This is a genomic window from Streptomyces sp. NPDC056503 (assembly GCF_042794995.1).
In the GTDB taxonomy this organism is placed as follows: domain Bacteria; phylum Actinomycetota; class Actinomycetes; order Streptomycetales; family Streptomycetaceae; genus Streptomyces.
In genome coordinates this window covers 1-44,393 of sequence record NZ_JBHTST010000057.1, presented here as the reverse complement: position 1 = coordinate 44,393, position 44,393 = coordinate 1, and the positions used below count along the sequence as shown (strand labels likewise).

42 protein-coding genes and 1 riboswitch are annotated in these 44,393 nt (G+C 73.1%); of the genes, 26 read left to right on the top strand and 16 right to left on the bottom strand.

What is annotated here, in order from left to right; all coding sequences use genetic code 11:
* Positions 1-101 precede the first annotated feature (101 nt).
* A complete protein-coding gene (locus ACFQ8C_RS18970; protein WP_383458638.1) occupies positions 102-365 on the top strand; it encodes a bacterioferritin-associated ferredoxin in 264 nt (87 codons plus the stop codon).
* A 12-nt stretch (positions 366-377) separates the two neighbouring features.
* Here the strand turns inward: ACFQ8C_RS18970 and bfr are convergent, their stop codons facing one another.
* Positions 378-854: a bacterioferritin gene (gene bfr, locus ACFQ8C_RS18965; RefSeq protein WP_043223049.1), complete on the bottom strand. Its 477-nt coding sequence runs from the start codon at positions 852-854 to the stop codon at positions 378-380.
* A 181-nt stretch (positions 855-1,035) separates the two neighbouring features.
* On the opposite strand from bfr, the gene ACFQ8C_RS18960 reads away from it, so the two are divergent.
* Complete coding sequence (locus ACFQ8C_RS18960; protein ID WP_383458635.1) at positions 1,036-1,680, top strand: sulfite oxidase-like oxidoreductase; 645 nt, start codon at positions 1,036-1,038, stop codon at positions 1,678-1,680.
* A 28-nt stretch (positions 1,681-1,708) separates the two neighbouring features.
* Here ACFQ8C_RS18960 and ACFQ8C_RS18955 read toward each other — a convergent pair whose 3' ends face one another.
* The 6 genes from ACFQ8C_RS18955 to thiO all read right to left on the bottom strand — a co-directional run bounded on the left by ACFQ8C_RS18955 (position 1,709) and on the right by thiO (position 7,576).
* The gene (locus ACFQ8C_RS18955) at positions 1,709-2,386 is read right to left on the bottom strand and encodes a DUF4396 domain-containing protein (RefSeq protein WP_383458632.1); all 678 of its coding nucleotides are present in this window, start codon (positions 2,384-2,386) and stop codon (positions 1,709-1,711) included.
* Between the two features lie 94 nt (positions 2,387-2,480).
* A complete protein-coding gene (locus ACFQ8C_RS18950; RefSeq protein ID WP_383458629.1) occupies positions 2,481-3,332 on the bottom strand; it encodes a deoxyribonuclease IV in 852 nt (283 codons plus the stop codon).
* 7 nt (positions 3,333-3,339) lie between these two features.
* Positions 3,340-5,259 carry a Stk1 family PASTA domain-containing Ser/Thr kinase gene (gene pknB / locus ACFQ8C_RS18945; RefSeq protein WP_383458626.1) on the bottom strand — a complete coding sequence of 640 codons (1,920 nt, stop codon included), beginning with the start codon at positions 5,257-5,259 and terminating at the stop codon, positions 3,340-3,342.
* Positions 5,260-5,349: 90 nt separating this feature from the next.
* The gene (locus ACFQ8C_RS18940) at positions 5,350-6,144 is read right to left on the bottom strand and encodes a thiazole synthase (protein WP_383458623.1); all 795 of its coding nucleotides are present in this window, start codon (positions 6,142-6,144) and stop codon (positions 5,350-5,352) included.
* Between the two features lie 5 nt (positions 6,145-6,149).
* Positions 6,150-6,350 (bottom strand): sulfur carrier protein ThiS, encoded by a 201-nt coding sequence (thiS, locus tag ACFQ8C_RS18935; protein WP_383458620.1) that lies wholly within the window; start codon positions 6,348-6,350, stop codon positions 6,150-6,152.
* Positions 6,347-7,576 carry a glycine oxidase ThiO gene (gene thiO, locus ACFQ8C_RS18930; RefSeq protein ID WP_383458619.1) on the bottom strand — a complete coding sequence of 410 codons (1,230 nt, stop codon included), beginning with the start codon at positions 7,574-7,576 and terminating at the stop codon, positions 6,347-6,349. The genes thiS and thiO overlap by 4 nt, the downstream gene beginning before the upstream one ends.
* A riboswitch (TPP riboswitch) is annotated at positions 7,574-7,687 on the bottom strand. (Overlaps the previous gene by 3 nt.)
* 82 nt (positions 7,688-7,769) lie before the next feature.
* On the opposite strand from thiO, the gene ACFQ8C_RS18925 reads away from it, so the two are divergent.
* From ACFQ8C_RS18925 to ACFQ8C_RS18905, 5 genes are all read left to right on the top strand, one after another.
* Positions 7,770-8,993, top strand: coding sequence for an NAD(P)/FAD-dependent oxidoreductase (locus ACFQ8C_RS18925; protein ID WP_383458616.1), 1,224 nt, complete (start codon positions 7,770-7,772; stop codon positions 8,991-8,993).
* A gap of 143 nt (positions 8,994-9,136) precedes the next feature.
* The gene (locus ACFQ8C_RS18920; RefSeq protein WP_383458614.1) at positions 9,137-9,502 is read left to right on the top strand and encodes an Rv2175c family DNA-binding protein; all 366 of its coding nucleotides are present in this window, start codon (positions 9,137-9,139) and stop codon (positions 9,500-9,502) included.
* A 73-nt stretch (positions 9,503-9,575) separates the two neighbouring features.
* Positions 9,576-10,229, top strand: a complete 654-nt coding sequence (gene thiE / locus ACFQ8C_RS18915) for a thiamine phosphate synthase (RefSeq protein ID WP_383458611.1) — start codon at positions 9,576-9,578, stop codon at positions 10,227-10,229.
* A gap of 150 nt (positions 10,230-10,379) precedes the next feature.
* Complete coding sequence (gene metF / locus ACFQ8C_RS18910; protein WP_383458608.1) at positions 10,380-11,294, top strand: methylenetetrahydrofolate reductase [NAD(P)H]; 915 nt, start codon at positions 10,380-10,382, stop codon at positions 11,292-11,294.
* Between the two features lie 54 nt (positions 11,295-11,348).
* The gene (locus ACFQ8C_RS18905; RefSeq protein ID WP_383458605.1) at positions 11,349-12,260 is read left to right on the top strand and encodes a hypothetical protein; all 912 of its coding nucleotides are present in this window, start codon (positions 11,349-11,351) and stop codon (positions 12,258-12,260) included.
* 37 nt (positions 12,261-12,297) lie between these two features.
* Here the strand turns inward: ACFQ8C_RS18905 and ACFQ8C_RS18900 are convergent, their stop codons facing one another.
* The 5 genes from ACFQ8C_RS18900 to ACFQ8C_RS18880 all read right to left on the bottom strand — a co-directional run bounded on the left by ACFQ8C_RS18900 (position 12,298) and on the right by ACFQ8C_RS18880 (position 18,407).
* Entirely contained in the window at positions 12,298-13,731 is a 1,434-nt protein-coding gene (locus ACFQ8C_RS18900) for a phytoene desaturase family protein (protein ID WP_383458602.1), read from the bottom strand.
* 10 nt (positions 13,732-13,741) lie between these two features.
* Complete coding sequence (locus ACFQ8C_RS18895; protein ID WP_383458599.1) at positions 13,742-14,380, bottom strand: DUF4126 domain-containing protein; 639 nt, start codon at positions 14,378-14,380, stop codon at positions 13,742-13,744.
* Between the two features lie 427 nt (positions 14,381-14,807).
* Positions 14,808-15,419, bottom strand: a complete 612-nt coding sequence (locus tag ACFQ8C_RS18890) for a TetR/AcrR family transcriptional regulator (protein WP_383458597.1) — start codon at positions 15,417-15,419, stop codon at positions 14,808-14,810.
* A 29-nt stretch (positions 15,420-15,448) separates the two neighbouring features.
* Entirely contained in the window at positions 15,449-17,575 is a 2,127-nt protein-coding gene (locus ACFQ8C_RS18885) for a YhgE/Pip family protein (RefSeq protein ID WP_383458595.1), read from the bottom strand.
* On the bottom strand, positions 17,547-18,407 hold the full coding sequence (locus ACFQ8C_RS18880) for an ATP-binding cassette domain-containing protein (RefSeq protein ID WP_383458592.1): 861 nt from the start codon (positions 18,405-18,407) through the stop codon (positions 17,547-17,549). Before ACFQ8C_RS18880 ends, ACFQ8C_RS18885 begins: the two co-directional genes overlap by 29 nt.
* A gap of 164 nt (positions 18,408-18,571) precedes the next feature.
* Between ACFQ8C_RS18880 and ACFQ8C_RS18875 the strand changes: the two genes are divergently transcribed.
* The 3 genes from ACFQ8C_RS18875 to ACFQ8C_RS18865 all read left to right on the top strand — a co-directional run bounded on the left by ACFQ8C_RS18875 (position 18,572) and on the right by ACFQ8C_RS18865 (position 20,567).
* The gene (locus ACFQ8C_RS18875; protein WP_383458589.1) at positions 18,572-19,045 is read left to right on the top strand and encodes an SAV_6107 family HEPN domain-containing protein; all 474 of its coding nucleotides are present in this window, start codon (positions 18,572-18,574) and stop codon (positions 19,043-19,045) included.
* Positions 19,046-19,111: 66 nt separating this feature from the next.
* On the top strand, positions 19,112-19,900 hold the full coding sequence (locus ACFQ8C_RS18870; RefSeq protein WP_383458586.1) for a class I SAM-dependent methyltransferase: 789 nt from the start codon (positions 19,112-19,114) through the stop codon (positions 19,898-19,900).
* Between the two features lie 274 nt (positions 19,901-20,174).
* Positions 20,175-20,567, top strand: a complete 393-nt coding sequence (locus ACFQ8C_RS18865; RefSeq protein ID WP_383458584.1) for a DUF3040 domain-containing protein — start codon at positions 20,175-20,177, stop codon at positions 20,565-20,567.
* Between the two features lie 219 nt (positions 20,568-20,786).
* On the opposite strand, the gene ACFQ8C_RS18860 is transcribed toward ACFQ8C_RS18865, so the two are convergent.
* From ACFQ8C_RS18860 to ACFQ8C_RS18845, 4 genes are all read right to left on the bottom strand, one after another.
* Positions 20,787-23,141 (bottom strand): transglutaminaseTgpA domain-containing protein, encoded by a 2,355-nt coding sequence (locus ACFQ8C_RS18860; RefSeq protein ID WP_383458582.1) that lies wholly within the window; start codon positions 23,139-23,141, stop codon positions 20,787-20,789.
* Positions 23,138-24,520, bottom strand: a complete 1,383-nt coding sequence (locus ACFQ8C_RS18855; protein ID WP_383458579.1) for a DUF58 domain-containing protein — start codon at positions 24,518-24,520, stop codon at positions 23,138-23,140. Before ACFQ8C_RS18855 ends, ACFQ8C_RS18860 begins: the two co-directional genes overlap by 4 nt.
* Complete coding sequence (locus tag ACFQ8C_RS18850; RefSeq protein WP_383458576.1) at positions 24,520-25,536, bottom strand: AAA family ATPase; 1,017 nt, start codon at positions 25,534-25,536, stop codon at positions 24,520-24,522. The genes ACFQ8C_RS18855 and ACFQ8C_RS18850 overlap by 1 nt, the downstream gene beginning before the upstream one ends.
* 145 nt (positions 25,537-25,681) lie before the next feature.
* The gene (locus tag ACFQ8C_RS18845) at positions 25,682-26,257 is read right to left on the bottom strand and encodes a beta-class carbonic anhydrase (RefSeq protein WP_383458573.1); all 576 of its coding nucleotides are present in this window, start codon (positions 26,255-26,257) and stop codon (positions 25,682-25,684) included.
* Between the two features lie 319 nt (positions 26,258-26,576).
* Here ACFQ8C_RS18845 and rsmH point away from each other — a divergent pair, with 319 nt between their 5' ends.
* The 16 genes from rsmH (at position 26,577) to ACFQ8C_RS18765 (ending at position 44,255) form a co-directional block, all read left to right on the top strand.
* A complete protein-coding gene (gene rsmH, locus ACFQ8C_RS18840; protein WP_383458570.1) occupies positions 26,577-27,533 on the top strand; it encodes a 16S rRNA (cytosine(1402)-N(4))-methyltransferase RsmH in 957 nt (318 codons plus the stop codon).
* Positions 27,530-28,093 (top strand): hypothetical protein, encoded by a 564-nt coding sequence (locus ACFQ8C_RS18835; protein ID WP_383458568.1) that lies wholly within the window; start codon positions 27,530-27,532, stop codon positions 28,091-28,093. The genes rsmH and ACFQ8C_RS18835 overlap by 4 nt, the downstream gene beginning before the upstream one ends.
* Positions 28,094-28,100: 7 nt before the next feature.
* Entirely contained in the window at positions 28,101-30,107 is a 2,007-nt protein-coding gene (locus ACFQ8C_RS18830) for a peptidoglycan D,D-transpeptidase FtsI family protein (RefSeq protein ID WP_383458565.1), read from the top strand.
* An 18-nt stretch (positions 30,108-30,125) separates the two neighbouring features.
* On the top strand, positions 30,126-31,820 hold the full coding sequence (locus ACFQ8C_RS18825; RefSeq protein ID WP_383458563.1) for a UDP-N-acetylmuramoyl-L-alanyl-D-glutamate--2,6-diaminopimelate ligase: 1,695 nt from the start codon (positions 30,126-30,128) through the stop codon (positions 31,818-31,820).
* Positions 31,821-31,824: 4 nt separating this feature from the next.
* Positions 31,825-33,249, top strand: a complete 1,425-nt coding sequence (gene murF, locus ACFQ8C_RS18820) for a UDP-N-acetylmuramoyl-tripeptide--D-alanyl-D-alanine ligase (protein WP_383458560.1) — start codon at positions 31,825-31,827, stop codon at positions 33,247-33,249.
* On the top strand, positions 33,246-34,316 hold the full coding sequence (mraY, locus tag ACFQ8C_RS18815; RefSeq protein WP_043223107.1) for a phospho-N-acetylmuramoyl-pentapeptide-transferase: 1,071 nt from the start codon (positions 33,246-33,248) through the stop codon (positions 34,314-34,316). The genes murF and mraY overlap by 4 nt, the downstream gene beginning before the upstream one ends.
* Positions 34,298-35,737, top strand: a complete 1,440-nt coding sequence (murD, locus tag ACFQ8C_RS18810; RefSeq protein ID WP_383458557.1) for a UDP-N-acetylmuramoyl-L-alanine--D-glutamate ligase — start codon at positions 34,298-34,300, stop codon at positions 35,735-35,737. Before mraY ends, murD begins: the two co-directional genes overlap by 19 nt.
* Before the next feature lie 55 nt (positions 35,738-35,792).
* A complete protein-coding gene (gene ftsW, locus ACFQ8C_RS18805) occupies positions 35,793-37,133 on the top strand; it encodes a putative lipid II flippase FtsW (RefSeq protein WP_383458554.1) in 1,341 nt (446 codons plus the stop codon).
* A 6-nt stretch (positions 37,134-37,139) separates the two neighbouring features.
* Positions 37,140-38,234 (top strand): undecaprenyldiphospho-muramoylpentapeptide beta-N-acetylglucosaminyltransferase, encoded by a 1,095-nt coding sequence (gene murG / locus ACFQ8C_RS18800; protein WP_383458551.1) that lies wholly within the window; start codon positions 37,140-37,142, stop codon positions 38,232-38,234.
* Positions 38,235-38,258: 24 nt separating this feature from the next.
* On the top strand, positions 38,259-39,062 hold the full coding sequence (locus ACFQ8C_RS18795) for a cell division protein FtsQ/DivIB (RefSeq protein WP_383458548.1): 804 nt from the start codon (positions 38,259-38,261) through the stop codon (positions 39,060-39,062).
* Positions 39,063-39,340: 278 nt separating this feature from the next.
* A complete protein-coding gene (gene ftsZ / locus ACFQ8C_RS18790) occupies positions 39,341-40,555 on the top strand; it encodes a cell division protein FtsZ (protein WP_383458545.1) in 1,215 nt (404 codons plus the stop codon).
* Entirely contained in the window at positions 40,552-41,295 is a 744-nt protein-coding gene (gene pgeF, locus ACFQ8C_RS18785; protein ID WP_383458542.1) for a peptidoglycan editing factor PgeF, read from the top strand. Before ftsZ ends, pgeF begins: the two co-directional genes overlap by 4 nt.
* Positions 41,292-42,011, top strand: coding sequence for a YggS family pyridoxal phosphate-dependent enzyme (locus ACFQ8C_RS18780; protein ID WP_383458539.1), 720 nt, complete (start codon positions 41,292-41,294; stop codon positions 42,009-42,011). The genes pgeF and ACFQ8C_RS18780 overlap by 4 nt, the downstream gene beginning before the upstream one ends.
* A 122-nt stretch (positions 42,012-42,133) precedes the next feature.
* Positions 42,134-42,754 (top strand): cell division protein SepF, encoded by a 621-nt coding sequence (locus tag ACFQ8C_RS18775; RefSeq protein WP_383458536.1) that lies wholly within the window; start codon positions 42,134-42,136, stop codon positions 42,752-42,754.
* Between the two features lie 81 nt (positions 42,755-42,835).
* Positions 42,836-43,126, top strand: a complete 291-nt coding sequence (locus tag ACFQ8C_RS18770; RefSeq protein WP_189945168.1) for a YggT family protein — start codon at positions 42,836-42,838, stop codon at positions 43,124-43,126.
* Positions 43,127-43,181: 55 nt separating this feature from the next.
* Positions 43,182-44,255 (top strand): DivIVA domain-containing protein, encoded by a 1,074-nt coding sequence (locus ACFQ8C_RS18765; RefSeq protein ID WP_383458533.1) that lies wholly within the window; start codon positions 43,182-43,184, stop codon positions 44,253-44,255.
* Positions 44,256-44,393 lie beyond the last annotated feature (138 nt).

Genomic DNA, 44,393 nt, shown 5'->3' with positions numbered 1-44,393 from the left:
GCGCGGATCCTTGTGATCCGCGCCCCATCGCCGTATCGAAGGCTTTTGCGCTCCCGGCCCGCCGGGTAAGGTTAGGTTAGCCTAATCGATCTCGACGGGAGGTGATCCGCGTGTACGTCTGCTCATGCTTCGGTGTCACGGAGAAGCAGGTCAAGGAGCACGCGGAGGCCGGCGCCTGCACGCCCCGCCAGATCGCCTCCGCCTGCAAGGCGGGAACGGACTGCGGTTCGTGTGTACGCCGCATTCAGGCCATTCTCGGGCGGGGGAACTGCCCGCGCCGCGAACTCCTCGACCAGGGCATGCCGGCCCTCGCGTCGGAGACCGAGGACCTGCCCGAGGCCGTCGAGCTGCCCGAGGCCGCCTAGCCTTCCGGCCGCCTAGCTCGGCTGCTCGATGAGCGTCGAGATGTAGAGCGCCTCGCCCAGCGACTCGATCAGCTCCAGCTGGGTGTCCAGGTAGTCGATGTGGTGCTCCTCGTCCGCGAGGATCTCCTCGAAGAGGTTGGCCGAGGTGACGTCGCCCTTGGCGCGCATGACCTCGATCCCGCGCTTGAGGCGGTCGATCGCCTCCACCTCGACCTGGCGGTCCGCCTGGAACATCTCGGTGATGGTCTGGCCGACGCGCACGTGGAAGAGCCGCTGGTAGTTGGGCAGGCCGTCGAGCATCAGGATGCGCTCGGTCAGCTTGTCCGCGTGCTTCATCTCGTCGATGGACTCTTCGCGGGTGTACTTCGCGAGCTTCGTCCAGCCCTTGTTGTCCTGGATGCGGTAGTGCAGCCAGTACTGGTTGATGGCCGTCAGCTCGCCGGTCAGCTGCTCGTTCAGAAACTCCAGGACCTCGGGGTCGCCCTGCATCGCTCCAGGTTCCTTCCATCACGGGGTGTATCCGCCCCCTCACCGGGCAGGATGGCCGCATCCTCGCACTCCGAATGGGGGGCGTCCAGTAAGTGCAGGCTTAGTAGGACTTGCCCGAATGGGCGCGTCCGGGTGGGTGGCTGGTCATCACCACCCCTTGCCGTCTGTCACCATGGAGGACATGGTTCAGCCGGAGAGCGGAGTACACCGGGACGTGGGGATGCCGGAGATTTCGCCGGAGCTTCCGCCGGGGCAGCGGCTCCAGCGCGGCTGGCCGGTCACCCACTACGGTCCCGTGCCCAAGTTCAAGCCGGAGCGCTGGGAGTTCCGGGTCTTCGGCGCGACCGCCGACGGCGACAAGCGCTGCTGGAACCACGAGGAGTTCTCGGCCCTGCCGTTCTCCACGGTGGTGGCGGACCTGCACTGCGTGACCAAGTTCAGCATGATCGGCGCCGAGTGGGGCGGGGTCGCCGCCCGCGCGATCCTGGAGCTGGCGCCGCCCGCGCCGCACGTCACCCATGTGATGGTCTGGGCCGAGTACGGCTACAGCGCCAACATGCGGCTCGCCGACTTCGCCGCGGAGGGAACGATCTTCGCCACCCACAAGGACGGCGAGCTGCTCACCGCCGAGCACGGCTTCCCGCTGCGGCTCGTCGTGCCGCACCTGTACGCCTGGAAGGGCCCGAAGTGGGTCCGGGGCGTGGAGTACATGACGACCGACCGCCGGGGCTTCTGGGAGGAGCGCGGCTACCACAACCTCGGCGACCCGTGGACCGAGCAGCGCTACTCGTACCAGGAGGAACCGGGCGACGGCCCGGAGCTGTAGCAGCCCCGGGCCGTCGCGTACGGCTCCGTCAGTGGTGGTACCGGTGCACCACCGCGTGGCCCTTGCCCCGTCCGATCAGCCACTTGTTCACCGGCGTGGTGACCAGGAAGGCGACGGCGAAGGCGAAGGCGAGCGCGCCCCAGAACAGGGCGTCGCCCAGGTGCGCGTCCATGGCGCCCGGGACGAGCAGCAGTACGCCGTTGTCGACGATCTCCATCACGAGGATGGAGAGGGTGTCGGCGGCGAGCGCGACCTTGAAGGCGGACCCGAAGTCCAGGCCGGCGGCGAGGACCCCGCGCAGCGTGAGCGCGTAGCCGAAGAAGAACGCGAGGGCGATCGCGAGGACCATGGTCGGCGCGTTGCCCCAGCCCAGCGCGGTGCCGATGATCATGCCGAGGACCTCGCCGATGGCGCAGCCGGTGAGGCAGTGGAGGGTGGCCTTCGCCGCCATGCTCCAGGACGCCGTCCCGCCGTGACCGGCATGACCGGCATGACCGCCGTGACCGCCGTGACCGGCGTGACCGGCGTGACCGGCGTGACCGGCGTGACCGCCGTGACCGGCGTGACCGGCGTGACCGGCGTGACCGGCGTGACCGGCGTGGTCGCCATGACTGCCATGGTCGCCGTGTCCCGCGTGTGCCTCGTGCCCCGCGTGGGTGTCGTGGTGGGTGTGTCCGGCGTGCTGGTCGTGCGTTTCGTGCTCCATGAGGGTGCCCCCAACCTCGGGTAGCGGTTCCTGCTTCCTCAGGAACCGTATACCCCCATGGGGTATTCCTCAATGGGAAATGATCAGAAGGGGATCAGCCTCGGAGCTTCTTCAGCAGCTCGATGTCGGCGACGTGCCCTTCCTTGCCGCCCGGCGTCTCGATGATCAACGGGACACCGTCGGTGGCCGGGTGGCGCAGGAGCTGCCGGAACGCCTCCTCGCCGATGTGGCCGACGCCGATGTTGGCGTGCCGGTCCTTGTGCGCGCCGACGACGTCCTTCGAGTCGTTGGCGTGGATCAGCCGGAGCCGGCCCTCGCCGACCGTGGCGACCAGCTCGTCCAGGGTGCGTACCGCCCCGCCCGGCTCGGCCAGGTCGTGGCCGGCCGCGAAGATGTGGCAGGTGTCGAGGCAGATCCCCAGCTTGGGGTGACGGTCGAGGGCGTCGAAGTACGGGCCGAAGTCCTCCGCCTTGGAGCAGAGCGAGAAGCCCTGGCCGGCCGTGGACTCCAGGAGGAGGTACGGGTCGTCCTCGTGGGTCAGCTCGTCGAGCAGCGGCAGCATCCGCTCCCGCACCTGTGCCAGCGCCTCCTCGCGGGGGCGGCCCCCGGTCGCCGAACCGGTGTGGACGACCACGCCCCGCGCGCCGATCTCCCGGCCGCGCCGCAGCGAGTGGCGCAGCGACTCCACCGACTTCTCGACGGTGGCCTCGGTGGGGGAGCCGAAGTTGATCAGGTACGGGGCGTGCACCCAGGCCGAGATCGACTCGGCGGCGCACTCCTCCCGGAACCGCTCGTCCTGGGCGGGGTTGCCGACCGGGGTGGCCCAGCCGCGCGGGTTGGCGACGAAGACCTGGACGGTCTCGGCGCCCAGCTCGCGGGCGTAGCCGAGGCCGGTCGTGGCGAGACCGCCGGCCACGGGGACGTGGCCGCCGACGGGGTTGCGCATGGTTCTCTCAGATTCCCTTGATCGTGATGGCGACGGTGGAGCCCTCCGGGGCGGTCTTCCCGCCCTCGACGGACTGGCCCGTGACCTCGTCCCCGAGGAAGGGGAAGCTCTTCTCGACCTTCACCTCGAAGCCGGCGGCCTCCAGCTCCTCGCGGGCCTCGTCGGTCGTCATGCCGACGACGTCCGGCACCTCGACCTGGCGCGGCCCCTTGGAGACGGTCAGGGTGACCGCGTCGCCCTTCGCGGCGCGGCTGCCCTCGGCGAGGGACTGGGCGGCGACCGAGCCGGCCTCCTCGGCGGAGTGCACCCGCTCCGGCGCGACGGAGACCTTGAGGCCGGCCTCCTGGAGGGTGGCGGTGGCGTCGGCGACGGTCTCGCCGGTGACGTCCGGGACGTCGACCGGGGCGCCCTTGCTGACCACCAGCGCCACGGCCGAGTCCGGGGCCCGCTCGGTGCCCGGCTCCGGGTCCGAACCGATCACCGCGCCCTGGGCGACGGTCGTGCTGAAGGAGGTGGTGACCACGCCGGGGGCGAGGCCCTGCTCCGTGAGGATCCGCCTGGCCTCGTCGAGCGGCTTGTTCCGCAGGTTGGGCACCTTCACGATCTCCGGACCCCGGGAGAGGGTGAGGGTGACCGTGGCGTGGCTGCGGACCCGCTCGCCGGGCGCCGGGTCGACGTCCATCACGGTGCCGCGCTCGTACGCCTCGCTGAAGGCGCGCTTCGTCGTGCCCAGCTCCAGGCCGGCGTCGGCGAGCCGCTCGGCGGCCACCTGCTCGGTCTGGCCGAGGACGGCGGGGACGCGGGTGAACTGGCCGGCGTTGACGTACCAGACGCCGGCGCCGACACCCAGGGCGAGCAGGACGCCGAGGACGATCAGGAGCGGGCCGCGCGGTGCCGGGCGACGGGCGCGCCGGGGCCCGGCCGACGGGGGCTCGGGCGTCGCGAGGCGGCTGGTGTGCCGCACCTCGTGCGGGTCGGCGGCGTCCGGCCCGGGCACGGGGCGGGCGATCACGCCGGTACGGTCCTCGCCGGTGTCCCGCTGCTCGGTCCGCGCCCGCGGCGGCAGTGCGTCCAGCTGGGCGTCGGTGAGCGTGGCCCGGGCCTCCCGGAGCAGGGCGAGCAGGGCCACGGCGTCGTGCGGCCGGACCTCGGGGTTGCGGGCGGTGGCGGCGGCGACCAGCTCGTCCAGTTCGAACGGGAGCCCGGGGACGTCGGCGGACGGGGCCGGCACGTCGGTGTTCAGGTGCTGGTAGAGGACCTGGGCGGGGGTGTCGCCCGCGTGCGGCTTGGCGCCCGTCAGCATCTCGTACAGGACGACGCCGCAGGCGTACACGTCGGCCCGGGTGTCCGCGGTGCCGTGCTCGATCTGCTCGGGGGCGAGGTACGAGACGGTGCCGAGGACCGCGCCGGTGGTGGCGGTCGCCGAGCCGACGGAGCGGACCAGCCCGAAGTCGGCGACCTTGACCCGGCCGTCGTCCCCTATCAGCACGTTCTCCGGCTTCATGTCCCGGTGCACGAACCCGGCCCGGTGCGCGGCGCCGAGCGCGGCCAGCACCGGCTCCAGGATGTCCAGGGCGGCGCGGGGCTGCAGGGCGCCGCGCTCGCGGAGCACGTCGCGGAGGGTGCAGCCGGAGACGTACTCCATCGCCAGGTAGACGTACGCGCCCTCGGCGCCCTGGTCGAAGACGGCGACCACGTTCGGGTGCGCGAGGCGGGCGACGGACTTCGCCTCGCGGATGAACCGTTCGACGAAGACGGCGTCGGCCGCCAGGGCGGGGTGCATCACCTTGAGCGCGAGGACGCGGTCGAGGCGGGTGTCGACGGCCCGGTAGACCGTGGCCATCCCGCCGACGGCGATGCGCGCGTCGACGCGGTAGCGGCCGTCGAGCAGCCGCCCGACGAGGGGGTCCTGAAGGGTCGTGTCCACGGCGTCGAGTCTACGAGCCGGTAGGGACGGGCCCCGCCCTCCGGGGCCCGACCGCAGCACGCTTGTGACGTACCCCGCTCCGCGCCGGGGTCAGAACGCGGGGCGTTCCGGGTCGAGGCGGGCGCGGCCCTCCGTCGGGGAGGACGCCTCCGCGAAGTGGCGCCGGGGGATGCGGCCGGCGCGGTGCGCCAGCCGGCCCGCCTCGACCGCGTGGCGCATCGCCGAGGCCATCAGGACCGGCTCCTGCGCGCGGGTCACCGCCGAGGCGAGCATCACCGCCGCGCACCCCAGCTCCATCGCGAGCGCCGCGTCGGAGGCGGTGCCCGCGCCGGCGTCGAGGATCACCGGGACGCCGGCCCGCTCCACGATCAGCTCGAAGTTGTGCGGGTTGCGGATGCCGAGGCCGGAGCCGATGGGGGAGCCGAGCGGCATGATCGCCGCGCAGCCGACGTCCTCCAGCCTCCGGGCCAGGACCGGGTCGTCGTTGGTGTAGGGGAGGACGGTGAAGCCGTCGTCCACGAGGGTCTCGGCGGCGTCGAGGAGCTCCACCCCGTCGGGGAGGAGGGTCCGCTCGTCGGCGACCACCTCCAGCTTGATCCAGTCCGTGCCGAGGGCCTCCCGGGCCAGCCGGGCGGTCAGCACGGCCTCGCCCGCGGTGTAGCAGCCCGCCGTGTTCGGCAGCACGCGGATGCCGAGCCGGTCGAGGACGGACAGGACCGAGCCCTGCACGGTGGGGTCGAGGCGGCGCATGGCGACCGTGGTGAGCTCGGTGCCGCTCGCCACCAGGGAGCGCTCCAGGACGTCCAGGCTGGGGGCGCCGCCGGTGCCCATGATGAGCCGGGAGGAGAACTCCGTACCACCGAGGGTGAACACGTCGTCGGACATCGCGCTCAGCCCCCCTGCACCGCGGTCAGGACCTCGACCCGGTCGCCGTCGGCGAGCAGCGTCGCCGCCCACTCCCCGCGCGGCACCACCGTCTCGTTGACGGCGGCGGCGACTCCGGAGGGGGCGGTGGTGAGGCCGGTGACCAGGGCCTCCAGGGAGACGGGGGCGGCGAGCGCGCGCGGCTCCCCGTTCACGGACACGTTCATGCGGGCTGCTCCTGACGTACGGAGAGAGCGGTGGGGAAGCGGCGGGGGGAGAAGGGGCGCGCCTCGTCGGGGAGGAGGCCGGTGGTGAGCACCTCCGCCATGACGTCGCCGGTGACGGGGGTGAGGAGGATCCCGTTGCGGTAGTGGCCGGTGGCCAGGTCGAGGCCGGGCAGGGCGCTCGGGCCGAGCAGCGGCGCGTTGTCCGGGGAGCCGGGGCGCAGTCCGGCCAGCGTCTCGGTGAGCGGCAGCTCGGTGAGGCCGGGGACCAGCTCGTGGGCGTCGCGCAGCAGCTCGTACACCCCGCCCGCGGTCACCGTGGTGTCCCAGCCCAGCTCCTCGCTGGTGGCGCCGACGACCAGCTCGCCGTTCTCGCGCGGCACCAGGTAGACGTGGCTGCCGCGGACCACGGCCCGGACGGTGCGGGAGAGGAAGGGGGCGTACGGGGCGGGGATCCGCAGCCGCAGGACCTGGCCCTTCACCGGGCGGACCGGCGGCAGGACCGACGGCGGCACGCCCGCGAGGCGGCCGCTGAGGCTGCCGGCGGCGAGGACGGTCCGGCCGGCGGTCAGCTCGGTGCCGTCGCCCAGGACGACTCCGCGCGCCCGGTCGCGGACCACCGTGAGCCGCTCGGCGAGCGCCCGGTGGAAGACCACCCCGGCCCGCTCGCAGGCGGTGAGCAGCGCGGCGGCGAGCCGGCGCGGGTCCACCTGGTGGTCGCCGTCCACCCGGAGCCCGCCGCGCACGCCGGGCGCCAGCATGGGCTCCAGACGGCGGCACTCGCGGCCGCTCAGCCATTCGGAGGCGAGTCCGCAGCGGGTCTGGAGGGCGTGCAGCTCGCGCAGGTGGGCCCGGTCGTCGGCGTCGAGCGCGACGGCGAGCGTGCCGCAGGCCCGGTAGCCCACGTCGAGGCCGGTGGCCTCCTCCAGCTCGGCCACGAACGCGGGGTAGCGCTCGGCGGAGGCGAGGTTGAGCCCGAGCAGGGTCTCCTCGCCGTAGTGCAGTTCGGTGACGGCGGCGAGCATGCCGGCCGCGACCCGCGCGGCGCCGCCGCCCGGTGCGGGGTCGACGACCGCGACGGTCAGCCCGCGCAGGGCCGCCCGCCAGGCCGTGACGAGGCCGATGACGCCGCCGCCGACCACGAGGACGTCGGTGGTCGCGGTGACGTCGGTGGTCGCGGTGACGGTGCCGTCGTGGGTGCTGTCGTTGGTGCTGTCGGAAGAACGCATGGGCGTTCCCGCCCCTCCCTTCGCCGGCATGACCCGGATCAGGTTCGTACGGTCGGAGGCCGGCCAGCCTCCCTCTCAGCCCGGTGCGTCCGGGCTCCCGCGAGTGGTGTGTGCCCGCCACCCTAGCCCCCGTCGCCGGAGCGCCACAGAGGGCCTTCTATCTGACGATGTGTCAGATGCGTATGGTGGACGAGTGAGCGAGCAGAAGCAGAACCAGCGGCACGTCGTGATCGTCGGCGCGGGCATGGCGGGCGTGCAGACCGCCGTCGCCCTGCGCGAGCAGGGCTTCGAGGGCCCCGTCACCCTCATCGGCGCCGAACCCCACCAGCCCTACGACCGGCCCCCGCTCTCCAAGGCGGTCCTCCTCGGCAAGGCCGAGCACTCCGCCTTCGACGTCGACTTCGAGTCCCTCGGCGTCGACCTCCGCCTCGGCCTCGACGCGACCGGGCTGCGCCCCGCCGCCCGCGAACTCGTCACCGAGGAGGGGCGCTTCCCGTACGACGCCCTCGTCCTCGCCACCGGCGCCCACCCGCTCACCCTCCCCGGCACCGGGGGAGTCCCCGGCGTCCACCTGCTGCGCACCCTCGACGACGCCGTCCGCCTCGGCCCCGTCCTGGCCGGCGGCGGCCCCGTCGTCGTGGTCGGCGCCGGCTGGATCGGCGCCGAGTTCGCCACCGCCGCCCGCGAGGCCGGCTGCGCCGTCACCGTCGTCGAGGCCGCCGCCCTCCCGCTCGCCGGCGCCCTGCCCGACGAGGTCACCACCGTCATGGCCGGCTGGTACGCCGAGAGCGGCGCCGAACTCCTCACCCACGCGCGCGTGGCCACCGTCCGCCCCGGCGCCGTCGTCCTCGCCGACGGCCGCGAGCTCCCCGCCGACGCCGTCGTCGTCGGCATCGGCGCCCGCCCCGCCACCGACTGGCTCGCGGACTCCGGCATCGCCCTCGACCCGAGCGGCGCCGTCACCGCCGACGACCGGCTGCGCACCTCCCTGCCCGACGTGTACGCGGTCGGCGACTGCGCCTCCTTCCCCTCCGCCCGCTACGGGGAGCGGCTCCTCGTCCACCACTGGGACAACGCCCTCCAGGGCCCCCGCACGGTCGCCGCCGACCTCACCGGAGCCGACGGCCCCGCCCCGGAGCCGTACGACCCCGTCCCGTACTTCTGGTCCGAGCAGTTCGGCCGCTTCGTCCAGTACGCCGGCCACCACGCCGGCGCCGACGCCCTCGTGCGGCGCGGCGACCCGGCCGGGGCCTCCTGGTCGGTGCTCTGGCTGCGCGGCGGGGTGCCGGTCGCGCTCCTCGCCGTCGGCCGCCCCCGCGACCTCGCCCAGGGCCGCAAGCTCATCGAGGCCGGCACCCCCCTCGACCCCGAGCGCGCCGCCGACCCGGCCGTCCCGCTGAAGTCCGCGGCCCGGTAGTCCGTCCCTTCCGGGTCGGCCGGGAGCCCGGCGGGATCCGGAAGGGACGGCCGGGGCCGTCTCCCGCCCGGCGCCACCCCCGTACGGAGGCGTCGGGGCGGGCCCGACTACCGACTGTCGGTCCCGGATGGCAGGCTTGTCCCGTGACCGAGATTGACGCAAACATCGATGCTCTCGTCCCCGCCTGGCTCTACCTCCCCGACATCGCGGAGATGCTCGACGTCGAGGTGACGCGGGTGCGGCAGCTGGTGAAGGAGGGCCAGCTGATCGCCGTGCGCCGCGGAGAGAACAACGCTCTCCAGGTGCCCGCCGCCTTCATCCAGGACGACAAGGTCGTCAAGGGCCTCGCCGGGACCCTGACGCTCCTGCGGGACGACGGCTTCTCCGACGAGGAGATGCTGGAGTGGCTCTTCACCGCCGACCCCACCCTGCCCGGCACCCCCGCGCAGGCCCTCGGCGAGAATCGCGGCACGGAGGTGAAGCGCCGCGCCCAGGCGCTCGCCGTCTGACACACCGGACCACCACCGCCGGCGCCGCGGCCCCACGCCGCGGCACCGGCGCCACCCGACGGGGGGAACCACCATGCCCACGCCTCGTGAGCAGCTCGCCGACGCCCGGCTCTACCTGTGCACCGACGCCCGGAAGCGCCAGGGCGACCTGCCCGCCTTCCTCGACGCCGTGCTCTCCTCCGGCGTGGACATCGTGCAGCTCCGCGACAAGGGCATGGAGGCCGGCGAGGAGCTGGAGCACCTCGCCGTCCTCGCCGAGGCCTGCCGCCGCCACGGCAAGCTCCTCGCCGTGAACGACCGGGCCGACGTCGCCCACGCCATCGGCTCCGACGTCCTCCACCTCGGCCAGGGCGACCTGCCCGTCCCCGCCGCCCGCGCCATCCTCGGCGACGAGGTCCTGATCGGCCGCTCCTGCCACGCCGAGTCCGAGGCGGCCGCGGCCGCCGCCGAACCCGGCGTCGACTACTTCTGCACCGGCCCCTGCTGGCCCACCCCCACCAAGCCCGGGCGGTACGCTCCCGGCCTCGACCTGGTGAGGTACGCCGCGGGGCTCGCCCAGGACCGCCCCTGGTTCGCCATCGGCGGCATCGACGAGACCAACCTGGACCAGGTCCTCGACGCCGGCGCCCGCCGGATCGTCGTCGTCCGCGCGCTCACCGAGGCCGACGACCCGGCCGCGGCCGCCGCCTCCCTCGCCAAGCGCGTCCGCGAGCGGGCCGACGCCTGACCCGACCGGTTCCGAGGGGAAGCCGCCACCCCCGCCCTGTGGGGACGGGGTGGGGAGGGGGCGATTCCGGCGTCACCCCGATGTCCGAAAAGTTGTCCAGAACGCGGACGCCGTTTCCGCGCTCACCTGGACCCCGTCTAACCTGCCGGTATGGCCCTTGGAACCGCTTCCGTCCGTACGGACCGCGCCCGCACGGTCCGCGAGATCCTCGCCGCCGGGACGTCGTACTCCTTCGAGTTCTACGCGCCCCGGACGGCCAAGGGCGAGCAGGTCCTCTGGAACGCCATGCGTCGCGTCGAGGCCGTCGGCCCCAGCTTCGTCTCCGTGACCTACGGCGCCGGCGGCTCCACCCGCGGCGGCACCGTCAAGGCCACCCAGAAGATCGCCTCGGACACCACCCTCACCCCGGTCGCCCACCTCACCGCCGTCGACCACTCCGTCGCCGAGCTGCGCAACGTCCTCGGACAGTACGCGGACGCCGGCATCCGCAACATGCTCGCGCTGCGCGGCGACCCGCCGGGCGACCCGCTGGGCGAGTGGGTCGAGCACCCCGAGGGCGTCCAGTACGCCGCCGACCTCGTGCGGCTCATCAAGGAGTCCGGCGACTTCTGCGTCGGCGTCGCCGCCTTCCCCGAGATGCACCCCCGGTCCGCCGACTGGGACACCGACATCCGCCACTTCGTCGACAAGTGCCGGGCCGGCGCCGACTACGCGGTCACCCAGATGTTCTTCGACCCCGAGAACTACCTGCGGCTGCGCGACAGCGTCGAGAAGGCCGGCTGCGAGACCCCGATCATCCCCGAGGTCATGCCCGTCGTGAACGTGAAGACCCTCGACCGGCTGCCCCAGCTCAGCAACGCCGCCTTCCCCCCGGATGTGAAAGAGCGCATCCTCGCGGTCAAGGACGACCCCGCCGCTGTACGCTCCATCGGTATCGAGTTCGCGACGGAGTTCTGCGCGCGCCTGCTGGCCGAGGGTGTACCCGGACTGCACTTCATCACGCTCAACAGCTCCACCGCGACGCTCGAGATCTACGAGAATCTCGGACTGCACCAGCAGTCCTGACCGGTCGTACCCGCCCCGACCCGCGGCGGTGGCCGTAGAGAGGGGCGGCGGGGCATGGGGTGGACGGTCCTCTACATCGCTTTCGGCCTGGTGGCGCTCTGGCTGCTCGGCGAGGTGCTCCTCCAGTACAAGGCGCGGCTCCGCTGGCGGCTCCTCGCCTTCTGCGGCTTCCTCGGCGTGGTCGCCGGCGTGCTGCTGCCCTCGGTGGCGGTCATCATCGCCGGCGCGGTCGCCTTCGCCGTCGGCCAGACCTTCGTGACGCTCTCCTTCCGCCGGGGCTTCTCCACCGGCTGGGCCGTCGGCGGCAGCCCCGGCGCCAGCCGCCGCCGCAAGGCGGGCCCGACCCCCGAGGCCGGCCCGACCCTGGAGGTCTCCGGCCTCTCCTACGAGTCCCACGAGGGCCCGGGCGGAGCCCCTGCCCCCGGCCCCGACGCCGAGGAACTGCGCGCCGGAGACGAGCCCGCCCCCGTCTACGAGCCGCAGCCCCTGCCCGAGGACACCGGCCAGTACGGCGTCTACGGAGGCCACGACCAGCAGCAGGGCTACGGGCAGCAGCCCGGTTACGAGCAGCCCGGCTACGAGCAGCAGCCCGGCTACGACACCACCGGTTACGACACCGGAGGCTACGGCGCCGGTTACGCCCCCGCCGCCGCCCAGGACACGCCCGCGTACGACACCTACGCCACCGGCTACGAGCAGCAGCCCGGCTACGACTACGGCACCGCAGGCGCCCCGCAGCAGTACGCCGCCTACTCCGACCCGTACATCGGCCCGGGCACCGACGGCCAGCAGTACACCTCGTACTACGGCGACTCCTACGCCCCCTCGTACACCTACGACACCCCGCCCGGCGGCGTCTGGGTCCCGCAGCAGCGCGACACCGACGAGCAGCCGCCGCAGGCGTACACCCCCGGGCAGTACGGCTACGAGCAGCACCCGGACGAGCAGTCCCAGTACCGCTACTGAGGTCCCGGCAGGGCGCGCCCCGGCCGGCCGGGGCGCGTCACCGCGAGCCGCGGAACTCCGCGCCCTCGACGATCAGCCCGGCCACCAGCGCGCCCGACATGCCCGCGTGGGCGAGCCCGCCGCCCGGATGCGACCAGCCGCCCGCGAAGTACAGCCCGGGCACCGGGGAGAGAGTGGCGGCGGGCAGCCACCGCCCCCGGGCGTCCGCCAGCGCCGGACCCGGCACCTCGGGCGTCCCCGTCGCCTCCCGCACGTCCTCCGGGGTGCGGACCACCTGCCAGAGCAGCCGCTCGGCCAGCCCCGGCACGGCGTGCCCGGCGGCCTCCACCATCCGCCCGGCGAGCCCCGCCCGGTCCTCCTCCGGCGCCAGGTCCACGCGCGCGGAGACCGTCACCGACTCGTGGTCGGCGTCGGGCCGCAGCGCCGGGTCGTCCGGCCGCAGCACCGTCACCGTGGGCCGGGCGCCGTCCCCGTGGACGACGGTCCGGTGCGCGGCGCCGTCCTCGCGGGCGCCGCGGAGGGCCAGCAGGACCGTCAGCCGGCCGGTGCCGTGCCGCTGGAAGGCCGGCCACTCGTCGGCGCGCTCCCACGGCAGCACCTGCTCCCGGTAGAGCGCCGGCACGGGAGCGCCCGCGACCACGTGGTCCGCCGGCACCGTCTCGCCCGACTCCAGCCGGACCCCGACCGCCCGGCCCGCCTCGGTCAGCAGTTCGTCCACCCGCGCGTCGAAGACGAACTCCACCCGCCGCTCCCGGCAGCGCTCGTACACCGCGTCCGCGAGCGCCCGGATGCCGCCCGCCACGTACCAGCTGCCGAAGGTCTGCTCCATGTACGGCAGGACGACGGCGGACGCCGGTGCGCTCGACGCCGGAAAGCCGTACGCCTCCGCGTACGAGTCCAGGAGCGCGATCAGCCGGGGGTCCCGCAGCTCCCGCTCGCCGACCTGGGCGAGCGTCCGCGTCGGGCGGCGCAGCAGCCCCGCCCTCAGCGCCGGGTACGGCTCGCGGGCGAGCGCCTTCGGGTCGGCCGGCTGCGGCTCCTCCAGGAGCGGGCGGCGGGTCCGGTCCCACGCCTCACGGGCCCGCACCAGGAACTCCCCCCAGCGCTCGCCCGCGCCCGCGCCGAGCGCCGCGTCCAGGGCGGCGACCGTGCCGGCCCGGGAGGCGTTCGGCAGGTCCACGCGCGTGCCGTCGGCGAAGACGTGCCGGGCGGCCGGATCGACCTGGCTCAGCCCGACGCACTCCTCCAGCGGCCTCTTCCCCGTCTTCACGAACAGATCGCGGTAGACCGCCGGCAGGTGCAGCAGCCCCGGGCCGGTGTCGAAGGCGAACCCCTCGCGCTCGAAGCGGCCCACCGCCCCGCCGTACGTCGACGTCCGCTCGTACACCGTCACCGCGTGTCCGGCGACCGCGAGCCGTGCCGCCGCCGCCATGGCGCCGAGACCCGCGCCGATCACCACAATCCGTCCCATGTCAGGGACCCTATCGGCCCCCGCCGACGGACCGGTCCGCAGGTGGGCCGCCCTCCGCCGCCGCGAGTCTGCGCTCCTCGCGGCGCTGCGCCCTGCGGCGCAGGAAGCGCCGGATCCGGGAGGCCAGGAAGACCAGCAGCCAGATGCCGAGCGCCAGCAGCACGGCGGCGATCACCGCCGCCGCCACCGGATGGAATATCGCGAAGGTGATGACGCCGGCGACGGCGAGGTCCTCGCCCGTGCTGATCGCGATGTTGGAGAACGGCTCCGGCGAGGTGTTCACCGCCATCCGGGTCCCCGCCTTGACCAGATGGCTCATCAGCGCCGTCGAACCGCCGATCGCCCCCGCCGCCAGCTCCGGCAGCGAACCGCTCTCACCGGCCAGCAGGGCGGCCACCACGGCCCCGGCGACCGGCCGGATCACCGTGTGGACGGAGTCCCACACGTTGTCCACGTACGGCACCTTGTCCGCGACCGCCTCGATCAGGAACAACACGCCGGCCGCGACCAGGACGTCGGTGCGCTGGAGCGCCTCGGGCACCTCGTCGGTGAGCCCGGTCGCGCCGAAGACGCCGAGCAGCAGGACCACCGCGTAGGCGTTGATCCCGCTCGCCCAGCCGCTGGTGAAGACCAGGGGGAGTACGGACACGCTCGTGATCGTAACGAGGCCGCGCCCGCCCGTCACGGGAGCCGACTGAGTATCCGTACCTAGTGGCCGAGATGAGTACCCGCGCGGATGGGGGAGGGGCCGCCCGGAGGAGAGAGTGGAGCCCACGGAAGGGGCGCGGCTCCGCACCGCCGGCACGGGGCTGCGGAACGGGGCCGCGCGCCTGCCGGCACGGGGGACGTGCACGGGGGTGTACGAAAGGAAGCGCCGGTCCGGCGTGGCTCGGGGGGATCGAGCCTCGCGGGACCGGCGCTTTTTCGTGATCTGGGATCCAACATCCCGGATCCAACATCCCGGATCCGAGGTCCTGGATCCAACATCCTGGATCCGATGTCCCGGATCCAATGTCCGGTGTCCGATGTCTGGGATCCGATGTCTCGGACATTGGATCCCAGACATCGGATCCGGCTCAGCAGCCTCCGCCCACCCGCCCGTGCAGCAGCAGCGACAGCGCCGCGTGGACGTCGTCCAGGGAACGCTCGCTCTGGAAGGCCTTCCAGTCCAGGGCGGCGACCAGGACCATGCCGACCAGGGCCGCGGCCGTCAGCTGGACGTCGATCTCCTCGCTCAGTTCGCCCTCCTCGACGCCGTCGCGCAGGACCCCCTCCACGACGGCGACGGCCTCCTGGCGGACCACCAGGAGCGTGGAGTTCCAGGCGCGGTTGGTGCGCCAGAGCTCGGCCACGTACAGCTGGGTGAAGGCGGGGTAGCGGTCGATGAAGACGAGGCCGGCGCGGATCATCGCGTCCAGCGCGGCGACGCGGCTGTCGCCCCGCGCCGCCGTCTCCTCGGCCGCCGTCCGCAGCGAGGCGGTGAGGAGGGAGACGCCGTGGCGCAGCAGCTCCTCGAAGAGCTCGGTCTTGCTCTTGAAGTTGTAGTAGACCGTGCCCTTGGCCACCCCGGCCCGCTCGGCGATCTCGTCGACCGTCGTGGCCGAGAACCCCTGCTCGGCGATGAGGGTGACGGCTGCCTCGTAGAGCTTGGCGCGGGTGGCCTGGCGGCGGGTGCTGCTGCTGTCCATGGGGTCGATTCTCACAGAGGCGGTGCGGGTCACAGCGACAGTTCGGGGTGGAGCCGGTCCAGTGTCCACACCTGCTTGCGCCGCGCGGTGACCGAGGTCAGGGCGAGCGCGCCCAGGGTGAAGGCGGTGAGGACGGCGACGGCCTCCCAGACCGGACCCGTCCCGCCGCCGGAGATGAGCCGGCGCAGCGCCTCGACCACATGGGTCATCGGCAGGAAGGGGTGGACGGCGTTGAAGAAGCCCGGGCTGGTCTGCACCGGGTAGGTGCCGCCCGCCGAGGTCAGCTGGACCATGAGCAGGGCCAGCACCAGGATCCTTCCGGCCGCGCCGAAGCGGGCGTTGAGCCACTGGATGATCGCGGCGAAGCAGCAGGTCACGAGCGCGAGGAAGCCGATCGTGCCGGCCGCCCTGGCCATCTCCAGGCCGAGGCCCCAGTGCAGGACGGAGAGGAGCGCGCCGACCTGGAGGACTCCGATCGCCGCCACCGGGAACCAGCCGGCCAGCGCGATCCGCCAGGCGGAGGCGCCCGCGGCGAGGGCCCGGCGGTTCATCGGCTGGATGATCATGTAGGCGACCATCGCGCCGACCCAGAGGGAGAGCGGGATGAAGTACGGGGCGAAGCCCGTGCCGTAGTTCGGCGCCTTGTGGAGCGTCTGGGCGGCCAGCTTCACCGGGTCGGCCATGACCTCCGTACGCCGGTCGCGCTCGTCCTTGTCGTAGTCCGGGATCTGGTCGACGCCGTCCTTGAGTCCGGTGGCGAGCGAGCCGGAGCCGTCGGCGAGCTTGAACAGGCCGCCGTCGAGGTCGCCGGCGCCCTTCTTCAGCTTGCCGACGCCGGTGTCCAGGCTGACCGATCCGGCGCGGGCGCCGGTGATGCCGGTGTGCAGCTGTTCGGCGCCGTCGGCGACCTTCTTCGCGCCCTTGTTGAGCTCGTTGATCTTCCGGATGGCGCCCTCGACGTCCTCGTCCAGGTGCGGGGCGCGGGCGGCCAGCTCGTCGGCTTCCTTCTTCAGCTTCTTCAGCCGCGCGTCGAGCGTCTTCAGGTCGCCACTGCCGTCCTTGGTCAGCTCGTGCACGTCGTCCGCGATGGTGGCGACGTCCCCGGCGGTGGTCGACGCCTCCTTCAGGGCCGCGCACACCTCCTTGGGGTCGGGGAGCGTGACGCCCTCCGGCAGTTCGACCGGCGCGGTGGCGCCGGGCTTCGCGCAGGACTCGCGGTGCAGCCGGCCGAGGGTGTCGTCCGCCTTGTGGGCGGCGGTGCGCAGCAGCGGGGCGCGGCGGACCAGGTCCTCCAGGTCGTTGCGGGCGGCGGTGGCCGAGTCGGAGACCAGCTTGGCGGTGTCGCGGATCGACTTGCCGTTGTTCGCCAGGTACGGGCGGACCTTGTCCGCGGTGCCGTTCACCTTGTCGGCGAGGGCCTGGGTGCCGTCCGCGACCTTGCGCGTACCGGTCTGGACGTCCTTGGATCCCTTGTCCAGCCTCTTGAGGCCGGAGGCCAGGTCGCCGCTGCCGGTCTTGGCGTCGGTCAGGCCGTCGGAGAGGTCCTTGGAGCCCTTCTTGGCCTTGTCCACGCCCTTCTTCAGGTCGGCCGCGCCCTTGGCGGCCTCGGCGGTGGCCTCGTGGATGTCGGAGAAGGAGATGAAGATCTTGTCGAGGAAGGTCCGGGAGGACTTGGTGGAGGCGGCGGTACGCACCTCGGAGAAGACCGTCCGCGAGATCTGGCCGACGATGTAGTTGTTGGAGTCGTTCGTCCGGACCTTCAGGGCGCCGGTCTCGGGGGAGTCCCCGGAGCTGGAGGCGATCCGCTCGCTGAAGTCGTCGGGCACGGTCAGGGACAGGTAGTACCGGCCGTCCTCGACGCCCTCGCGCGCCTCGGCTTCGCCGACCTCGTGCCACTCGAAGGTCCTGCTCTCCAGCAGCCCCTCGGTGAGGTCCCGTCCGGCGGTGATCCGCTTGCCGTCGGTGGTGGCGCCGCGGTCCTCGTCGACCAGGGCCACGGGCAGCCGGTCGAGCCTGCTGTACGGGTCCCAGAACGAGTACAGGTACAGGGCGCCGTACAGCAGCGGCAGCAGCAGGACCGCGACGAGCGCGGCGCGCGGCAGCTTGCCCCTGCCGAAGCGCCTCAGCTCAAGCGCGGCCAGTTTCGGCGAGCGCATCGTCCGCCCCCTCCTCGGTGATGTCGTCTTCGGCGGTGGTCTTCGGGTCCGGGTCCGCCTTCGCGGGCGTGGCGACCGTGGTGATCCGCAGGGCGCCGGCCGGGGCCTCGCTGCAGACGGCGAGGACGGTGGTGCCGGCGTCGGCCACCGCGCGCAGCAGCGTCCAGGCCTCGGCCCGGTCGGCGTCCGACAGCTTCAGGTCCGTGTCGTCCACGCCGAGCAGCCGGGGCCGGCCGATCAGGGCCAGCGCGATCGACAGCCGCAGCGCCTCCAGGCGCTCCAGGTCCCGTACGGAGGTCCGCTCGCCCTTCGGCAGGGCGGCGAGGTCGAGCCCGGCGGCCGCCACGGCCTCGTCGATCCGGGCGCGGGCCTCGGCGGCCCGGGTGCCGGGGCGGCGCAGCAGGCCGCGGACCGAGCCGTCGAACCGGCGCTGGAGCAGGGCCCGCTCGCGCAGGTGCTCGGCGACCGTGAGCGACGGGTCGAGCTCGCTCACGCCGGGGACCTGGCCGAGCGCGGCGATCCGGCGCACGGCGGCCATCCGGCGCGGCAGCGGCAGCCCGCCGATCTCCGCGGTGCCCTCCTTGGTCCTCATCCGGCCGGTGAGCGCGAGCAGCAGACAGGTGCGGCCGGTGCCGGACGGGCCTTCGAGCGCCACCAGGGACCCGGCCCCGGCGCGGAAGGACACGTCCCGGAAGGCCCAGCCGCGGGGGCCCGTGAGCCCCAGGCCCGCGACGGCGAGCTCGGCGCCGTGCGCCGCCGGGTCGCGGCCGGCGCCGGTCTCCCCGCCGGCGCCCTCCGGAGACGGTCGTGTGGTCAGGTCGTCGGATCCCATGGATCCACCCCCCGCTTCCCCACTTTTGAACTGACTGGTCAGTCCAAAAGTTACCCGCGAGTTGAGCTACTGGCAAAACCCCAGGTCAGGGCCATTGTCAGTGGTCGACTGCACGATGGACACAGACGGCGACAAGACCGTCACCCGACGACAGGAGGCTCGTCATGGCCAGTCCTTTCGCAGCAGCCGACGTCCACCCCGTGTCCCGCAGGACCGGCGCCCCGCCCGCCGCCCTCGACCTGCTCGCCAAGGCCCGCGCCGGAATCGACGAGGCCGCGGCCCTCGACCGCCCCCACGAGAGGTACGCCACCGCGCACCTCGCCGCCCTGCGCGCCGCGGCCGCCGTCCTCGCCGCCCGCGCCCGCCCCGTGCCCCGCACCCGCCGGCGCCAGGCCATAAGGAGCGCCTGGGAGCTGCTGCCGCAGCTCGCGCCCGAGCTCACCGAATGGAGCGCCCTCTTCGCCTCCGGCGCCCCGCGCCGCGCCCTGGCCGAGGCCGGGGTCGCCGCCGCCGCGACCCCGCGCGAGGCCGACGACCTCGTGAGGGACGCCGCCCACTTCCTGCGGCTGGTCGAGCGGCTGCTCGTGCTCCAGCCGGTGCTGCCCAGGCAGCCCCCGGCGGACGGCGCCGCCGGTTGATCCGCGGGGCAGCGCCGAGGCCATAGGGTGGGGAGGTCCGTACCCGTCACCGAGGAGTCAAGAGCCGTGCCGGACCCTTCCTCTGTCTTCGGCCGCGAGGCGTCGTCGCGCCCGTCGCGCGCCTCCCTGCGCACCGCCGTCGTCTGGGACGTCCTCAAGGACGCCCTCGACCGCCGGGTCGGCAGCACAGGGAACGCCGCCCTGGAAGTCCTCGACACCGGCGGCGGCTCCGGCAACTTCGCGGTGCCGGTGGCCCGCCTCGGCCACCGCGTCACCGTCGTCGACCCCAGCCCCAACGCGCTCTTCGCGCTGGAGCGCCGCGCCGCCGAGGCCGGGGTCGCCGAACTGGTGACCGGTGTCCAGGGCGACGTCCGCGGTCTCTTCGACGTGGCCGAGCGGGGCGCCTACGACGCGGTGCTCTGCCACGGCGTCCTGGAGTACGTGGACGACCCGGCCGAAGGCGTACGGAACACGGTGGCCGCGCTCCGCCCCGGCGGCGCGCTCAGCCTCCTCGGCGCCGGACTCGGCGGCGCGGTCCTCGCCCGCGCCCTCGCCGGACACTTCACCGAGGCCCGGACCGCCCTCGGCGACCCCGACGGACGCTGGGGCGCCGGTGACCCCGTGCCCCGGCGCTTCACCGCCGAGCAGCTGACCGGACTGGCCGAGGAGGCGGGCCTCACCGTGAGCGCCGTCCACGGCGTGCGGATCTTCGCCGACCTGGTCCCCGGCGTCCTCGTCGACACCGAGCCCGGTGCCGCCGAGGCCCTGCTGAAGCTGGAGGCCGCCGCGGCCGAGCTGGCCGCCTTCCACGCCGTCGCCACCCAGCTCCACGTGCTCGCCGAGAAGCCCGTCTGATCCGGTGGAACTCCGGGGCCGCGCCACCCGTTCGGAGGTGCGGGTCCGGCTCTGCCGCAGGCCGCCCCATATGCGGCTTCGCGCCGTATGATCGAGGGAAACCATCCGGCATGACGGACGGGCGGCTGGGGAATCAACGCCTCACCAACCGAACCGCGTGGCGGCCCGGGTGGGCTGATCGGCATTGAGGGCGGGTTTCACGGGGGCGATTCCCTGCCTATCCTGAAAGGGCCGCAAACCGGTCGCCCCCGCGACCGACGACTAGGAGGACTCCGTGCCGCTCTCGGAGCACGAGCAGCGAATGCTCGAGCAGATGGAGCGAGCGCTGTACGCCGAAGACCCCAAGTTCGCGACAGCGCTCGAGGGAAGCGGGCTGCGCACGTACACCCGGCGACGGGTGTATCAGGCAGTGGCCGGCTTCCTGGTGGGTATCGCGCTCCTCATGGCCGGAATGGTCGCACAGCAGATCTGGATCAGCGTGGTGGGATTCCTCGTCATGCTGGGCTGCGCGGTCCTGGCGGTCACCGGCTGGCGCAAGGCGCCGAAGCCGGGTGAGCAGGCGCAGCAGGCCCGTGGCCATCAGGCCCGGGCGCGACGCTCCATGATGGACCGGATCGAGGCGCGGTGGCAGCGACGCCGCGACGAGCAGCAGGGCGGCGGCCACTGACGCGGCCCTGAGCGGAGACCCCGCACCCCGTACCCTTACGCGCCCCGCCGGCCCCGAGCCCTGGCGGGGCGCAGCTCTGTCTCCGCGCGGCCTCCGCCACGGGCCGCGCCCGCGCCGTGCCGGCCGAGCCCACGCCACAGACCGCGCCCGCGCCGCCGTCCCCCGTGGGCAGGCGCCCCGAGGGACAGCTTGCCCACGAGGGACGGCGAGCGCAGGCCCCTACGGAGTGCCGCGGAGGCGGGGTGCCCGGGACTTCAGGGCGGCCCATCCGGCCGAGGCGGACCAGTGGAGGCGGACGGCCGAGCGGGGGGCCAGGAGGGCGCGGAGACGCCCGGCGCGGGAGGCGTTCGCGCGGAAGGCGGAACGTACCCGGTCCGCGTCCTGGGCGAGGCCCGCCACCGGACGGGGCGACGGGGCGTAGAGGGTCTCCTCGACCGCGTGGGCCACCCGGTGGACCGACTCCGCCGACTCGCCCGACAGCTCACCCGCCCGGACGATCCGCTCCGCCGTACGCCGCGGCGTCTGCGCGTCGTCGGGTTCGAGCCCGTAGTCCCAGGCCGTGTCGCCGATCTCCCGCCACACCGCCAGCGGGCCCCCCGAGGGGCCGAGCCGGCGGGCCCGCACCCGGGTCCGCCAGAAGAGCGGGACGAGGGGGAGGGCGAGGACCAGCAGGACCGCCAGGGTCCAGCCCACGATCTTCAGGACGTCCGTGCCGCCGCCGGAGGACGCGTCGTCCGCCGCCGTCGGGGACTGACCGCACTCGCCGAGGCGGCGCATCTCCGGCGGGCAGCTCTCCGAGGCGCTCGGCGCCGCCGACGGCTGGGCCGAGGAGGCCTCCGAGGGTTGCGCCGGGCCGGTCGGGCCGCCGGTGGGGGAGGCCTGGCGGGTGTACGAGGGGGTGAAGCCGCGCGACGGCGTCGGCTCGAAGCGGGTCCAGCCGGCGCCCTCGAAGTACAGCTCGGGCCAGGCGTGGGCGTCCCGGATGCCGACCGACACGGAGCCGTCGGACTGGTTGGTGCCCGGCATGAAGCCGACCGCGACCCGCGCCGGGATGCCCAGCGTCCGGGCCATCGCCGCCATGGAGAAGGAGAAGTGGATGCAGAATCCCTTCTTGTCCTTCAGGAAGCGGGAGATCGCCTCCGTGCCCGTCCCGGACGTCACGTCGACGTCGTACCGGAAGCCGCCGTCCTCCGAGAACCAGTCCTGGAGCCGGACCGCCCGCTCGTAGTCGTTGGCCGCGTCCTTGGTGACCTCCAGGGCCGTCGACTTCACGTCGGCGGGAAGGCTCCCCGGCACCTTGGTGTACTCGCGGAGCAGCGGTTCCGGCGCCGGTCCCGCCTGGGCGAGCTGCTCGCTCGTGGGCTGCACGTCGAGGCTGGTCACCTGGTAGCGGATGCCCTTGGTGTTCTGCTTGTCGTCGCCGACGAGCATCCGGCCGGCCGGCTCGAACCGCCAGCGCCCCTCGATGTCGACCCGGGCGGCCGGGAAGGGCATCGGCAGCCACTTCTGGTCGTACCCCTCGGAGGCGACGAAGTTGCTGGTCACCTCGGAGGTGCGGACGGACTGCGCGAGCCCGTCGGGCCAGGGCAGCGACTTCGGCACGGCCTCGATCGGGCGGACCGAGGACTTCCACGAGGTGCCGTCGAACTGGTCGAGGGCGACGAGCCGCAGGTAGAGACTGCTGTTGTCCAGGGCGTTGGTGCGGTAGCGCAGGACCTCGAAGTCCTCCGGCTGGCGCAGGTTGTCCTGGAGCGAGACCAGCGGGTTCACGGCGGCGATGGTGCCGCCGCCCCCGCCGCCCCCGCCCGCGGCGCCTCCGCCGCCGGTGCCCAGGAGCCCGCCGGAGAAGCCCGGCAGGACGAGCGGCACCACCAGGGCGGTGCCCATGGCGACGGCGCCGATGCGGCGGCCGGTGCGGACCGGCGCGAAGGCCGTCCCGCCGGTGCCCACGGGGGCGCCGGAGCGGCCGGTGCGCTGGGCGCCGCCGAAGATCCGGCCCCAGGCGGAGAGCCGGTCGCGGCCCTCGGCGAGGAGCAGCAGGAGGTAGCCGGCGGCGGCGAGCAGGAACCAGAGCCGGCCGGCGCCGCCCCCGGAGAGCCCGGCGGCCACCGAGTACAGCGCGAGCAGCGGCAGACCGGCCGGGGCGGCGCGGCGGAAGGTGACCGCCAGGACGTCCACGAGGAGCCCGATCGCCAGCACGCCGACGACCAGCATCAGCCGGATGCCCTCGGTGTCCGGGGCGGGGATCGCGTAGGTGCCGACGTCCTCGGCGCCGAGCCGGAACAGCTCGGCCACCCGCTGGACGGCGAGCGGCCCGGGCAGGAAGCCGAGGAGCGCCTGCTCCCGGGCGAAGACCACGGTCAGCGCGACCACGCCGACCAGCAGCTGGGCGCCGACGGTGAGCGGCCGGGCCAGCGGCACCCGCCGGCACAGCATGCCGACGCCGCTCTGCAGGGCGAGCAGGAAGGCGGCGGTGAAGATCCAGGTGGCCGGCTTGACCAGCGGCAGCAGCGCGCCGGCGGCCATCAGGGAGGCCGCCCAGGCGGCCAGTGTCAGGCGGGTGAGCCCGCTCATGCCCATCCTCCGTAGCTGTCTGCGGCGGCGGTGTCCCGCAGCGCCCCGGCGGCCTGCTGCCAGAGTTCGGCCATCCGGGCCCCCGGCGGTACGGAGACCACGGTCCAGCCGGCCTCGCGCAGCTGCCGGACCCGGGCGTCGACGGCCCCGGCCACGGCGCCGCCGGTGAGCCAGGAGCCGGAGTCCAGGACGAAGGCGACGGCGGAACCGGCCCGGGCCCGCATCCGTCCGGCCAGCGCCGCCTGTTCCTCGTCGAGGTTGCCGAGGAAGGCGACGAGCAGTCCGCCGCTCCCGGCGCGCAGCATGTCGGAGGCGCGGGAGAGCCCGGCGCCGTCGGAGTGGTCGACGATCGCGAGGGTGTCCATCATCAGCCCGGCCGTCTCCGCGGAGTCGCCGGTGGAGGCGCCCGCGTAGCCGCCGTCGGTGCCGTCGCCGGGGACCGCGGTGCCGGTGTCGGTGAGCAGCCGGACCGCGTAGCCCCGCTCCAGCATGTGGGTGAGGACGGAGGCGGCGCCGGAGACGGCCCACTCGAAGGCGGAGTCGGGGCCCGAGCCCTGGTAGCCGGCCCGGCGGGTGTCGAGGAGGACCGTGCAGTGGGAGCGCTGGGGCTGCTCCTCGCGGCGGACCATCAGCTCGCCGTACCGGGCGGTGGAGCGCCAGTGGACCCGGCGGAGGTCGTCGCCGTGCCGGTAGACGCGGGGGATGACGTCGTCGTCGCCGGCGAGGGCGAGCGTGCGCTGCCGGCCCTCGCCGTAGCCGGAGGCCTCGCCGCCCAGCCGGACCGCCGGCAGCGGGGTGGTGCGCGGGACGACGGTCAGGGTGTCGTACGCGTGGAAGGAGCGGGTCAGTTCGCACATCCCGAAGGGGTCGCTCAGCCGGAGCTGGAGCGGACCGAGCGGGAAGCGGCCGCGCAGGTCGGAGCGGACCCGGTAGGAGACCTCGCGCCGGCCGCCGGCCTCGACCCGGTCGAGGACGAAGCGGGGGCGGGGGCCCAGCATGTACGGCACGTGGTCCTGGAGCATCAGCAGCCCGGTGGGCAGCTTGGAGACGTTCTCCATGCGGAGCTGGACCCGGGCCTCGGTGCCCGCCTCCACCCGCTGCGGGGTGAGCCGGCGGGAGGTGGCGACCCGGTAGCGGGTGCGGTGCAGGACGAAGACGCAGATCAGCGGCAGGCTGGCGAGCAGCAGGCCGACCCGGAGCAGATCGGCCTGGCCGAGCACGTAGGCGCAGACGGCGGCGGCCGCCCCGGCGGCCAGGAAGGACCGGCCGCGGGTGGTGAGCCCGCCGAGGGCGGCCCGCAGGCCGCCCCGGCCGTCCTCGGCCCGGGGGCCTTCGCGGTCGTCGGCCCGCTGCCCCTGGGGTGCGGCGGGGGTCGCCATCACAGCTGTCGGCCTCCGGGCTGCCGGCCGAAGTGCGGGCCGGCGGGCGGGGTCGCGGACGGGACGGGGGTCCGCTGGAGGATGTCGAGGACGACCTGCTCGGCGTTGCGCCGGTTGAGCTGGGCCTGGGCGGTGGGCAGCAGCCGGTGCGCGAGCACCGGGACGGCCAGCGCCTGGAGGTCGTCGGGCAGCACGTACTCGCGGCCGGCGAGGGCGGCGGAGGCCCTGGCGGCCCGCAGCAGGTGGAGGGTGGCGCGCGGGGAGGCGCCGAGCCGCAGGTCGGGGTGGTTGCGGGTGGCGGCGACGACGTCGACCGCGTACCGCCGGACGGCGTCGGCGACGTGCACCGTGCGGACCGCCTCGATCAGCTTGAGGATCTCGTGCGCGTGGGCGACCGGCTGGAGGTCGTCCAGCGGGTTGACCGCCCCGTGCACGTCGAGCATCTGGAACTCGGCCTCGGCGCTCGGGTACCCGATGGAGACGCGGGCCATGAAGCGGTCGCGCTGGGCCTCGGGCAGCGGGTAGGTGCCCTCCATCTCGACCGGGTTCTGGGTGGCCACGACCATGAACGGGCTGGGCAGCTCGTAGGTGTGCCCGTCGATGGTGACCTGGCGCTCCTCCATGGACTCCAGGAGCGCGGACTGCGTCTTGGGCGAGGCCCGGTTGATCTCGTCGCCGATGACGATCTGGGCGAAGATCGCGCCCGGCTTGAACTCGAACTCCCGGCGCTGCTGGTCGAAGATCGACACGCCGGTGACGTCCGACGGCAGCAGGTCGGGGGTGAACTGGATGCGGCGCACCGAGCAGTCGATGGACCGCGCGAGCGTCTTGGCGAGCATGGTCTTGCCGACGCCGGGTACGTCCTCGATGAGGAGGTGGCCCTCGGCGAGCAGCACGGTCAGCGCGAGACGTACGACCTCGGGCTTGCCCTCGATCACGCTCTCCACCGAGCCGCGCACCCGCTCCGCGGTGGTGGTCAAGTCTGTGAGGCTCGCTCGGTCGTCATAGGTCGTCACCCCGGCCCTCCTCGGCCTTGCAGGAACACGGACACCTGCCCCCGGTGGGATGTACGGGGGGTGTCACCGAGCATTCTTGTGGGGATTGCAGGGTCGTGTCACTCGCCTGTGGATAACTGCGGACGAAATGCCAGGGTTTGTCGTCTTACGCGGCGGCGGAAGATGTGCTCGTGTCGCTGCCGGAACCATTCTCCACAGGATCGATCTCGCGCAGCAGGCCCGTCGTCACGTCGAAGACGAACCCCCGGACGTCGTCCGTGTGCGGCAGGAACGGCGAGGTCCGGACCCGCCGCATCGACTGCCGCACGTCCTGCTCCACGTCCCGGAAGGCCTCGACGGCCCAGGCCGGGCGCTGGCCCACCTCGTCCTCCAGCTCGTGCCGGAAGTCCTCGGTGAGCGACTCCAGGCCGCAGCCGGTGTGGTGCACCAGCATCACGGCGCGGGTGCCGAGCGCCCGCTGGCTGATGGTGAGGGAGCGGATCACGTCGTCGGTGACGACCCCGCCGGCGTTGCGGATCGTGTGGCAGTCGCCGAGTTCGAGCCCCAGCGCGGCGTGCAGGTCGAGCCGGGCGTCCATGCAGGCCACGACGGCGACGCGGAGCACCGGTCGCGCGTCCATGCCCGGATCGGCGAAGGCGGCGGCGTACCGCGCGTTCGCCTCGACGAGCCGTTCGGTGACGGAGGCGCCGGCGCCGGGGGAGGGGTGTGCGGAGGTCGTCATGGCTCCGACGGTAGGGGGCACCCTCCGCGCGGGACCGCTGTGAGAAGAGGGCAAAGGACGCGGATGCGTCCGCGTGTGAGCCAAGCCACAGCCGCCGTCGCGTGCCGCCGATCGAGTGAAGCGCCCGGAATGTCCGCGCGGGTGTCCGACGCCGCGCGGCGCGCCAGCCGGTTGATTGACCGGCCCCGTCCGTGGACTAGAGTGACGCGGAGTTCCTGGAGACAATCGAGCGATTTGAAGCGGTTTCTCCCCCGTGTGCGCGGCGGCACCCACGGCTCGGCCTTCATCCCGCTCGCCGTGCCCGTTCTGAGAGGGTGCGTTGAGCAACGACCGACACGTCCCGGTGATGCTCCAGCGGTGCCTGGACATGTTGGCCCCTGCCCTCCAGAACCCGGGAGCGGTCGTCGTCGACTGCACCCTGGGCCTCGGCGGACACAGCGAGGCCCTGCTGCGCGCCTTCCCCGAGGCCCGGCTCGTCGCACTCGACCGCGACAAGGAGGCCCTGCGCCTCTCCGGCGAGCGGCTCGCCCCCTACGGCGACCGCGCCACCCTCGTCCACGCGGTCTACGACGAACTGCCCGAGGTCCTCGACCGGCTCGGCATCGGCAAGGCCGACGGCGTCCTCTTCGACCTCGGCGTCTCCTCCATGCAGCTCGACGAGGCCGACCGCGGCTTCGCCTACGCCCAGGACGCCCCGCTCGACATGCGCATGGACCAGACGACCGGCATGAGCGCCGCCGAGGTCCTCAACACCTATCCGGCCGGCGAACTCGTCCGCATCCTGCGCGCCTACGGCGAGGAGAAGCAGGCCAAGCGGATCGTCTCCGCCATCGTGCGCGAGCGCGACAAGGAGCCGTTCACCAACAGCGCCCGGCTCGTCGAGCTCATCCGCGACGCCCTCCCGCAGGCCGCCAAGCGCACCGGCGGCAACCCCGCCAAGCGCACCTTCCAGGCCCTGCGCATCGAGGTCAACGGCGAGCTGAGCGTCCTGGAGCGGGCCATCCCGGCCGCCGTGAAGGCCCTCGCCGTCGGCGGCCGCGTCGCCGTCCTCTCGTACCACTCCCTGGAGGACCGGCTCGTCAAGCAGGTCTTCGCGGCCGGCGCGGCCACCACCGCCCCGCCCGGCCTCCCGGTCGTCCCCGAGCAGTACCAGCCCCGCCTCAAGCTCCTCACCCGCGGCGCCGAACTCCCCACCGAGGAGGAGGTGGCCGAGAACCGCCGGGCCGCCCCCGCCCGTCTCCGGGGCGTCGAGCGCATCCGGGAGGACGTGCTGTGAGCACGGCGAGGGGGCCGCTCAAAGGCCGGGCCGCGCGGCTCGGACGGCTGATGCCGTCCGGTCCCAGCTCGGCCGCCCGGACCCCCTTCGTCCTGCTCGTCGTGCTCCTCCTCGGCGGTGGCCTCATCACCCTGCTGCTGCTCAACTCCGCCCTCAACCAGGGCTCCTTCAAGCTGCGCGAACTCAAGGACCGCACCACCGAGCTCACCGACGAGGAGCAGGCCCTCCAGCGCGACGTCGACGCCGACGCCGCCCCCGACGCCCTGGAGCGCCGCGCCCGCGAGCTCGGCCTGGTCCCCGGCGGCAGCCCCGCCTTCCTCGGCCCCGACGGCAAGGTCCTCGGCGAGCCCACCGTCGCCGCCTCGCCGAAGCCCTCGCCGAAGCCGTCCCGCACGTCGGCCCGCGCCCCGGGCCGTACCGGCGACCCCGGCCGCGCGAGCGGCCCGGACCGTACGAGCGACCCCGCCGCCTCCCGTACGCGGGCGGCCACCGCCGCCCCCGGTACGGGCGCCCCGAAGCCGACCGTGCCCGTGACCGCCCCGACGACCTCCGGCAGGTGACCGAGCAGTGCCCTCCAAGGAGCCCCCGCGCCGCCGCGTCCCCGGCCCCGCCCGCCCGGCCCGCCCCCGGCCCGCCGCGCCCGCGGGATCCGGCGCCCGGTCCGGAGCCGGCGGCCGCGCCCCCCGGCCCGCCCCGCGCCCGGCCGCCCGCCGCCCCGCGCCCCGGCCGCCCGCCCGCAGGCCCCGCACCATCAAGCTCGGCAGCCCCCGGCCCCGGCTGCGCCTGATCTCCCTCGGCCTGACCCTGGTCATGCTGGTCTTCGTCGTGCGGCTGCTCCAGGTCCAGGCCGTCGACGCCAGCGCGTACGCGGCCAAGGCCGACAAGTACCGCTACCAGGAGTACACGCTCTCCGCGGAGCGCGGCGAGATCACCGACCGCAACGGCATCGCCCTGGCCACCAGCGTCGACGCCTACGACATCACCGCCGACCCGAAGCTCTTCACCCCCGAGGAGTCCAGGCTCCGCGACGCGCCCGAGCAGGCCGCCGCGCTCCTCGCCCCGATCCTCGGCAGGGAGCCGGCGGACCTCGCCAAGAAGCTCCGCACCCCCAAGTCCCGCTACACCCTGCTCGCCCGCAAGCAGACCCCGCAGGTCTGGAACCAGATCAAGGACCTGAAGAAGGTCTACGCGCAGAAGGCCCGGGCCGCCGGCGGCACCGGCGTCAACCTGCTCGGCGGCGTCCTCAGCGAGCCCAGCACCAAGCGGGTCTACCCCAACGGCGAACTCGGCGCCGGGATACTGGGATACGTCAACGCCGAGGGCCGCGGCGCAGGCGGCGTCGAGTCCATGCTCGATCCCGAACTCGCCGGCCGGGACGGGATGATCCGCTTCACCGCCTCCGGCGGCCGGCAGGTCCCCACCGCCGGCTCCCAGGGCACCCCCGCCGTCCCCGGCTCCGACATCGAGCTCACCATCGACCGGGACATCCAGTGGGCCGCCCAGCAGGCCATCAGCGAGCAGGTCCGCAAGTCCAAGGCCGACCGCGGTTACGTCATCGTCCAGGACACCCGCACCGGCGAGGTCCTCGCGATGGCCAACGCCCCCGGCTTCGACCCCAACGACCTCTCCGCCGCCAACGCCGCCGCCATGGGCAACGCGGCCCTCCAGGACGCCTACGAGCCCGGCTCCACCAGCAAGGTCATGTCCATGGCCGCCGTCCTGGAGGAGGGCAAGGCCGCCCCCGACACCCACGTCACCGTCCCCAACCGGCTCCACCGCGGCGACCGGCTCTTCAAGGACGACATCGACCACCCGACCTGGTACCTGACGCTCAACGGCGTCCTCGCCAAGTCCAGCAACATCGGCACCATCCTCGCCACCGGCCAGCTCGGCAAGGACCAGGCCGAGTCCAACCGGATCCTCGACGGCTACCTCCGCCGCTTCGGCGTCGGCAGCCCCACCGGCCTCGGCTTCCCCGGCGAGACCCCCGGCATCCTCGCCAAGCCCGAGGACTGGTCCACCTCGCAGCAGTACACGATCCCCTTCGGCCAGGGCCTCTCCGTCAACGCCCTCCAGGCCGCCTCCGTCTACTCGACCATCGCCAACGGAGGCGTACGGATCGAACCCACCCTCGTCCGCGGCACCAAGGGCCCCGACGGGCGCTTCACCCCCGCCGCCGCGCCCGAGCAGGACCGGGTGGTGAGCGAGCGGACCGCCAAGACGCTCGCCCAGATGCTGGAATCCGTCGTCGAGGACCGCGAGGGCACCGGCACCAAGGCCGCCATCCCCGGCTACCGCGTCGCCGGCAAGACCGGCACCGCCAACCGGGTCGACCCCGAACTCGGCCGCTACAAGGGCTACACCGCCTCCTTCGCCGGCTTCGCCCCCGCCGACCAGCCCCGGGTCACCGTCTACTGCGCCATCCAGAACCCCACCAAGGGCAGTTACTTCGGCGGCCAGATCTGCGGCCCCATCTACAAGAAGGTCATGGAGTTCGCGCTCAAGACCCTCCACGTGGCACCCACCGGCAGCGCGTCCCCGCGCCTGCCGGTCACCTTCGAACCCACCCCGTGACCTCCGGGAGCACCACCAGTGACGACGATCACCCCCCACTCCGGGAACCGGAAATCGAACTCCGGCGACGCCCGCGGCTCGTTTGGTCCCCCGCAGGGTGCGGCCGGTACGCTCACCGCCGTGCCACACGCTGATCAGTCCCGAACCACCCCGCCCCGCCCGGAGCGGGCCCGCCCGACACCCCTGGGCGAGCTCGCGGCACGGCTGGACACCGAGATCCCCGACGCCGCACAGGACGTCCCGATCTCGGGCATCACCCACGACTCCCGGGCGGTACGCCCCGGGGACGTGTACGCGGCCCTCCCCGGCGCCCGCGTGCACGGAGCCGACTTCGTCGCCCAGGCCGCCGGCCTCGGCGCCGCCGCGGTCCTCACCGACCGGGCCGGAGCCGACCGCGCCGCCGCGACCGGACTGCCCGTCCTCGTCGTCGGCGACCCGCGCGGCCGGATGGGCGAACTGGCCGCCGAGATCTACGGCCGCCCCGGCGCGGACCTCCTCCAGATCGGCATCACCGGCACCTCCGGCAAGACGACCACCGCCTACCTCGTCGAGGGCGGCCTGCGCGGTGCCGGGAAGCACACCGGGCTCGTCGGCACCGTCGAGATGCGCATCGGCGACGAGCGCATCAAGTCGGAACGCACCACCCCCGAGGCCACCGACCTCCAGGCCCTCTTCGCCGTCATGCGCGAGCGGGGCGTCGAGGCCGTCGCCATGGAGGTCTCCAGCCACGCCCTCGTGCTCGGCCGGGTCGACGGCTGCGTCTTCGACGTCGCCGTCTTCAACAACCTCAGCCCGGAGCACATGGAGTTCCACTCCGACATGGAGGACTACTTCCGGGCCAAGGCGACCCTCTTCACCCCGGAGCGCAGCCGCGTCGGCGTCGTCAACGCCGACGACGAGTACGGCCGCCGGCTCGCCAAGGAGGCGGCCGTCCCGATCGTCACCTTCTCCGCCGAGGGCCGCGCCGACGCCGACTGGCGCGCCGAGGACGTGGTGCTCGGCCCCGCCGACTCCACCTTCACGGCGGTCGGCCCCGAGGGCGTGCGGATCCCCGCCACCGCCCCGCTGCCCGGCCCCTTCAACGTCGCCAACAGCCTCGCCGCCGTCGTCACCCTCGCCGTCGCCGGGCTCGACCCGAGGACCGCCGCCGACGGCGTCGCCGCCGTCCCCGGCGTCCCCGGCCGCCTGGAGCGCGTCGACGCCGGCCAGCCGTACCTCGCCGTCGTCGACTACGCGCACAAGACCGACGCCGTCGAATCGGTCCTGCGCTCGCTGCGCGAGGTCACCGAGGGCCGGCTGCACGTGGTCATCGGCTGCGGAGGCGACCGGGACACCACCAAGCGCGGCCCCATGGGCGCCGCCACGGCCCGGCTCGCCGACACCGCCGTACTGACCTCCGACAACCCCCGCTCCGAGGACCCGCTCGCGATCCTCACCGCGATGCTCGCGGGCGCCGCCGAGGTGCCCGCCGCGGAGCGCGGCGCCGTCCTGGTCGAACCCGACCGGGCCGCCGCCATCGCCGCCGCCGTCGCCCGCGCCCGGCCGGGCGACACCGTCCTGGTCGCCGGCAAGGGCCACGAGCAGGGCCAGGAGATCGCCGGGCGGGTCCGTCCCTTCGACGACCGCCAGGTCCTCCGCGAAGCGATCGAGGCGGCGGGCGGAGCTCCGGCCGCCGACTCGATCGAACACCGTCACCAGAACAGTCAGGGATGAAGCAGTGATCGCCCTCTCCCTCGCCGAGATCGCCGAAATCGTCGGCGGGCAGGCGCACGACATACCGGATCCGGGCGCCCGGATCACCGGGCCCGTCGTCATCGACTCCCGTGAGGTGAAGCCCGGCAGCCTTTTCGCCGCCTTCGCCGGCGAGCGCGTCGACGGCCACGACTACGCGGAGCGCGCCGTCGCGGCGGGCGCGGCGGCGGTGCTCGCCGCCCGCCCGGTCGGCGCTCCCGCGATCGTCGTGGACGACGTGCAGGCCGCGCTCGGCGCCCTCGCCCGCGCGGTCGTCGAGCGGCTCGGCACCGATGTCGTCGCCCTCACCGGCTCGGCCGGCAAGACGTCCACCAAGGACCTGATCGCCCAGGTCCTCGACCGCCACGCGCCCACCGTCTGGACGCCCGGCTCCCTCAACAACGAGATCGGCCTGCCGCTCACCGCGCTGAAGGCCACCGGGGAGACCCGGCACCTCGTCCTGGAGATGGGCGCCCGCGGCATCGGCCACATCCGCTACCTGACCGGGCTCACCCCGCCCCGGATCGGGCTCGTCCTCAACGTGGGCACCGCCCACATCGGCGAGTTCGGCGGACGCGAGCAGATCGCCGTGGCCAAGGGCGAGCTGGTCGAGTCCCTGCCGTCCGCCGAGGACGGCGGCATCGCGGTCCTCAACGCGGACGACCCCCTCGTCCGCGCGATGGCGAGCCGCACCAAGGCCCGCGTGACCCTCTTCGGCGAAGCGGACGAAGCGGCCGTACGTGCCGAGAACGTCCACCTCACCGACGCCGGCCGGCCCTCTTTCCGGCTTCACACACCCACCGGGTGCAGCGACGTGACCTTGCGCCTGTACGGTGAGCACCACGTGTCGAACGCGCTCGCAGCGGCCGCCGTCGCGCACGAGCTGGGCATGCATGTCGAGGAGATCGCCACCGCGCTCTCCGAGGCCGGCTCCCTTTCGCGCTGGCGCATGGAGGTCACCGAGCGTCCGGACGGCGTGACGATCGTCAACGACGCCTACAACGCGAACCCCGAGTCCATGCGAGCCGCCCTGCGCGCGCTCGCGGCCATGGGCAGGGCCGGACAGGCCCAGGGGGCCCGCACGTGGGCGGTGCTCGGCAAGATGGCCGAGCTCGGTGACGCGTCGCTCGCCGAGCACGACGCGGTCGGACGGCTCGCCGTCCGGCTCAACGTCAGCAAGCTCGTCGCGGTCGGGGACAGGGAAGCGTCCTGGCTGCAACTGGGCGCCTATAACGAGGGTTCGTGGGGTGAGGAGTCGGTGCACGTGTCCGACGCGCAGGCGGCTGTCGACCTGTTGCGCAAGGAGCTGCGCCCGGGGGACGTGGTCCTGGTGAAGGCCTCCCGGTCGGTCGGTCTCGAGCAGGTCGCACTCGCGCTGCTCGACGCTGAGGGCGAGGTATCCGGCCGATGAGGCAGATCCTCTTCGCGGGGGCCATCGGCCTCTTCCTGACCCTGATCGGCACGCCGCTGCTCATCAAGCTGCTCGCCCGCAAGGGATACGGGCAGTTCATCCGGGACGACGGCCCCCGCGGCCACGCCGGGAAGAAGGGCACGCCCACCATGGGCGGCATCTCCTTCATCCTGGCCACGCTCATCGCGTACGCCCTGGCCAAGGTCATCACCGGCGAGGACCCGACGTACTCGGGCGTCCTGGTGCTGTTCCTGATGGCGGGCATGGGCCTGGTCGGCTTCCTCGACGACTACATCAAGATCGTCAAGCAGCGTTCGCTGGGCCTGCGGGCCAAGGCGAAGATGGCCGGCCAGCTCATCGTCGGCATCGCCTTCGCGGTGCTCTCGCTCCAGTTCGCGGACCTGCGCGGGCTCACCCCGGCCTCCGAGAAGCTCTCCTTCATCACCGACTTCGGCTGGTCGATCGGCCCGGTCCTCTTCGTGGTCTGGGCGCTCTTCATGATCCTGGCCATGTCCAACGGCGTGAACCTGACGGACGGTCTGGACGGTCTGGCGACCGGCGCCTCCGTGATGGTCTTCGGCGCCTACACCTTCATCGGGCTGTGGCAGTTCCAGGAGTCCTGCGCCAACGCGCTGACCCTCACCAACCCGAACGCCTGCTTCGAGGTGCGCGACCCGCTCGACCTCGCGGTCGTGGCCTCCGCGCTCATGGGCGCCTGCTTCGGCTTCCTGTGGTGGAACACCTCGCCCGCCAAGATCTTCATGGGTGACACCGGCTCCCTCGCGCTCGGCGGCGCGCTGGCCGGTCTCGCCATCTGCTCCCGTACGGAGCTGCTGCTCGCGCTGCTCGGCGGCCTGTTCGTGCTGATCACCATGTCCGTGGTCATCCAGGTCGGTTCGTTCAAGATGACCGGCAAGCGCGTCTTCCGGATGGCCCCCCTCCAGCACCACTTCGAACTCAAGGGGTGGTCCGAGGTCCTGGTCGTCGTCCGGTTCTGGATCATCCAGGGCATGTGCGTCATCGTGGGCCTGGGCCTCTTCTACGCGGGATGGGCAGCCGACAAGTGAGCGAAGAGCTGGACTGGCAGGGCAAGCACGTCACGGTCGCGGGTCTCGGGGTGTCCGGCATCCCGGCCGCCCGGGCCCTGGCCGCCCGGGGCGCCGTGGTGACCGTCGTGAACGACGGGGACGACGAGCGCTCCCGGGCGCAGGCCGCGGAACTGGAGGCGGAGGGGATCACCGTCCGCCTCGGCGACGGGGCGACCCTGCCGGCCGGCACCGAGCTGGTCGTCACCACCCCCGGCTGGCAGCCGGACAAGCCGCTCTTCGCGGCCGCCGCCGAGGCGGGCGTGGAGATCTGGGGCGACGTCGAGCTGGCCTGGCGCCTGCGGGGCCCGGACGCGGCCCCGTGGCTGGCGATCACCGGTACCAACGGCAAGACGACCACGACCCGGATGCTCGCCTCCATCCTGGAGGCGGCCGGGCTGCGGACCGCCGCCGTCGGCAACATCGGCGTCTCGCTCCTCGACGCCGTCCTCGGCGAGGAGCGGTACGACGTCCTCGCCGTCGAGCTCTCCAGCTACCAGCTGCACTGGGCGCCCTCCGTGCGCGCCCACTCGGCCGTCGTGCTCAACCTGGCGCCCGACCACCTCGACTGGCACGGCTCGATGGAGGCGTACGCCGCCGACAAGGGCCGGATCTACGAGGGCAACCGGATCGCCTGCGTCTACAACGTCGCCGACCAGGCCACCGAGGACCTGGTCCGGGAGGCCGACGTCGAGGAGGGCTGCCGGGCCATCGGCTTCACCCTCGGCACCCCCGGCCCCTCCCAGCTCGGTGTCGTCGAGGGCATCCTCGTCGACCGGGCCTTCGTCGAGAACCGGCAGAAGAACGCCCAGGAGCTGGCCGAGGTCGCCGACGTGCAGCCGCCGGCCCCGCACAACATCGCCAACGCGCTCGCCGCGGCCGCCCTCGCCCGCGCCTTCGGCGTCGAGGCCAAGGCCGTACGCGACGGGCTGCGGGCCTTCCGGCCCGACCCGCACCGGATCGAACTGGTCGAGGAGGTCGAGGGCGTGACGTACGTCGACGACTCCAAGGCCACCAACACCCACGCCGCGGAAGCCTCGTTGGCCGCCTACGACCCGATCGTCTGGATCGCCGGCGGCCTCGCCAAGGGCGCCACCTTCGACGAGCTGGTGCAGAAGTCCGCGAAGCGGCTGCGCGGGGCCGTCCTGATGGGCGCGGACCGCGCGCTGATCCGCGAAGCCCTGGCGCGACACGCCCCGGAGGTCCCGGTGGTGGACCTCGACCGGACCGACACTGGGGCGATGTCCGAGGCGGTCCGTGAGGCGGCCCGGCTCGCCCGCCCGGGGGACACCGTCCTCCTGGCCCCGGCCTGCGCCTCGATGGACATGTTCACCAACTACAACAAGCGGGGCGAGGCGTTCGCGGACGCGGTCCGCGCCCTCGCCGCCACCGGGGACGCCTGACCCGACCACTGCGAGGGTCCGGCCGTACCGGGCCTGACCGGAGGGGGCAGCGACCATGCTGAGCAAGATCGCCGGGACACGCCGGCCCTCCGCCCGACCGGGCGGGGGGCGGTCCCCAGCGACCCCGAGGGGCGCGCGCGGCGGAGGCGTACGCGGGCTCTTCACGCGGGCGCAGCGGGCCTGGGACCGGCCGCTGACGGCGTACTACGTGATCATCGGCGCGGGGCTGCTCATCACCACGCTCGGCCTGGTGATGGTCTACTCGGCCTCGATGATCACGGCGCTCCGCTACGAGCTGGTGCCGTCCTACTTCTTCCGGAAGCAGTTCTTCGCCGCGCTCCTCGGCACCGGGCTGCTGCTCGTCGCCTCGCGGATGCCGGTGAAGCTGCACCGGGCGCTGGCCTACCCGATCCTGGTCGGCGCGGTCTTCCTCATGGTGCTCGTGCAGATCCCGGGGATAGGGCACTCGGTCGGCGGCAACCAGAACTGGATCTCGCTGGGCGGCCCGTTCATGCTCCAGCCCAGCGAGTTCGGCAAGCTGGGACTGATCCTGTGGGGCGCCGACCTGCTCGCCCGCAAACAGGACATGAAGCTCCTCACCCAGTGGAAGCACATGCTGGTGCCACTGGTTCCGGGCGCCTTCATGCTGCTCGGGCTGATCATGCTCGGCGGCGACATGGGCACCGCGATCATCCTGACCGCGATCCTCTTCGGCCTGCTGTGGACGGCCGGCGCGCCCACCCGCCTCTTCGTGGGGGTGCTCACGGTCGCCGGCGCCCTCGGCGCGCTGCTCATCAAGACCAGCCCGCACCGGATGGACCGCTTCCAGTGCGTCGGCGCCACCGATCCGGGTGGCGAGGGGGCCCCGTGCCTCCAGGCCGCGCACGGTATCTATGCTCTGGCCTCGGGCGGATGGTTCGGTTCCGGGCTCGGTGCGAGTGTGGAAAAATGGGGCCAACTGCCCGAAGCGCACACCGACTTCATCTTCGCGGTCACCGGTGAGGAACTGGGTCTCGCGGGGACGCTGTCGGTGCTCGCCCTGTTCGCGGCCCTAGGCTATGCGGGTATCCGCGTGGCCGGACGCACGGAGGACCCCTTCGTTCGATTCGCCGCGGGAGGCGTGACCACCTGGATCACGGCCCAGGCCGTGGTCAACATGGGTGCGGTGCTCGGTCTGCTGCCGATCGCCGGTGTCCCGCTCCCGTTGTTCTCGTACGGGGGGTCGGCCCTGCTGCCGACCATGTTCGCCGTGGGGCTCCTGATCGCCTTCGCGCGACAGGAACCCGCCGCGAAAGCGGCCCTGGCCATGCGCCGCCCCGGCTGGGGCAAGCGGGCCGGGGTGAGATGGAAGTCGATGCGACGGCGCGTCAAGAAGCGCCCGTCCGGAGAGCGGTGAATTTCGGTGCATGTCGTACTCGCCGGCGGGGGGACCGCCGGTCACATCGAGCCGGCGCTCGCCCTCGCGGACGCCCTGCGCAGGCAGGACCCGAGCGTGGGCATCACGGCGCTGGGCACGGAGAAGGGCCTGGAGACCCGGCTCGTGCCGGAACGGGGCTACGAGCTGGCGCTCATCCCCGCCGTACCGCTGCCCCGCAAGCCCACCCCCGAGCTGATCACCGTTCCGGGGCGCCTGCGCGGCACCATCAAGGCCGCCGAGCAGGTCCTGGAGCGGACCAAGGCGGACTGCGTGGTCGGCTTCGGCGGTTACGTGGCCCTGCCCGGCTACCTCGCGGCCAAGCGCCTCGGCGTGCCGATCGTGGTCCACGAGGCCAACGCCCGGCCCGGCCTGGCCAACAAGATCGGCTCCCGGTACGCCGCCGGGGTCGGCGTCGCCACCCCGGACTCCAAGCTGCGCAACGCCCGTTACATCGGGATCCCGCTGCGGCACACCATCGCCACCCTCGACCGGGCGCGGGTCCGTCCCGAGGCGCGCGCCGCCTTCGGTCTCGACCCCAACCTGCCGACGCTGCTGGTCTCCGGCGGCTCCCAGGGCGCCCGCCGGCTCAACGAGGTCGTCCAGCAGATCGCCCCGGTGCTCCAGCGCTCCGGCATCCAGATCCTGCACGCGGTCGGCCCGAAGAACGAGGTGCCGCGCGTCGACAACATGCCCGGAATGCCGCCGTACGTGCCGGTACCGTACGTGGACCGGATGGATCTCGCGTACGCCGCGGCCGACATGATGCTCTGCCGCGCCGGCGCCATGACCGTCGCCGAGCTCTCCGCCGTCGGCCTGCCCGCCGCCTACGTCCCGCTGCCCATCGGCAACGGCGAACAGCGGCTCAACGCGCAGCCGGTGGTCAAGGCCGGCGGTGGACTCCTCGTCGACGACGCGGAGCTGTCGCCGCAGTGGGTGCAGGCCAACGTCCTGCCCGTACTGGCCGATCCGCACCGGTTGTACGAGATGTCCCGCGCCGCCTCCGAGTTCGGCCGCCGGGACGCCGACGACCTGCTCGTCGGCATGGTGTACGAGGCGATCGCCGCCCGCCGACAGGCGTAGCGGGGACCGAGGGGAGAGGCGCGCGTGGCAGCCGGACCGACGACCGCGGAGAAGGGCGGCACCGAGAGGCCCGGAGGGCCGTCGGTCCGGCGGCCCCGGCCGGAAGGCACGGACGGGCGCCTCCGTCCGACCGGGCTGAGGCTCGCCCTGGTCGCCGTCGGTCTGCTCCTGCTCGCCGGCGGCACGGTCTGGGCCCTCTACGGCTCCTCCTGGTTCCGTGTGGAACGTGTGAAGACTTCGGGCACGGCGGTGCTCACCCCGGCCCAGGTCGAGGCCGTCGCCGCCGTCCCGGTCGGCGCCCCGCTGGTCACCGTGGACACCGACGTCATCGAGGCGCGGCTCAGGGAGGAATTCCCGCGCATCGCCTCGGTCGACGTGTTCCGGTCATGGCCACACGGAATCGGTCTCAAAGTGACCGAAAGGACACCCGTGCTCCTTCTGGAGAAAAGCGGATCCTTCACCGAAGTGGACTCCGCCGCCGTCCCGTTCGCGACCGTCACCACCCCGCTCCGCGGCGTGCCCCGGCTCGTCCTCGACACGGCGGCTTCGCCCAGCCTGCGGCGGTTCGACGCGGACCGGCTGCTGGTCGAGGCTGTGCGCGTACGGAGTGAACTCCCGGACGCGATCGCGAAGGACACTCGTGTCGTACGTCTCTCCTCGTACGACTCCGTCACTCTGGAACTCACCCGTGATCGCACCGTCTTCTGGGGCAGCGCCGAACACGGGCCCGCAAAGGCCCGGGTGCTGACCGCTCTCATGAAGGCGACTCCCAAAGCGGGGCACTTCGACGTAAGTGCCCCCAGCGCGCCCGCCTCGTCGAAGAGTTGACGCGCATCGGCGCTGGCCAGCACCCTGGTTGGCCAGCGCTACGGGTGATCACATAGGGTGAAAAGAAAAACGGGAGGTTCGGCGTGTTCGTTGAACGCGCGCCGCTTGTCGACTTAGTGTCCTGTTCGGAAGAGTCCAGAGAACAGGGACACTGGTAACCCTAAACTTCAACGTTAGGGTTGGGGTCGGGGCACGGACCACCCCATCGGCATCCGTCGTCGCGGCGCGCAAACCACCGCGCAACGACGACACGTAACTCGAGGCGAGAGGCCTTCGACGTGGCAGCACCGCAGAACTACCTCGCAGTCATCAAGGTCATCGGTGTCGGCGGCGGTGGTGTCAATGCCATCAACCGAATGATCGAGGTCGGTCTCAAGGGCGTCGAGTTCATCGCCATCAACACCGACGCACAGGCGCTGTTGATGAGCGACGCCGACGTCAAGCTCGACGTCGGCCGTGAACTCACCCGCGGCCTCGGGGCCGGGGCGAACCCCGCCGTCGGCCGCAAGGCGGCCGAGGACCACCGCGAGGAGATCGAGGAGGTCCTCAAGGGGGCCGACATGGTCTTCGTCACCGCCGGCGAGGGCGGCGGCACCGGCACCGGCGGCGCCCCCGTCGTCGCCAACATCGCGCGCTCGCTCGGCGCCCTCACCATCGGCGTGGTCACCCGCCCCTTCACCTTCGAGGGCCGGCGCCGCGCCAACCAGGCGGAGGACGGCATCGCCGAGCTCCGCGAAGAGGTCGACACCCTCATCGTCATCCCGAACGACCGGCTGCTGTCCATTTCGGACCGCCAGGTCTCGGTCCTCGACGCCTTCAAGTCGGCCGACCAGGTCCTGCTCAGCGGCGTCCAGGGCATCACCGACCTCATCACCACCCCGGGCCTGATCAACCTCGACTTCGCCGACGTCAAGTCGGTCATGTCCGAGGCCGGCTCGGCCCTGATGGGCATCGGCTCCGCCCGCGGCGACGACCGCGCGGTGGCCGCCGCGGAGATGGCGATCTCCTCGCCGCTCCTGGAGGCGTCCATCGACGGCGCCCGCGGTGTGCTGCTCTCCATCTCCGGCGGCAGCGACCTCGGTCTCTTCGAGATCAACGAGGCCGCCCAGCTGGTCAGCGAGGCAGCCCACCCGGAGGCCAACATCATCTTCGGCGCCGTCATCGACGACGCCCTCGGCGACGAGGTCCGGGTCACCGTCATCGCGGCCGGCTTCGACGGCGGCCAGCCGCCGGCCCGCCGGGACAACATCATCGGTTCGGTCTCCGCCAAGCGCGAGGAGCCGGCCCCGGCCCCCCGCATCGCCGAGACCCCCCGCCCGCTCGGCGGCCTCGGCACGGTGACCCCCCGCGAGGAGCCCGTCGCCGCCCCGGTCGAGCCCGCCCCGGCCGTCAGCGAGGCCCCGCTGCCGCCCGCCCCGCCGGTGGTCCCGCCGGCCCGTCCGTACACGGACAGCCCCGCCGAGGAGCTGGACGTCCCGGACTTCCTGAAGTGATAGGGCACCGCCTCACCACGAACGGCGCGCACTTCGCCTTCACCGACAGGTGGGGCGGGGTGAGCGCCGTTCCGTACGAGGAGCTCAACCTCGGCGGCGCCGTCGGCGACGACCCGGAGGCCGTCCTGGCCAACCGGGCCCGCGCCGCCGCCGACCTGGGGCTCGACCCCGCCCGGGTCGTCTGGATGAACCAGGTCCACGGCGCCGGTGTCGCCGTGGTCGACGGTCCCTGGGAGGACGGGGGCGCCGTCCCCGCCGTGGACGCGATCGTCACCACCCGCCGCGGACTCGGCCTCGCCGTCCTCACCGCGGACTGCGTCCCGGTCCTCCTCGCCGACCCGGTCGCCGGGGTCGCCGCCGCCGCCCACGCCGGGCGGCCGGGGATGATCGCCGGGGTCGTCCCCGCCGCCGTCGCGGCGATGACGGAGCTCGGCGCCGAGCCCGCGCGGATCAGCGCCCGCACCGGGCCCGCCGTCTGCGGACGCTGTTACGAGGTCCCGGAGGCGATGCGCGCCGAGGTCGCGGCCGTCGAACCCGACGCCTACGCCGAGACCTCCTGGGGCACCCCCGCCGTCGACGTCGCCGCCGGGGTCCGTGCCCAGCTGGCCCGGCTCGGGGTGACCGACGTCGAGGACGCCGGGGTCTGCACCCTGGAGTCCGGCGACCACTACTCGTACCGCCGCGACCGCACCACCGGGCGACTCGCGGGATATGTCTGGTTGGGCAGGGAAGAGGCATGACGGACCGCAAGGCCGAACTCGCGGAGAACCTGGCAGGGGTGGAGGAGCGGATCGCCGCCGCCTGCGCCGCCGCCGGTCGCCCCCGCGAGGAGGTGACCCTGATCGTCGTCACCAAGACCTACCCCGCGAGCGACGTGCGGATCCTGCACGGGCTCGGGGTGCGGCACGTGGCGGAGAACCGGGACCAGGACGCCGCGCCCAAGGCGGCCGCCTGCGCCGACCTCGATCTCACCTGGCACTTCGTCGGTCAGTTGCAGACCAACAAGGTCAGATCCGTGGTGGGTTATGCCGATGTGGTGCAGTCCGTCGACCGTCTCAAGCTCGTCTCCTCCCTCTCCGCGGCCGCGGAGAGGGCCGGGCGCGAGCTCGGCTGCCTGATCCAGGTCGCCCTCGACGCCGAGGCCGGCGCGCGCGGCGACCGCGGAGGGGTGTCGCCCGAGGGGGTCGAGGAGTTGGCCGCCGCCCTCGACGAGGCGCCCGGACTGCGGCTCGCCGGCCTGATGACGGTCGCCCCGCTCGTCGGCGAGTACGCCGGGCGGCAACGGGCCGCCTTCGACCGGCTGATGGATTTGTCGACTGTCCTGCGCACGACCCGTCCGACTGCGAACATGGTGTCAGCGGGAATGAGCGCGGACCTCGAGGCCGCCATCGCCGCCGGGGCGACACACGTACGCGTCGGTACGGCGGTACTCGGAGTCCGCCCGAAGCTCGGGTAACGTCGCGAAGCAGGTCGGACCACAGCAGAAAATATGGTCATTCCGCGAACGGCGGGGTGGCCGCGTGGATCGCGGGCACTTGGTGACGAGGTCGATCCACCACAGAGCGGAGGAATCGGAGCATGGCCGGCGCGATGCGCAAGATGGCGGTCTACCTCGGTCTCGTGGAGGACGATGGGTACGACGGCCGGGGCTTCGACCCCGATGACGACTTCGAGCCCGAGCTGGAGCCGGAGCCCGAGAGGGAGCGGCGCCACACCCCCCCGCGCCAGATCGAGCGTGAGGAACCCGTGCGCGTGGTGGCCCCTCCGGCCCCCCGGGAACCCCTCGCCCACTCTGTCCCGGTACTCGCCGAAAGCGGACGTCCGGCCCGAATTGCCCCCGTGGCATCCATCACACCCGAACGCCCGAGCCTGGAGAAGAACGCACCGGTGATCATGCCCAAGGTCGTGTCCGAGCGGGAGCCGTACCGCATCACCACACTCCACCCCCGGACCTACAACGAGGCCCGTACCATCGGGGAACACTTCCGTGAGGGCACTCCGGTGATCATGAACCTCACGGAGATGGACGACACGGACGCGAAGCGACTTGTCGACTTTGCCGCCGGACTCGTCTTCGGGCTCCATGGCAGCATTGAGCGCGTGACGCAGAAGGTGTTCCTGTTGTCGCCTGCTAACGTCGATGTCACGGCGGAGGACAAGGCCCGTATCGCAGAGGGCGGATTCTTCAACCAGAGCTGAGAAACGAGACCGGACGGACCGGCCGCGAGGGTGGCCGGAGCAAGCTGAGCACACGAGAGCCAGGGGAGAGGGAACAGCGGGATGGGCGTCGCACTACAGGTGGTCTACATCGCGCTGATGTGCTTCCTCGTCTTCCTGATCTTCCGGCTGGTCATGGACTACGTCTTCCAGTTCGCCCGTTCATGGGAACCCGGCAAGGCGATGGTGGTCGTTCTGGAGGCCACCTACACTGTCACCGATCCACCGCTCAAGCTTCTGCGGCGGCTCATCCCGCCGCTTCGTCTCGGGGGCGTGGCACTCGACCTGTCCTTCTTCGTTCTGATGATCATCGTCTACATCCTCATCTCCGTCGTGAACTCGCTCGCGAGGTGAGTGTGGACGATACGGTCCTGCCGACTGCCGACGACTACGTAGAGGTGAAGAAGAGATGCCGCTGACTCCTGAGGACGTGCGGAACAAGCAGTTCACGACCGTCCGCCTGCGAGAAGGCTATGACGAGGACGAGGTCGACGCCTTTCTCGACGAGGTCGAGTCCGAGCTGACCCGTCTGCTCCGCGAGAACGAGGACCTGCGCGCCAAGCTGGCCGCGGCCACCCGCGCCGCCGCGCAGAACCAGCAGCAGGCCATGCGCAAGCCCCCGGAGCCCCAGGACAACCGTCCCGTCGGGCCCGGCGCCCCCGTGCCCGCCGCCATATCCGGTCCGCCGGTCCAGCAGCAGCCGCCGCAGATGGGCCCGCCGCAGCTGCCTTCCGGTGCTCCTCAGCTTCCCGCCGGCCCCATGCAGGGCGGACCCATGGGTCCCGGCCCGATGCAGGGTGGTCCGATGGGTCCCGGCCCGATGCAGGGCGGCCCCATGGGCCACCCGCAGCAGCAGCAGATGCAGCCGCAGCCCCCGCAGCAGCCCGGTGGCGACAGCGCCGCCCGTGTCCTCTCGCTGGCCCAGCAGACCGCCGACCAGGCGATCGCCGAGGCCCGCTCCGAGGCCAACAAGATCGTCGGCGAGGCGCGCTCCCGCGCCGAGGGCCTGGAGCGGGACGCCCGCGCCAAGGCGGACGCGCTGGAGCGGGACGCGCAGGAGAAGCACCGCGTCGCGATGGGCTCCCTGGAGTCCGCTCGCGCCACGCTGGAGCGCAAGGTCGAGGACCTGCGCGGCTTCGAGCGCGAGTACCGGACCCGTCTGAAGTCCTACCTGGAGTCCCAGCTGCGCCAGCTGGAGACCCAGGCGGACGACTCGCTGGCCCCGCCGCGGACCCCGGCGACGGCCTCGCTGCCGCCGGCCCCGTCCATGGCGTCCGCCGGTGCGGGTGCCCCGTCCTACGGCGGCAACGGCCCGATGGGCGGCGGTCCGTCCATGGGCGGTGCCCCGTCCTACGGCGGCCAGCAGCAGATGTCCCCGGCGATGACGCAGCCGATGGCACCGGTGCGGCCGCAGGCGCCGCAGCCGATGCAGCAGGCGCCGGCGCCGATGCGGGGCTTCCTGATCGACGAGGACGACAACTGAGGCGGCGCCTGAACGTGCGCTGAGCACGTAGCCGTCGGCAGTCGAAGGGCCAGGAACCGGAGCGAACACGGTACAGGCCCCACGCCCCACCCCCGGCTCTTATAAAAAAAAACGATCCCCCCCAAACAAAAGAGAAAG

Bases quoted from the DNA above. Each gene is read 5' to 3' on its own strand.
- ACFQ8C_RS18860 (WP_383458582.1), bottom strand. From the start codon at position 23,141: ATGAGCGGGCTCACCCGCCTGACACTGGCCGCCTGGGCGGCCTCCCTG.
- ACFQ8C_RS18960 (WP_383458635.1), top strand. From the start codon at position 1,036: ATGGTTCAGCCGGAGAGCGGAGTACACCGGGACGTGGGGATGCCGGAG.
- ACFQ8C_RS18765 (WP_383458533.1), top strand. From the start codon at position 43,182: ATGCCGCTGACTCCTGAGGACGTGCGGAACAAGCAGTTCACGACCGTC.
- bfr (WP_043223049.1), bottom strand. From the start codon at position 854: ATGCAGGGCGACCCCGAGGTCCTGGAGTTTCTGAACGAGCAGCTGACC.
- ACFQ8C_RS18880 (WP_383458592.1), bottom strand. From the start codon at position 18,407: ATGGGATCCGACGACCTGACCACACGACCGTCTCCGGAGGGCGCCGGC.
- ACFQ8C_RS18890 (WP_383458597.1), bottom strand. From the start codon at position 15,419: ATGGACAGCAGCAGCACCCGCCGCCAGGCCACCCGCGCCAAGCTCTAC.
- thiO (WP_383458619.1), bottom strand. From the start codon at position 7,576: ATGCGTTCTTCCGACAGCACCAACGACAGCACCCACGACGGCACCGTC.
- ACFQ8C_RS18780 (WP_383458539.1), top strand. From the start codon at position 41,292: ATGACGGACCGCAAGGCCGAACTCGCGGAGAACCTGGCAGGGGTGGAG.
- thiS (WP_383458620.1), bottom strand. From the start codon at position 6,350: ATGAACGTGTCCGTGAACGGGGAGCCGCGCGCGCTCGCCGCCCCCGTC.
- murD (WP_383458557.1), top strand. From the start codon at position 34,298: ATGGGCAGCCGACAAGTGAGCGAAGAGCTGGACTGGCAGGGCAAGCAC.
- ftsW (WP_383458554.1), top strand. From the start codon at position 35,793: ATGCTGAGCAAGATCGCCGGGACACGCCGGCCCTCCGCCCGACCGGGC.
- ACFQ8C_RS18940 (WP_383458623.1), bottom strand. From the start codon at position 6,144: ATGTCCGACGACGTGTTCACCCTCGGTGGTACGGAGTTCTCCTCCCGG.
- ACFQ8C_RS18950 (WP_383458629.1), bottom strand. From the start codon at position 3,332: ATGCGCAACCCCGTCGGCGGCCACGTCCCCGTGGCCGGCGGTCTCGCC.
- ACFQ8C_RS18770 (WP_189945168.1), top strand. From the start codon at position 42,836: ATGGGCGTCGCACTACAGGTGGTCTACATCGCGCTGATGTGCTTCCTC.
- ACFQ8C_RS18875 (WP_383458589.1), top strand. From the start codon at position 18,572: ATGGCCAGTCCTTTCGCAGCAGCCGACGTCCACCCCGTGTCCCGCAGG.
- ACFQ8C_RS18855 (WP_383458579.1), bottom strand. From the start codon at position 24,520: ATGGCGACCCCCGCCGCACCCCAGGGGCAGCGGGCCGACGACCGCGAA.
- thiE (WP_383458611.1), top strand. From the start codon at position 9,576: ATGCCCACGCCTCGTGAGCAGCTCGCCGACGCCCGGCTCTACCTGTGC.
- ACFQ8C_RS18885 (WP_383458595.1), bottom strand. From the start codon at position 17,575: ATGCGCTCGCCGAAACTGGCCGCGCTTGAGCTGAGGCGCTTCGGCAGG.
- metF (WP_383458608.1), top strand. From the start codon at position 10,380: ATGGCCCTTGGAACCGCTTCCGTCCGTACGGACCGCGCCCGCACGGTC.
- ACFQ8C_RS18905 (WP_383458605.1), top strand. From the start codon at position 11,349: ATGGGGTGGACGGTCCTCTACATCGCTTTCGGCCTGGTGGCGCTCTGG.
- ACFQ8C_RS18845 (WP_383458573.1), bottom strand. From the start codon at position 26,257: ATGACGACCTCCGCACACCCCTCCCCCGGCGCCGGCGCCTCCGTCACC.
- ACFQ8C_RS18955 (WP_383458632.1), bottom strand. From the start codon at position 2,386: ATGGAGCACGAAACGCACGACCAGCACGCCGGACACACCCACCACGAC.
- ACFQ8C_RS18775 (WP_383458536.1), top strand. From the start codon at position 42,134: ATGGCCGGCGCGATGCGCAAGATGGCGGTCTACCTCGGTCTCGTGGAG.
- ACFQ8C_RS18900 (WP_383458602.1), bottom strand. From the start codon at position 13,731: ATGGGACGGATTGTGGTGATCGGCGCGGGTCTCGGCGCCATGGCGGCG.
- mraY (WP_043223107.1), top strand. From the start codon at position 33,246: ATGAGGCAGATCCTCTTCGCGGGGGCCATCGGCCTCTTCCTGACCCTG.